This is a genomic window from Enterobacter sp. KBR-315C3_2022 (genome assembly GCF_041399425.1).
Taxonomy (GTDB): Bacteria; Pseudomonadota; Gammaproteobacteria; order Enterobacterales; family Enterobacteriaceae; genus Enterobacter.
In genome coordinates this window covers 1-41489 of record NZ_JBGKEB010000029.1, presented here as the reverse complement: position 1 = coordinate 41489, position 41489 = coordinate 1, and the positions used below count along the sequence as shown (strand labels likewise).

At 55.8% G+C, this 41489-nt stretch carries 37 protein-coding genes and 2 pseudogenes; 21 read left to right on the top strand and 18 right to left on the bottom strand.

The genetic code is table 11. The features are described 5' to 3' along the window. Positions 1-237: 237 nt before the first annotated feature. The 3 genes from fbaB to thiM form a co-directional block, all read right to left on the bottom strand. The gene (gene fbaB / locus AB8804_RS20950) at positions 238-1290 is read right to left on the bottom strand and encodes a class I fructose-bisphosphate aldolase (protein WP_371189857.1); all 1053 of its coding nucleotides are present in this window, start codon (positions 1288-1290) and stop codon (positions 238-240) included. A gap of 139 nt (positions 1291-1429) precedes the next feature. Continuing rightward, complete coding sequence (gene thiD, locus AB8804_RS20945; RefSeq protein ID WP_371189856.1) at positions 1430-2230, bottom strand: bifunctional hydroxymethylpyrimidine kinase/phosphomethylpyrimidine kinase; 801 nt, start codon at positions 2228-2230, stop codon at positions 1430-1432. Next, a complete protein-coding gene (thiM, locus tag AB8804_RS20940; RefSeq protein ID WP_371189855.1) occupies positions 2227-2997 on the bottom strand; it encodes a hydroxyethylthiazole kinase in 771 nt (256 codons plus the stop codon). Before thiM ends, thiD begins: the two co-directional genes overlap by 4 nt. A 549-nt stretch (positions 2998-3546) precedes the next feature. Between thiM and AB8804_RS20935 the strand changes: the two genes are divergently transcribed. The 3 genes from AB8804_RS20935 to AB8804_RS20925 are packed head-to-tail and all read left to right on the top strand — an operon-like array spanning position 3547 to position 4820. Continuing rightward, a complete protein-coding gene (locus AB8804_RS20935; protein ID WP_371189854.1) occupies positions 3547-3996 on the top strand; it encodes an STM2901 family protein in 450 nt (149 codons plus the stop codon). Then, complete coding sequence (locus AB8804_RS20930) at positions 3990-4316, top strand: DUF1493 family protein (protein WP_371189853.1); 327 nt, start codon at positions 3990-3992, stop codon at positions 4314-4316. Before AB8804_RS20935 ends, AB8804_RS20930 begins: the two co-directional genes overlap by 7 nt. A gap of 18 nt (positions 4317-4334) precedes the next feature. Further along, entirely contained in the window at positions 4335-4820 is a 486-nt protein-coding gene (locus tag AB8804_RS20925) for an Hcp family type VI secretion system effector (protein WP_371189852.1), read from the top strand. Between the two features lie 187 nt (positions 4821-5007). Here the strand turns inward: AB8804_RS20925 and AB8804_RS20920 are convergent, their stop codons facing one another. Further along, positions 5008-5268, bottom strand: a complete 261-nt coding sequence (locus AB8804_RS20920) for a hypothetical protein (RefSeq protein ID WP_371189851.1) — start codon at positions 5266-5268, stop codon at positions 5008-5010. 46 nt (positions 5269-5314) lie between these two features. On the opposite strand from AB8804_RS20920, the pseudogene AB8804_RS20915 reads away from it, so the two are divergent. The 9 genes and pseudogenes from AB8804_RS20915 to AB8804_RS20875 all read left to right on the top strand — a co-directional run bounded on the left by AB8804_RS20915 (position 5315) and on the right by AB8804_RS20875 (position 15018). Then, positions 5315-6425, top strand: a pseudogene (locus AB8804_RS20915) (IS3 family transposase). Positions 6426-6544: 119 nt separating this feature from the next. Beyond that, positions 6545-6688: a hypothetical protein gene (locus AB8804_RS20910; protein ID WP_371189850.1), complete on the top strand. Its 144-nt coding sequence runs from the start codon at positions 6545-6547 to the stop codon at positions 6686-6688. Between the two features lie 475 nt (positions 6689-7163). Next, positions 7164-8702, top strand: a complete 1539-nt coding sequence (locus AB8804_RS20905; RefSeq protein ID WP_371189849.1) for an HNH endonuclease — start codon at positions 7164-7166, stop codon at positions 8700-8702. 2 nt (positions 8703-8704) lie between these two features. Continuing rightward, positions 8705-9037 (top strand): hypothetical protein, encoded by a 333-nt coding sequence (locus tag AB8804_RS20900; RefSeq protein WP_371189848.1) that lies wholly within the window; start codon positions 8705-8707, stop codon positions 9035-9037. 297 nt (positions 9038-9334) lie between these two features. Next, positions 9335-9777 (top strand): annotated as a pseudogene (locus AB8804_RS20895) (Shiga toxin A subunit). A gap of 597 nt (positions 9778-10374) precedes the next feature. Further along, complete coding sequence (locus AB8804_RS20890; protein ID WP_371189847.1) at positions 10375-11364, top strand: YadA C-terminal domain-containing protein; 990 nt, start codon at positions 10375-10377, stop codon at positions 11362-11364. Positions 11365-11445: 81 nt separating this feature from the next. Continuing rightward, complete coding sequence (locus AB8804_RS20885; protein ID WP_371189846.1) at positions 11446-11814, top strand: hypothetical protein; 369 nt, start codon at positions 11446-11448, stop codon at positions 11812-11814. Positions 11815-12156: 342 nt separating this feature from the next. After that, positions 12157-13533 carry a diaminobutyrate--2-oxoglutarate transaminase gene (locus tag AB8804_RS20880; protein WP_371189845.1) on the top strand — a complete coding sequence of 459 codons (1377 nt, stop codon included), beginning with the start codon at positions 12157-12159 and terminating at the stop codon, positions 13531-13533. An 18-nt stretch (positions 13534-13551) separates the two neighbouring features. Beyond that, positions 13552-15018, top strand: a complete 1467-nt coding sequence (locus AB8804_RS20875; RefSeq protein WP_371189844.1) for an aspartate aminotransferase family protein — start codon at positions 13552-13554, stop codon at positions 15016-15018. A gap of 33 nt (positions 15019-15051) precedes the next feature. On the opposite strand, the gene AB8804_RS20870 is transcribed toward AB8804_RS20875, so the two are convergent. Together AB8804_RS20870 and AB8804_RS20865 are read right to left on the bottom strand one after the other, a co-directional pair. Then, entirely contained in the window at positions 15052-15567 is a 516-nt protein-coding gene (locus AB8804_RS20870) for a protein disulfide oxidoreductase (protein ID WP_371189843.1), read from the bottom strand. Between the two features lie 70 nt (positions 15568-15637). After that, a complete protein-coding gene (locus AB8804_RS20865) occupies positions 15638-16558 on the bottom strand; it encodes a LysR family transcriptional regulator (protein ID WP_371189842.1) in 921 nt (306 codons plus the stop codon). 122 nt (positions 16559-16680) lie between these two features. Between AB8804_RS20865 and AB8804_RS20860 the strand changes: the two genes are divergently transcribed. Continuing rightward, complete coding sequence (locus AB8804_RS20860; protein WP_371189841.1) at positions 16681-18459, top strand: adenine deaminase; 1779 nt, start codon at positions 16681-16683, stop codon at positions 18457-18459. A gap of 20 nt (positions 18460-18479) precedes the next feature. Further along, on the top strand, positions 18480-19823 hold the full coding sequence (locus AB8804_RS20855; RefSeq protein ID WP_371189839.1) for an NCS2 family permease: 1344 nt from the start codon (positions 18480-18482) through the stop codon (positions 19821-19823). On the opposite strand, the gene AB8804_RS20850 is transcribed toward AB8804_RS20855, so the two are convergent. Genes AB8804_RS20850 through AB8804_RS20840 form a run of 3 tightly spaced genes read right to left on the bottom strand, consistent with a single transcriptional unit; the run spans position 19820 to position 23606 of the window. Further along, complete coding sequence (locus AB8804_RS20850) at positions 19820-22018, bottom strand: polysaccharide biosynthesis tyrosine autokinase (RefSeq protein ID WP_371189837.1); 2199 nt, start codon at positions 22016-22018, stop codon at positions 19820-19822. The two genes, AB8804_RS20855 and AB8804_RS20850, sit on opposite strands and share 4 nt — an antisense overlap. After that, positions 22018-22467 carry a protein tyrosine phosphatase gene (locus AB8804_RS20845; RefSeq protein WP_371189836.1) on the bottom strand — a complete coding sequence of 150 codons (450 nt, stop codon included), beginning with the start codon at positions 22465-22467 and terminating at the stop codon, positions 22018-22020. The genes AB8804_RS20850 and AB8804_RS20845 overlap by 1 nt, the downstream gene beginning before the upstream one ends. Continuing rightward, on the bottom strand, positions 22467-23606 hold the full coding sequence (locus tag AB8804_RS20840) for a polysaccharide export protein (RefSeq protein WP_371189859.1): 1140 nt from the start codon (positions 23604-23606) through the stop codon (positions 22467-22469). The genes AB8804_RS20845 and AB8804_RS20840 overlap by 1 nt, the downstream gene beginning before the upstream one ends. A 465-nt stretch (positions 23607-24071) precedes the next feature. On the opposite strand from AB8804_RS20840, the gene AB8804_RS20835 reads away from it, so the two are divergent. Then, complete coding sequence (locus AB8804_RS20835) at positions 24072-24404, top strand: RcnB family protein (protein WP_371189835.1); 333 nt, start codon at positions 24072-24074, stop codon at positions 24402-24404. Next, positions 24349-24834, top strand: a complete 486-nt coding sequence (locus AB8804_RS20830; RefSeq protein WP_371189858.1) for a GNAT family N-acetyltransferase — start codon at positions 24349-24351, stop codon at positions 24832-24834. The genes AB8804_RS20835 and AB8804_RS20830 overlap by 56 nt, the downstream gene beginning before the upstream one ends. 96 nt (positions 24835-24930) lie before the next feature. On the opposite strand, the gene apbC is transcribed toward AB8804_RS20830, so the two are convergent. Further along, positions 24931-26040 carry an iron-sulfur cluster carrier protein ApbC gene (apbC, locus tag AB8804_RS20825; protein ID WP_371189833.1) on the bottom strand — a complete coding sequence of 370 codons (1110 nt, stop codon included), beginning with the start codon at positions 26038-26040 and terminating at the stop codon, positions 24931-24933. A 137-nt stretch (positions 26041-26177) separates the two neighbouring features. Between apbC and metG the strand changes: the two genes are divergently transcribed. Next, positions 26178-28211 carry a methionine--tRNA ligase gene (gene metG / locus AB8804_RS20820; RefSeq protein ID WP_371189832.1) on the top strand — a complete coding sequence of 678 codons (2034 nt, stop codon included), beginning with the start codon at positions 26178-26180 and terminating at the stop codon, positions 28209-28211. A 94-nt stretch (positions 28212-28305) separates the two neighbouring features. Here metG and AB8804_RS20815 read toward each other — a convergent pair whose 3' ends face one another. The 3 genes from AB8804_RS20815 to AB8804_RS20805 are packed head-to-tail and all read right to left on the bottom strand — an operon-like array spanning position 28306 to position 31222. Then, positions 28306-28776, bottom strand: a complete 471-nt coding sequence (locus AB8804_RS20815; protein ID WP_371189831.1) for a DUF1456 family protein — start codon at positions 28774-28776, stop codon at positions 28306-28308. Positions 28777-28823: 47 nt separating this feature from the next. After that, the gene (gene btsR, locus AB8804_RS20810; RefSeq protein ID WP_371189830.1) at positions 28824-29543 is read right to left on the bottom strand and encodes a two-component system response regulator BtsR; all 720 of its coding nucleotides are present in this window, start codon (positions 29541-29543) and stop codon (positions 28824-28826) included. Next, positions 29537-31222, bottom strand: a complete 1686-nt coding sequence (locus tag AB8804_RS20805; protein ID WP_371189829.1) for a LytS/YhcK type 5TM receptor domain-containing protein — start codon at positions 31220-31222, stop codon at positions 29537-29539. The genes btsR and AB8804_RS20805 overlap by 7 nt, the downstream gene beginning before the upstream one ends. Positions 31223-31440: 218 nt before the next feature. Here AB8804_RS20805 and mlrA point away from each other — a divergent pair, with 218 nt between their 5' ends. Next, positions 31441-32181, top strand: coding sequence for an HTH-type transcriptional regulator MlrA (mlrA, locus tag AB8804_RS20800; RefSeq protein ID WP_371189828.1), 741 nt, complete (start codon positions 31441-31443; stop codon positions 32179-32181). A gap of 69 nt (positions 32182-32250) precedes the next feature. Further along, positions 32251-32364 (top strand): protein YohO, encoded by a 114-nt coding sequence (locus tag AB8804_RS20795; protein ID WP_010433613.1) that lies wholly within the window; start codon positions 32251-32253, stop codon positions 32362-32364. Here AB8804_RS20795 and AB8804_RS20790 read toward each other — a convergent pair. The 5 genes from AB8804_RS20790 to bglX all read right to left on the bottom strand — a co-directional run bounded on the left by AB8804_RS20790 (position 32339) and on the right by bglX (position 38526). Further along, entirely contained in the window at positions 32339-33076 is a 738-nt protein-coding gene (locus AB8804_RS20790) for an ABC transporter permease (protein ID WP_371189827.1), read from the bottom strand. The two genes, AB8804_RS20795 and AB8804_RS20790, sit on opposite strands and share 26 nt — an antisense overlap. After that, positions 33060-34010, bottom strand: a complete 951-nt coding sequence (locus AB8804_RS20785) for an ABC transporter ATP-binding protein (RefSeq protein WP_371189826.1) — start codon at positions 34008-34010, stop codon at positions 33060-33062. Before AB8804_RS20785 ends, AB8804_RS20790 begins: the two co-directional genes overlap by 17 nt. Then, positions 34003-35160, bottom strand: coding sequence for an ABC transporter permease (locus AB8804_RS20780; RefSeq protein WP_371189825.1), 1158 nt, complete (start codon positions 35158-35160; stop codon positions 34003-34005). The genes AB8804_RS20785 and AB8804_RS20780 overlap by 8 nt, the downstream gene beginning before the upstream one ends. 12 nt (positions 35161-35172) lie before the next feature. Then, positions 35173-36090 (bottom strand): ABC transporter substrate-binding protein, encoded by a 918-nt coding sequence (locus AB8804_RS20775; protein WP_371189823.1) that lies wholly within the window; start codon positions 36088-36090, stop codon positions 35173-35175. Positions 36091-36228: 138 nt separating this feature from the next. After that, on the bottom strand, positions 36229-38526 hold the full coding sequence (gene bglX / locus AB8804_RS20770) for a beta-glucosidase BglX (RefSeq protein WP_371189821.1): 2298 nt from the start codon (positions 38524-38526) through the stop codon (positions 36229-36231). A gap of 189 nt (positions 38527-38715) precedes the next feature. Here bglX and dld point away from each other — a divergent pair, with 189 nt between their 5' ends. After that, entirely contained in the window at positions 38716-40452 is a 1737-nt protein-coding gene (gene dld, locus AB8804_RS20765) for a D-lactate dehydrogenase (protein WP_371189820.1), read from the top strand. Positions 40453-40576: 124 nt separating this feature from the next. Continuing rightward, entirely contained in the window at positions 40577-41131 is a 555-nt protein-coding gene (locus AB8804_RS20760) for an N-acetyltransferase family protein (protein ID WP_371189819.1), read from the top strand. Positions 41132-41489: the final 358 nt, after the last annotated feature.

Genomic DNA, 41489 nt, shown 5'->3' with positions numbered 1-41489 from the left:
GCGCCCCCCCGTTAATCCCTTGCGCCTTGGGGGCCGGCCCCCCCCCGCACCCCGCCCGGGTTATCCCGCGGCCGCCCCCCCCGGCGCGCCGCCCCGGCCTTCAGGAAACACTTCGGCGATTTTCAGCCGGACCGGGATGTCGCTTTAAGCTATTAATTCTTTTAATAAAACCTTAATCGCTTCAGGTTAAAAATTTGTGGGGCTCCCTCAACCCACGGGGAGAGGGAGACATAGGCGTCAGGCAATCGTGACTTTGCTATCCAGATAGACATCCTGAACCGCATTAATCAGCTTCACGCCGTCGGCCATTGATTTCTTGAACGCCTTACGGCCCAGAATCAGCCCCATGCCGCCCGCGCGTTTGTTGATGACCGCCGTGCGCACCGCGTCGGAGAGATCGGTTTCGCCGCCCGCCGCGCCGCCGGAGTTAATCAGCCCCGCGCGGCCCATGTAGCAGTTCGCCAGCTGGTAGCGCACCAGGTCGATCGGGTTATCGCTGGTCAGCTTGCTGTAGACTCGGTCATCGGTATAGCCGAAGTTCACCGCCTTGTAGCCGCCGTTGTTCTCGGCCATTTTCTGCTTAACGATATCCGCGCCAATCGTTGCCGCCAGGTGGTTCGCCTGCCCGGTGAGATCGGCAGAAACATGGTAGTCCACGCCGTCCTTCTTGAACGCAGAGTTGCGCAGATAGGCCCACAGCACCGTCACCATGCCCAGCTCGTGCGCGCGCTCGAAGGCCGCGGAGATTTCTTCAATCTGACGGCGAGACTGCTCGGAGCCGAAATAGATCGTCGCCCCAACCGCCACCGCGCCCATATTGAACGCCTGCTCGACGCTGGCGTACAGCGTCTGGTCATATTCGGTCGGGTAGCTCAGGGTTTCGTTGTGGTTGAGCTTGACGAGGAACGGAATGCGGTGCGCGTAGCGGCGCGACACGGAGGCCAGCACGCCGTAGGTCGACGCCACGCAGTTACAGCCCGCCTCAATCGCCAGCTCCACGATGTTTTTCGGATCGAAATAGAGCGGATTGGCCGCGAACGACGCGCCCGCAGAGTGTTCAACGCCCTGGTCAACCGGCAGAATGGACAGATAGCCCGTTCCGCCAAGTCGGCCAGTGTTATACAGCGTCTGCATGTTTCGCAGCACCGCGGGCGGACGGTTGTTATCCACCATCACGCGGTCCACGTAGTCGTGGCCAGGCAGGTAAAGCTGGTCGGATGGAATGGTCATACAGCGATGCTGCAAAAGGGCGTCGGCGTCTTTGCCAAGCAACTGCGCAATATCGGTCATAGCTATTCTCCCGTAGCGTGTTATCCAGGCCCACAGCGTTGTGGGCAGACTAAGCCTGGTACCGACTTAACAGATTTTCCACCATTTGCAACGTTATTAAGCACATTCTGCTGGCTCGATTCGTGTACATCGCGCCGCGTTACCACCACGCGTGAAAATGATGCACCGGCCCAATGCCGTGGCCGACCTCCAGCGTGTCGGCCTGCGCCAGCGCGGCGGAAAGCCAGGTCTTGGCGTGGAGCACCGTGTCATTCCAGCTTTGATGCCGCGGGCGCAGCGCGGCCAGCGCCGCGGAGAGCGTGCAGCCCGTTCCGTGGGTGTTTTTCGTCTGCACGCGCGGCGCGGTAAAACGCTGCTCCCCGTCGCGGGTAAAGAGCCAGTCGGGGCTTTCGGCATCATCAAGATGGCCGCCCTTCATCAGCACCGCGCCGCAGCCCAGCGCCAGCAGCGCGTGGCCCTGCGCCTTCATTTCGCGTTCATTCTGCGCGTGCGGCGCATCCAGCAGCGCGGCGGCCTCGGGCAGGTTCGGGGTAATGAGCGCCACCTGCGGCAGCAGCTTTTTGCGCAGCGTGTCAACCGCGGCCGGTGAGAGCAGCGGATCGCCGCTTTTCGCCAGCATCACGGTATCGAGCACCACGTTTTGCACCTGATAACGCTGGAGCCGCTCCGCCACGGCCTCCACGATGTCCGTCTCCGCCAGCATGCCAATCTTGGTGGTGTCGATACGCACGTCGCTGAACACCGAGTCCAGCTGGGCGGCGACAAAATCCGGCTCAATGCGGTAGACCGACTGCACGCCGCGCGTGTTTTGCGCCACCAGCGCGGTGATGACTGAACATCCGTATGCGCCAAGCGCGGAGAAGGTTTTTAAATCGGCCTGGATCCCCGCCCCGCCGCTCGGATCTGTGCCTGCAATGGTGAGTGCGTTAATCCGCTTCATGCCTGCGCCTCCAGCGCGTACAGCGCGTCAAGGAAAGCGGAGGCGAAGCTGCCCGGCCCGCGAGCGTCCGCAGCCGCGCGCGTTCCGGCGCGCTTCATCCACTTACAGGCCGCCGCCACGTTGTCCAGCCGATCTCCCGGGAGCGAACAGCTCGCCGCCACGACCGCCGACAGCGCGCACCCCGTTCCGACCACGCGGGTCATCATCGGATCTCCGCCGGTTACCGTGCGGGTTCGCCGTCCGTCGGTGATGTAATCCACCTCCCCCGTCACCACGACGATGGCGCGAGTCTGTTCCGCCAGCGCCTGCGCCGCGGGCAACGCGCTGGACGCGCTGTCGGTGGAATCCACGCCGCGACCGCCTTCGCTCATTCCGGCCAGGGCCAGAATTTCGGAGGCATTGCCGCGAATGGCGGCAGGCTTGAGGGAAAGAACGTGCTGGCAAAAGCGGGTGCGAAACGCCAGCGCGCCGACGGCAACCGGATCGAGCGTCCAGGGTTTTCCCGCCGCGACGGCGCTTTCAATCGCCCGACGCATCGACTGGGCGCGCGGCGCGGTCAGCGTACCGACGTTAATCAGCAACGCATCCGCCGCAGCGGCAAACTGTTCGGCTTCATCGGCCTCAATCACCATCGCCGGTGAAGCGCCGAGGGCCAGAAGCACGTTGGCGGTAAAGGCCTGCACGACGTCGTTGGTCATACAGTGGGTGAGCGGAGAGTGGGTATGGAACTGATGTAAAACGTGTAAATCGAGCAGGTCAGGCTGCATGGTTTCGCTCCTGCCTTACGTGAAGAAGCGATGACCGGGAAGGCATCTGACTTCCCTACGCTGGCATTTGTCAAGAATTATTTTAGTTCGCTAGGGATGGTTATTATGCGTAGGAAAGTGCTGATTTTACAAGTAAAACCCGCCCTCCGGTCATCCCTTCTTCACCGTCTGGCAGGAGCTAAAACAGTATCACACTAGGCTTTTGCGTGGTACTCCGGTATCACAGTAAAAATCAGCCCGTATCACATAAAGCTACCGTGAGAAGTGATCTAACTGTCGTGGTTTCCTTCCTCATAGTTCAATCACAGAGGGTTTTCTTGCCGATAGGGGAATAAGAATCGCTCCCTGTGGTCGCTCTTCTTATCCGAAGGGCAAACCCGCCGGTGGTAAAGGCAAGTCAAAAAGAATTAATAACCCGCACTGAAATAACATTAAGCCCCACTAAATAACCATTGATTTTAAGAGCTTTCGCGGAATGTTTCTTTACCCTTTCTTATTAAATAGGTGTACGATTAGCGAACAATGCCATTATTTAATCTAAGGGATAGTATGGATACAGTTGAAGAGCTAAACGGAACTTACTTCTATCATGGAGTATGTAATATTTCAGCAGGTGAGCTATTTTTCTGGATATTGCTAGATAAGATTAATGATCAGTTTGGTGAGATAAAAGATATTGTAGCTTTGAGTTGCATCATTCTGGGATTACCGATACTTAAGACAAGAGGCAAGCCATACGGAACTACAGCAGGTACATCCATAGCATCTAAATATTTACGTCAATATCTCAATGTAGAATTACCATTTAGATTACCTACCTTAACAGAAGCTAGTATTACTACATTAAAACCAAAGTATGTAAAAAACTTAGGTGCTTTCGTCGGTAGAGGATTGCCTGTAATCGGTTGGGTACTTATTACCAGTGATTTAAGTCAGATAATTTATAAAACTGTCAGAGACTATAACACTATTGCACATGAGAAAGATCGCATATGGTAACTGATCTAGAAGTGCTTGAGTTTTTCCGTGATGAATTGCCTGTAGTGGGTACATTCACAGGAAAGCTAATACCATTGCAATTAGATGATGTGTTGCAAGAATACACCAATGATGATGATCTAGTTTACTGCATGGATAAATATAGCGACGTGTTTAATGTTGATATTTCAGTAATGAATTATGAAACTTATTATCCGTGGTTTAGCACATGGTTCTTTAGAAAATGGTTTACAGATAAGCCAGTAAAACAGATCTCAAAACCTCTTACAGTAAGAATGTTTGCAGAATCAGCTAAAGCTGGCAAATGGTTATATGATTAATTAAAAGGAGTTTTAAAAATGGCTGTACCAGTTCATTTAGTATTGAAAGATGATGGCGGTTCTCAAATTATGGGATCTTGTGACGTTCAAAGCCGTGAAGGTTCAATAGAATTACGTAGCCTCCAGCATTCTTTAACTATCCCTACGGATCACTTAACAGGGAAGATTACAGGAACTCGACAACATGCTCCTTTCAATTTCACTAAAGAAATTGATAGCTCTTCCCCTTACCTGTTCAAAGCAGTTGCTACAGGGCAAACGTTAAAGAGCGCTGAATTTAAATTCTATAAGATTAACTACAGCGGGCAAGAGGAAGAATATTACAACATCCTTCTTGAAAACGTGAAAGTGGTTAGCGTTAGTCCGATAATGCACGATACACGGACGGCTACAGGTACTGGACACATGGAAGATGTTTCTTTGAGATACGAGAAAATAACCCATCTGTATAAAGACGGGAATATATTGCATTCTGACGCATGGAATGAAAAGAATCAGGGATAAGTTGAAGGGGCTAAAATGGCCCCTCTTCTACATCGATTCGTTAAGCAGTGAAGCTATCAAAACTGCTCTTACACTTGCTGATCATGGTTTTGGAATCATTTGAAGCAACGCCAGTTAAACCAGAAAGAAGCGTAGTTACAATTATATTTGACGGTTCAGCACTATAGAAATCATTCCAAAACTCAACCTACTGAGGGAGCTTAGAAGATTCTTCATGCTTCACAGCAATGTAACACGTCGTGATTAAGGATGTACGAATACCAGCATACTTTTTCACAAGTGCTTTTGTGGTAATGTTCAAGCCCTCAATAGCCGCTAATGCGTCTCGAAGTTCCTCATAGGCCATCTGCACATAGTTAAGGTACTTCAAATCTACAAGCTTGAACGCCGTTAACCAGCTCTCACGCGCTACAAATGTAAGTATCCCGCATAATCGTGCCATTAACATTTAGAGATCCTCCGGCATAATCAATCTGCCAACAAAGGAGATCGCTATGCCTAAAGTCCGTTTTACTGAGCATCAGATCATTGCCGTAATTAAATCGGTTGAGGCCGGACGAACCGTTAAAGATGTCTGCCGGGAGGCCGGTATATCTGAAGCCACCTACTACAACTGGAAGTCCAGATATGGCGGCATGGAGGCTTCTGATATAAAAAAGATCAAGGATCTTGAGGGCGAGAACCGGCGTCTCAAACAGATGTTTGCCGACCTGAGTCTTGAGAACCGGACGCTGAAAGACTTTATCGAAAAAAAGCTTTAAAACCAGCCTTTAAGCGTGAGCTGGTCACTCATCTGATAAAGACATTTGGACTCAGTATCCGTCAGGCCTGCCGGAGTCTGAACCTGAGCAGAACGGTCTACCATTACCGTCCGGATACCACGCGTGACGAACCCGTTATTGTCGCGTTGCAGGCAGTGGCAGAGCGATACCCACGGGACGGTTTTCCAAAACTTTTCCAAGTTTTGCGGCGGCAGGGATACCAGTGGAATCACAAAAGGATCCATCGTATTTATTGTCTGCTGAAGCTGAATTTTCACCGTAAAGGCAAACAAAGGTTACCGGTGCGTAATACCTCGCCACTGGCCACACCGGAAGCGCTGAAGCAGAGCTGGTCTGTCGATTTTATGCATGATGCCTTGGTCTGTGGCCGTCGTTTTCGCACGTTCAATGTCGTTGATGACTTTAACCGTGAGGCGTTGTCGATTGAAATCGATCTGAATCTGCCAGCTCTGCGCGTGGTCCGTGTACTCGACAGGATCGCGGCAAATCGTGGTTATCCGGTCATGCTACGCATGGATAATGGTCCGGAATTTATCTCACTTGCACTGGCTGAATGGGCTGAGCAACGTGCAGTAAAACTGGAATTTATTCAGCCTGGTAAGCCGACGCAGAACGCTTTTTTTGAGCGCTTTAACCGAACATACCGTACAGAAAAACTCGATTTTTATCTGTTCAGAACGCTGAATGAAGTGCGGGAAATCACGGAAAGATGGGTGTCTGAATATAACTGTGAGCGCCTCATGAATCACTGAACAATATGACGCCGGAGGAATATCGGCAACATATTCATTTGGCCGGGATCTCAAAAAATGCCTGGAACTAAAAGGGGTTTATTTACATTTTTGAAATTCAAAATAAAGAATCAGTTTTAATTGTAAAGAATTAACCGCTGTATGCAAAACGGAATAATAATCAACCATCTTATAATAGGATGATAGCAAAATGAAATATGCAATTATTGCTTTAGTTGTTTCTTCTGCAATTCTGGCTGGTTGTGCTCCTCGTTATCAACCACCAGAAGAAGCAGTAATGACAAGAGCCGCTATTAACGGTGCTGCAATGAAACAGGCTATGGACAATGCATAAGCTCAATATCCAATCCAGAAAGCACAAGCAGCTAAGAAGAAAGATGTAATTTACAATAGCGAAGGTGTACAGGTAATTAAAAAAGTCTGATAGTAGTCTTTATGTTAATGGCAAACCTGCTGCATTAGATGAAACTACTCCAAAAGCTAAAGCATACAGCCAGGGGCTATACACGGTTATTATTTATACCTCTGGCAAAGTTTCACTACTTAAAGACCATGAATTTGTTAACTACATGAAGAAAGCAAACAAAAATACAGACAGTATTATTTTATAGAATGTTATTAGCTGGCGTTCTATAGACTAACCATGCGTAGTTAGCCGTGTAAGTTTCAACATTCTTAGGCATTCGCCCCCCTCTAGCGCTCCGTGGAAAGCTTTGAGGGGATATTTTTCTGCCTATTAGCATCTGTGTTTACATAGGTTTTATCTAAGCGTATTATTGATTCATTGATGCAAATTAGAGACTTACATAATGGCTAACGAAAGCAAGAAGAAAGCAAAAAAGGCTAAGCAAAAACTAAGTCCAGAAGAACAACGAGCTAAACAAGCTGAGCATCAAGCTCAAGAAGATCGTAAAAGAGATGTTAGACGCGCTATCGCTGCTCATGCCATTAATCTTTTTCAAAAATATACCGCGCTTCGTAAAAAAGGCTTAGATAGTGCAACAGCTACTTCTAAAGCTCATGCTGATTATGAAAAAGAACATGGGCATAAATTTCCAGATTCAATATGGAAACAAATAAAAACTAAAGCAGGGATTCAGATTTATGATCGTGAAAGGCATGATAAGCGAAAATCACTCCAGCTTGATAAGATCCCTACTCGCTTAGAGGCTAAACGTAGCGTACTTACACAGAATCAAAAGAAAGTTCATAATCAGAATGTAAGTACATTACGTTTGATCGGAGGTAAGAAGATACCCGTAACATCTATGGGGCTAGTTGTATGCCCTGTATGCAAGATTCATGTAAAAGAAGATGCTATAGAATGGCATCTAAGCCGTAATCACATAGGCCACGCAGATAACCCACTTACTAAACCTGTATCAGCTCCTGTTGATGCTATTGAAGATGCAGATAGTAGGATTGATAGATATACGGGGGAAAAATATATTTCTTTTTGGGATGATAAACCAGAAGGTAACAAGCGTTACTTATTACAAGTCTATCCTAATGCAATCCGTGTAGGTCTCCCATTCATGGGATTAGAATTAAATAGCAAATGTGTTACCAAATGGTATGACACTTTAGAAGAAGCTGTACTAATGCGTGATCTTTTAATTGGTGCTATTACGCTTCCTGTTGAGCCTACAACTACTGATGTAGAAACAGACAAGGAAGATAAGCGCTATTTTAATAGACAAGCTTACCAATTGGCATTACGTACAATGACACAATCAGAGGCATGGAAATTAGCCACTGATGAAGAAGCTTGTATGTTCTTCTTAAGTGATAATTACTTAAGCCCATTAACGCCACCGAAAGCTAAAATAGATGTTCCTTTAATATTAGATGCAGGTGATATAGCTGTTAATGGAGAGTCTATTAACACTTCAGAGGCTGCAAATGATACCTGTGCTACAGGGCGTACAGTGGAAGTAACACACAATACACGACATGCAGGAGATCAAGCAGACTTTAGAAAGCGCGTATGGGCTAACTTTAATGGTAGATGTGCTGTTACTGGCTATGCACTTCCTGAAGGTATTTTAGAAGCTGCTCACATTGAAGCTATAACTGAGGCTGCTAACAATAACACCTCTAACGGCATATTACTTGAAGTAAGCTTACATCGAATGTTTGATAAAGGGTTAATGGGTATTAATCCAGATGATTTAAGCGTACATTTTGCTATTGACTGTATTCACAAAACTTTGTTTGATAATGAACCTTTGCAGCCACATAATGTAACATTGGATGCTAATAATTTGGCGAGAAAGTGGGTAATGTTCAAACAAATGAATAATTTCGATGATTCTAATAGCACCATTAGTTCATTAAATAGAGATTAAAAATGATGAAGAAATCAACTGCCGCCCTTGCTCTATTCATTTCATTTAATAGTCATGCTTTTGTTTATCATTGCCAGACTATAAACACAACGCCTGCAACTATTGGCGTATTTAAAAATTCTGTTGATGAAGATAAAAGAGAGTTTTTAGAAATGTCGGATGCTCGTTATTATAACTTCAATACTAAAAGTCAATATGGATCTGAATTTATTAATGAAAACAATGGGAGCACTATTACAGTTCTATGGATGAATACAAGTAAAACACAGATAACATTCATTCCTAAAGATACACCCAATAAGCCTATTATCTATAATTGTAATTCTCCGAAATGAGTAGATTACATTATCTATATTCTGTTCAATAGAGATAGACAGTATTTAGTAGCAAAATAAGATTAAAAGTAAAAACAAACATTTTTTGGAAGCACAAAAAAGCATCAACATTAGCGTGGACAATGAGACTCACCCCCTTTGCAGAAAATCAAATGTGTGGTCGTGATGGGTTCATGATACACGGTGATAATTCATCAGGTCTGGGTGAAGCTTCTGACGGTTGCATTATCCTTAACTTTCCATACCGTAAAAAGATTTCTGCAAGTAGTGACAAGATTTTAGTCGTGGAAGATTAATATGAGGAAATTAATAATTTATTCATTATCAATACTACCTCTGTTTGTATATGCAAAAGATTATGGATGTGCAAAGGTTGGGCTATCAATGGAGTCATCACTTTTTGATGCTCTATCAAAGGATTTAAAAATTGATACTTCCACCGTAGATGAAACAAAAGTGAAAGTTGAAATAATTGATATATCTCCAGTATCAAAAATCTACGCTGAATCATTAGCAAGAATGGATTTTGATAAAGACCTTGGCAAAAATAAAACAGAAGATATGTACAACGATATTTACCTATCAAGTTACTATGGTAATGAAGTGAAATCAATTACGGCTAAATATACCTACATTAATAAGATGGGTAAGAAATCTGTATTTATTGCATCCAGCCTAATGAATAAAATGAATGCTCGATTAGATTCAATGGTTACTTAGTTATATCCAGAGAATTTTAAAAAAGAGTCTTGCGTGTTCAGAAAAGTCGGTTCATATAAAAATGCGCATTTGACTGAACCGCTGATGGTCTCTTTATTGAGCTCATATCCAATCTGCGAGCCGTTATTACTGATGAGGGCATCATTCTCATCGGTAATACGGGTATTTCTCAGCTTTAAGAAATAAGAGCCACCAATCAATTGCTGTTCGTTTGTAAAGTTTCATTTGAGATGTGCAGCGTCTTACGACGCGTGCTGTATTCCCATGTTAATAACAAGGACATCTATCCCCTTATTCCTTTTGAATGAAAAGAGATTATTTGCCTTTCGAAAATGAAAATATTAAACGACTGATATTTAATGATTTTTATCACCAAGTCAGATTAATCCCAAGCCAAACAAATCGCAAATTTTAGTGATCTGTATCAAGATCTTATTAATGAATCAGAGGGATAGTAACGCCACTTAATTACTCCATATTCTATAAATATGCAGCCGCAACGGGTGTCTTTATCTATGAGTAGAATCTGCCATTTATTTAAAATGGCTGGCGTAATTAAGCCCATATAAATTATAGAGATGATAGCAATGTTACAAACCAATAAGGCCATAATTATTATGGCTTCTTTTAGTGCGTTCAGTGTAAACGCTTCCACCCCGGCTTCGGACGTTTCGCTCAATTCGGGCGGCAATGTTGAAATAGCCATTGATCAGCTTGCAGGTCAACTTTCCGGCCTGTCCAGCGACGTCTACAGCGCCGGGCAAACCGATAAACGCCACGATTTGCAGATCTCGATTGCGCAGGATACGGCTAACGACGCCAGCACCAAAGCGGATGACGCGCAGCACGTGGCGAACGTCGCGCAGCTTAACGCCAGCCTGGCCGGTGCTGCGGCCGCCGGGGCGGACAAAACGGCCCACACGGCGCTGGCCGCGGCGGGGAATGCGCAAATCACCGCCGACCAGAACGGTAAAAACATACATGCCAATACCACCAGCATTCTGACGAATATTGCGGGCATCGCTGAAAACAAAAAATTAATCAGCGCGAACACCAGCGCGATGGCCGGAAAGGTCGATAAGGGTGCGTTTCAGGCGGACCGCGATCGTCAGAATAAGGCGACTCAGAGCGCGGCTGATAAGGCGAACCAGGCGTATAGCAAAGGCGCTTACGCGCAGCAGCTGGCGGTGGATGCACAAACCGTAGCCGCCGCCAACCGGGCAGCCGTGGCGCGGGTGCAGTCACGCAGCCAGGCCAACAGCAATGCGCTGCAGGCGCAGGCGGGCCAGCTGCAGAATCATGAAGAACGTATTACCTCCCTGGAGGGGGCGACCAACGCGCAGTTTGGCGCCCTGAAAAATGAGGTTGAGGAGAACCAAAAAGAGGCCCGGAGCGGCTCGGCGGCGGCCGTCGCGATTGCCTCTATGCCGCAGGTCGAGCAGGCGCAAACGGTGATGTTTTCCGCCGGGGCGGGCACCTTTAAAAGCGAATCAGCGGTAAGCGTCGGCGCCTCTTTCCATGCCGGAAACGCCATCGTCAAAACGGGCTTCAGCACCACGACCAACGATGACTTTGCCGTGGGTGCGGGCGTCGGGGTTGGGTTCTGATCGTTAATATAATAAGCACTCGATTAATTACCGATTCAAACGGCGTTATTAATCTTTGCGCTTTTAAATAGCAGGAAATATATGAACAAGTGGATAACCGCAGTACTTTTTATCCTGACGCTCTCGGGCTGCTCACACCGCGCCCTTAGCGAAAGCGAACGTGCCGCACTGCTGCAGGCCTCTGAGAAACAGGCGCTGGAAAATGCCCGGGCGCAATACCCTGTGCAAAAAGCGCAGGCAGCTAAAAAAACGTTCGTAAAACATTACTATAATATGGAAATTAAGCGCGGCAGCGACGGCATTTTAACCGTAGACGGCAAGCCAGCCGCGGTGATTGAAACGACAGAAAGCGCCACCGTTTACAGCCAGGGGATTTTCGAAATCATTGTTTACAAAAGCGGCAAAGTGGCCGTAAACAAGAACGGCGTTTTCGACGGCTTTGCCCGGTAGTTGATCTTATAAACAGCGCGTTAAGGGAGTAACGCTCTGCTGCCCCTTTTTTACCCACGATTTCCCCCGCTTCGCTGGGCATTTTATTGATTATTTTTGTAACAAATTACGCCCCGACTTCACCGCGCAATTGACTGTTTTTATTCAATGATATTCCTCCAGATTTCACGCGCTTCATGGTGGGGTGCGGTTCCTTTACGTTTGTCATAAAACCGCAAACAAATTAACCATTGAGCCTGACCTCAAAAGGCTCTATATTGGCGGCGTTTTTCAGGCCCCATCTATTTTTTAAACTATTTATTCAACCGTGGCGCATAGCGAAGCCGCGGTTGTAGGAGAGATATGATGACGGATAAAGTCCGTATTGACACCGCAGATGCCCACAAAAGCAACGAAACCTATCTGGCCCGTCAGGCCGAGTTTGAATCTAACGTCAGGAGTTATCCGCGCAAGCTGCCTTTAGCGATCACTAAAGCAGAAGGCGTGTGGATCACCGATGCAGATAATAAAGAATACCTTGACTGTTTAGCCGGCGCAGGCACCCTCGCGCTGGGCCACAATCATCCTGATGTGCTGAAAAGCATCCAAAATGTCATTACCAGCGGCTTGCCGTTACATACCCTCGATTTGACTACGCCGTTGAAAGACGCGTTTTCCGAGTATCTGCTCTCTCTGCTGCCAGGCCAGGGCAAAGAGTACTGCCTGCAGTTCACCGGTCCATCCGGTGCAGACGCCGTTGAAGCGGCGCTGAAGCTGGCGAAAAAAGTGACCGGCCGCAGCGGAATTATTAGCTTCTCCGGCGGCTACCACGGCATGACCCACGGCGCGCTGTCCGTGACCGGCAACCTGTCTCCAAAAGAAGCGGTTGACGGCATGATGCCAGAAGTCCAGTTCATGCCTTACCCGCACGAGTACCGCTGCCCGCTGGGCATCGGCGGCGAAGCGGGCGTGAAGGCGCTGACCTACTACTTCGATAACCTGATCAACGACGTTGAAAGCGGCGTACGTAAACCTGCCGCGGTGATCCTGGAAGCGGTTCAGGGGGAAGGCGGCGTGAACCCGGCTCCGGCCGAGTGGCTGCAGCGCATCCGTAAAGTGACGCAGGAGCACGGCATCCTGCTGATCCTCGACGAAGTACAGGCGGGCTTTGCGCGCACCGGTAAATTCTTCGCCTTCGAACACGCGGGCATTGAGCCAGACATCATCGTAATGTCTAAAGCCGTCGGCGGCGGTCTGCCGCTGGCCGTGCTCGGCATCAAAAAGCAGTTCGACGCATGGGCGCCAGGCCACCACACCGGCACCTTCCGCGGCAACCAGCTGGCGATGGCAACCGGCCTGACCACGCTGAAGATCCTGAAAGACCAGAACGTCGCGGGCAAAGTAGCCGCGCAGGGCGAATGGCTGAAAGGCCAGCTGAAAGAGATGGCGAAACGCTATCCGGTTATCGGCCACGTTCGCGGTCTGGGCATGATGATCGGCATTGAAATCGTGAAGCCAAACGAAGCGGCTGACCACATGGGCTGCTTCCCTGGCGACGGCGAGCTGTCTGCCCTGATCCAGAAGAAGTGCTTCGAAAACGGTCTGATTCTGGAGCGCGGCGGCCGTAACGGTATCGTTCTGCGCCTGCTGCCGTCCCTGCTGATTAGCGATGACGAGCTGAAGATCTTCCTGGATAAATTCGAGCAGGCGCTGCTTGCTGCGGGCGTTCGCCCGGCGTAACCGGAGTTGTTGATTACGATGTCTGATTCAAACCCAATTTTGTTCTCCTCTGCGCAGAGCATTGACGCTTACCAGCAGGCGATTGAACAAAGCACTCAGGCTGTGATGCAGTGGCTGAAACAGCCTGAGATGTATCAGGGCAAAACGGTCGCGGAGCTGCGCGACCGCATTAAGCTGGATTTCAACCCGAAAGGGCTGGGCAACGAAGCGGCGATTGAACGCGCCGTGGAGTTCTTCCTGAAAGACAGCCTGTCCGTTCATCACCCGCAGTGCGTGGCGCACCTGCACTGCCCAAGCCTGGTGGTAAGCCAGGCGGCGGAAGTGCTGATCAACGCCACCAACCAGAGCATGGACTCCTGGGATCAAAGCCCGTCCGCAACCATCATTGAGATCAAGCTGATCGAGTGGCTGCGTACCCGCGTGGGTTATCAGGCTGGCGACGCGGGTGTCTTCACCAGCGGCGGCACCCAGAGCAACCTGATGGGCCTGATGCTGGCGCGCGATGCGTTCTTCGCACGTCAGGGTCATTCCGTTCAGCAGGACGGCCTGGTGGGCGATCTGCGCAAGATCCGCGTGCTGTGCTCCGAAAACGCGCACTTCTCCGTGCAGAAGAACATGGCGCTGATGGGGCTGGGCTACCAGTCCGTCGTGCAGGTGAAAACGGACGAATTCTCGCGCATGGATCTCAACGATCTGGCGGCGAAAATTGAGCAGTGCAACGCGAACGGCGAACAGATCCTGGCGATTGTTGCGACGGCAGGTACCACCGACGCCGGTGCTATCGATCCGCTGCGCGCGATTGCCGAGCTGGCGGCGAAGCAGAACATCTGGGTCCACGTTGATGCGGCCTGGGGCGGCGCGCTGCTGATGTCCGAGCAGTATCGTCACTACCTGGACGGCATTGAGCTGGTGGATTCCGTTACCCTGGACTTCCACAAGCAGTTCTTCCAGACCATCAGCTGCGGCGCGTTCCTGCTGAAAGAGGCGCGCCACTATGAGCTGATGCGCTATCAGGCGGCCTACCTGAACTCTGAGTTCGATGAAGAAGCGGGCGTGCCTAACCTGGTCTCCAAATCGCTGCAGACGACGCGCCGCTTCGACGCGCTGAAGCTGTGGATGAGCCTGGAAGCGCTGGGTCAGGAGCAGTACGCGGCGATTATCGATCACGGCGTGACGCTGGCGCAGCAGGTTGCGGCCTACGTGAAGGAGCAGCCTGCTCTGGAACTGGTCATGCAGCCGCAGCTGGCAAGCGTGCTCTTCCGCTTCCGCCCTGAAACGCAGCTGGACGACGCGGGCATCGCCCTGCTGAACCAGAAAATCGGCGATGCGCTGCTGGAATCCGGTCGTGCCAACGTCGGCGTGACCGAGCACAACGGCGTCACCTGCCTGAAGCTTACCCTGCTGAACCCAACCGTGACGCTGGAGGACGTTAAGGTCCTGCTGTCCCTGGTTGAGCGTACCGCGCAGGAAGTTATGGCGAAGTAATATCAGCCCCTCTCCTGCCGGAGAGGGGTTATTTTATCGCCCCGCCCACCACGTCCGAAGCTTCATTCCCCAGTAGCTCGTCCAGCCGGTTGTCGTGCTGACCACCTGCCCTTTCGACACAATCACCAGCGTTGGCGTGACGCTCACCTGCCACTGCTGCGACAGCGCGCCGTTTGCATCGTTGATTACCGGCATCGTAAGCTGTTTCTTTTCCACCCAGCGCGCAAGCTTCGCATCATCGCCGGAGCGCATCGCAATGCTCACCACGTTTCCGCCCTCTTTGGCTATCTTATCGACGGAGGGCGAGGTGAAGCGGCAAATGCTGCACCAGGTCGCCCAGACGTAAATCATCAGCGGCCGCTCCTGGCTAAGCGCCGCAATGTCGAACGTTCTGCCGTCAATGCTCCGCATCGGCGTCGCGCTGAAGCTGGCGGGCAAATCGGGTTTACGGTATTGGTCCACGCCCCACATAACGGCCAGCGCCAGCAGAATGAAAATAATCCCTTCTCGCGCCCAGCGGCGGAGCTTAGCAAAAGTGCGGTTTTCCATGTTGACCTCGTGAGTAGACGAGCGTCATCTTAGCGGGCATTGTGCCGCCCCGCTGTAAAGAAGTGTCGCGTCAGGTCGCGCGCAGGGTGTCCAGCATCAGGGCGAAGCAGGATTCAATCAGCGGAGGCAGCGCCTGCGGGGCGCGCATCAGGGCCACCGTGCGGGCCAGCGCCGGCTGCTGAAGATGAACGACCTTAAGCTGCGGATCCTGCAGGTGGGTCGTGTAGAGCTCAGGCAAGATAGCCACCGCAAGCCGGGAGCGCACCAGCCCGTACAGCGTTTCGATGTAATCCACCTGATAGCGCGTCCTTAATGACAGGCGGTGGCTTTCCGCCAGCGCGTTGACCAGGCGCTGAATATTCCCCTTCGAGAACACCGCGATTTCACGACCGGCCAGCTGCTTCCACGGCAGGTGGGCCGAGGCGGCCAGCGGATCGTCCCGATGGACCACGGCAACAAACGGATCTTCCTGAATCGGAAAAACGTCCAGCTCGTCGGACACCGTGTTATCCAGCGCGCCTATGCCGAAATCAATCTGCCCTTTCAGCAGCTGCGCCACCAGCGCATCGTTGGTTTGATCGTGAAACTCGACCTTCAGGCGAGGAAACGCCAGCGCCAGCGCCTGGGGAAGCTGCGGGAATAAGAGCGAACCGACGGAGGGGATCAGGCCAATACGCACCGTGCCGTCGCCGCCCGCCTGCACGATCCGTTGCATATCCTCAAAGGCAAGCTGCGCGACGCTGACCACCCGCTGCGCGTGCGGCAGGATGGCATTGCCCAGTTCGGTCAGCGTCACGGCGGAGGCGGTCCGGTTAACCAGCTTGCCGCCGAGCACCGTTTCAATTTGCCGCAGGGCGCTGCTGAGCGCAGGCTGGCTTATCGCCAGCCTGCTGGCCGTATCCGTAAAATGGCGCAGCTCGGCAAGGGTGACAAAGTACTGAAGCTGCCGAAGAGAGAGCGCGGGCAAGCGCTGCCAGGGTTCCGTCATCATTTTCTCTTACACGCGTCGCAGGATAACCCGCGGTTATCGGGTGATAAATTTTATCAGCTAGGCAAACGTTTGCCGGGTGCATAGAGTAGCGTCATTATTTTGAAGCTGGAACTGTTTATTGCATGACTGCCGAAACCCGACGCCGCGCCGTACAGGCCGCGCGAGGCGAACAGCCTTTTGACCTGCTGCTCACGCAGGCCCGCATTATCGATATGGCGACCGGCGAGATCCGCGACGCCGACGTCGGCATCGTCGGCGATCTGATTGCCAGCGTGCATCCGCGCGGCAGCCGCCGCGACGCGCTTGAGACGCACGATCTCAGCGGGCTTTACCTGTCGCCGGGCCTGATGGACACGCACGTCCACCTGGAAAGCTCGCACCTGCTGCCCGCCCGCTATGCGGAAATCGTGCTGGCGCAGGGCACCACGGCGGTATTTTGGGACCCGCACGAGCTGGCAAACGTGCTCGGCATTGACGGCGTTCGCTTTGCGGTAGAGTCCACCCGCAACCTGCCGCTGCAGGTGATGGTCGCGGCCCCGTCAAGCGTGCCGTCTACGCCGGGGCTGGAGATGTCCGGCGCGGACTTTAACGGCGATGAGATGACCACCCTGCTCAGTTGGCCCGACGTGCGCGGCGTGGCGGAAGTGATGGACATGCACGGCGTGCTGAACGGCAGCGCGCGCATGATCGACATTCTGCAGGCGGGCCTGGAAAGCGGAAAGCTTATCGAAGGCCACGCCCGCGGCCTGAGCGGCGCGGACCTACAGGCCTACCTGGCGGCGGGCGTGACGTCCGATCACGAGCTGACCTCCGCGGACGATGCGCTGGAAAAACTGCGCGCCGGCCTGACGCTCGAAATCCGCGGCTCGCATCCCTACCTGCTGCCCGATATCGTGAAGGCCCTGAAAACCCTGCCGCATCTCTCGTCGCAAATCACGGTGTGCACCGACGACGTGCCGCCCGACGTGCTGCTGGAGAAAGGCGGCATTATTGCCCTCCTCAACCTGCTGATCGAGCACGGGCTGGCGGCAACCGACGCGCTGCGCTTCGCCACGCTGAACGCCGCGATTCGCCTGCAGCGCAACGACCTCGGGCTGATTGCTGCCGGGCGACGCGCGGATTTAGTCGCGTTTGACTCCCTGGACAAGCTGACCGCTCGCCGGGTTTACGCGGCGGGCAAACTGATTGCCCGCGGTGGGACGATGATCGAGCCGCTTAAAGCCCCCAAGGCAGCGTTGCCGCGCGATACCCTGCGGCTTTCTGCGCTCGCGGCAGAAGATTTTCAGCTGCGCATCGAAGGCGCCAGCCACGGCGTTGCCCGCCTGCGCCACATCAGCGGCGCGCGGTTTACCCGCTGGGGCGAAGTCGAGGTAAACGTCCGCAGCGGACGCGTTGAGATACCGGAAGGATTTAGCCTGATCTGGGTGCAGCATCGCCACGGCCGCCACGAGGCCAAACCGCAGATTGCCCTGCTGGAAGGCTGGGGAGAGCTGCGCGGCGCGATAGCCACCAGCTACTCGCACGATTCCCACAACCTGGTCGTGCTGGGACGCTCGCCGGAGGATATGGCGCTGGCGGCAAACGCGCTGATTCACAGCGGGGGCGGCATGGCGCTGGCGCAGCGCGGGGAGATTGTCTCGCACGTCGCGATGCCGATAGCCGGTATGCTGTCCGAACTGCCGCCGTCCGAGCTGGCGCAGCAGTTCCGCGCGCTTCGCGAACGCAGCAGCGAGATTGCCGACTGGGAGCCGCCGTACCGCGTCTTTAAGGCGATAGAGGGCACGTGCCTTGCCTGCAACGCCGGGCCGCATTTGACCGACCTTGGATTGACCGACGGCACCACGCGCCAGATTGTCGATCCGCTCATTTCGTACCGGGAAACGCCGGACGCCACGCAATAATACCGAAGGAGAGCCGGACAATGGCCGACAATACCGTAAATACGCCAGCACCAGGGAGCTGGCTTGAGCGCCGTTTCGCCGTTCGGGCGCGCGGCAGCAACGCACGCACCGAGTGCCTGGCCGGCGTCACCGGCTTTCTGGCGGCCGCGTACCTGCTGGTGGTGATCCCTGGGCTGCTGGCCGTGGGCGGGATGGACAAAGGCGCCGCGACGACCGGCACCATTCTGGTGTTCGTCGCCGGCACGCTGCTGATGGCGTTTTACGCTAACCTGCCGTTTATCGTCGGGCCGGGCATCGGCGGCTCGGTGCTGGTCGGCGTGACGCTGGCGGGAAGCGAAGGCATTGGCTGGCAAATCGGCCTGGGAATTGCCTGCTGGTCGGGCATTTTGTTCTTTTTGCTGACGCGCTTCGGGCTTCGCGAAGTGGTCACGCGCTCGGTTCCCCAGTCGATCAAGCTGGGGCTAACCGCCTCCATCGGACTGTTTGTCGCCGTGCTCGGTTTCAGAAACGCGGGGCTGGTGCTGGCAAACGCGAAAACAAATGCCCTGATGCTCGGCGATTTTCTCTCCCCAGCCGCGCTGGTGGCGCTGTCCGGGCTGTTTCTGGCAATCGCCCTGCAGGCCCGCCGCATTCCGGGCGCTATCCTGTGGGCGATCCTGTTTGCCACGCTCGTCGGCATCCCGATGGGCGTAACAAAATTGCCCGCCAGCCTTATCGATGCCCCCCATTCACTCACGCCGGTGCTGGGGCAGATCGACATGCTCGGCGCGCTTAACATCGCCTTCCTGCCGTTCCTGTTCGTCTTTTTCGCCTCCGAGTTTTTCTCCACCATGGGCACGACGCTGGCCGTGGGCGGCGAAGCGGGCCTGCTGGACGAAGAAGGCAACATGCCGCATATCAATCGTCCCTTTATGGTGGACTCTATTGCGGCCGCGATTGGCCCGTGGGTCGGTATTCCGGCGGCAACGGCATTGATTGAGTCTTCCGCCGCCGCAGAGGCCGGAGGCAAAACGGGCATGACCGCGCTGGCCGCCGCCGTGATGTTCCTGCTAATGCTGCTGTTTACGCCGGTGGCGCTGATGATCCCGAAAGAAGCGACCGCGCCAGCGCTGATTCTGATTGGGCTGAACATGTTCAGCGGCCTGCGAAAAGTCGATTTAGCGAACTTCACCGACGGCCTGCCGGTGCTGATGATGGTGATGATTACGCTGATCGCCAACAGCTTCGGGACGGGCATCGCGGGGGGATTGCTGTTTTACATCGTGATTAAAGCGATTGCCGGGAAATGGCGTGAAATCCCCATTGGACTTTGGGTTCTCGCCATTCCCCTGGTGTACTACTTTGCGACGCTGGTGAGGCACTAGCGCTCGCGTGATTTATTCTCCGCGGTATAGCTGTAGCCGGAGTGGTTATACCCGGAACTGTAGTAAAGCGCCGCGGATTTCACGATATCGTTGAGGAGTATACCGCTGATCCTGACGCCCAGCTGCTGCAGGCGCTTTATGCTGGTCTCGACCTCTTTCGCGCTGGTTTTGTCGAAGCGGGTGACAAGAATCAGCGTCGCCGCCGTTTTGGCGATCAGGGCGGCGTCGGTTACGGCAAGCACCGGCGGCGTATCGACAATCACCATGTCATAATGCTCATCCGCCCACGCCATTAAGGCCTGCAGCCGCTCGCTCAGCAGCAGTTCAGAAGGAAGAAGCGAGTCCGGGCCGCGCGTCATGACGTCAAAACCGCCCTTCTCGTAGTGCTGAATCGCCTCCCGATACCCGCAGGTTCCTTCAAGCACGGAGGACAACCCGCGGCTGTTGCTGAGGTTAAAAATGTTGTCCACGTAGCCTGCGCGCATGTCGGCATCAATCAGTAACGTTTTCTGTCCCGCCTGCGTGGTAACCGCAGCCAGCGAGGTGCTGACCAGGGTTTTGCCGCAGTCCTGGGTCGGCCCGGAGAACATCACCACCTTATTGACGGCATCCATCATGGTGAAGTGCAGGCTGGTGCGCAGCCCTCTGATTGCCTCAACAAACATATCCGCGGGCCGGTCGACGGGCAGGAAAGGAACATCCGAAGTTTTGTGCCGCCAGTCCGTGCTGAACGGCGTCTTGCTGTGCAGGTGCGTTTTTTTCCACAGCCAGGCGGATCGCGGCAGCGTCGCCAGAACGGGTATTCCGTACACCTCAAGCTGTTCAGACGTGGTAATACCGCGCTTAAGCGCCACGCGCACCAGCACGCCGCCCGCGGACATCATCAGGCCAAGCAGCACGCCCATAACCACAATCAGCGCCTTTTTGGGTTTTATCGGATCGGATTTCGTCACCGCAGCGTCGATGATGCGCACGTTCCCAATCGCGCTGGAACGAGAAATACTGAGTTCCTGCTGACGCGTTAAAAGCTGCAGATAAATTTCCCGCCCGGACTCCACGTCGCGGCTGAGGCGCAAAATTTCCTGCTGCGTGGAAGGCATGCTCGAGACGCGACCGTTTAATCGCGCCCGCTCCTGCTCCAGCGTCTTGCGTTTGTCCTGCAGCGCACGATAGGTCGGGTGATCCTTTTTAAAAAGCTGTGAGATCTCCGCTTCGCGGAAGGTGAGTTCGTTAAGCTGATTTTCAACGTTAACAACGCGATCCAGCACCGATTTCGCCTCAAGGGTTAAATCTACGGAATCACGCTGTTTTCGGTATTCGTTCAGGCGCGCCTCCGCCTCATTCAGCTCGCTGCTGATTTTGGGCAGCTGACGCTGTAAAAAAGCCAGGCTGCGGGCGTCCTGAGCCTGCTGGCGGGCCACGTTCTGCCGCAGATAACTCTCCGCAATCGTGTTCAGCTCCACGGCGATGTTTTCCGCATCGTGGCCGGTGAGCGTCAGGGTGAGCATGCCGCTCTGCTTCGCCGATTCAGTGACCGTCAGGCGCTTTTGAAGCGAATGAATAACGTCAAGCCGGGGTAACGATTTCAGGGTGAACTGCGTTCCGGTGGCAGCATCAAGCGCAGTCACCAGAAGCGAGACGCCCTCTTCCACCAGCGGCTTGCCGATCGTTCCCTGGGCGCGGAGATCTTCACCTTCAAGCAGGTACTTCCCCTCACCCAGTGCGGTGAGGATAAGCTCCTGAGGGTGCCCTTCCAGCTGCGGAATATGCAGCCCATCGATAGCAATAGTGCCCTGTTTACGCCCGCGCACCCACTCCCACAGCGGGCCCACTATCGGCAACATACGCTGGCGTACGTGCTGAGTCAGGCCAAGATCGTCAACGGTCTCGCCGAGGATCATGCGTGATTTAAGCAGCAAAATCTCCGGCGCCACATCGGGTGAAAGGCCGGAATCAAGCTGGCTCAAATTTTTAAGCAGGCCGTTTTCCTGTTTCGCTTCGATTTGGATCAGCGCGTCCGCCTGGTAAACAGGCCTCGAAAAGCTGGCATACAGCGCCGCCAGAAAGGCAAACAGAAACGTTACGCTCAAAATGATAACGCGGTGGTCGATCATCTCGCCGAGCAATCGAATCAGATCGATTTCGCCTTTTGTGGATGACTCAGCCCCATAACTGTCAGTGGTATAAGACGACATTAATGCTTGATTCCTTGTTGACCCAAACGGCGAGCCCATTCCTGACTGGCTTTGCCCAACTGTTCGAAGACGTATTCGAACGTTTCACGACTTTTGCAATACGGATCGGGGATAATTTGCTGCTCCAGCCAGTGGCCAAAAAGCAGTGATTTTCCGCGGGTTTCCGGTGCAATATCGGCGATAAAGCGCAGATGCTCTGGCTCCATCACCAAAATGAGGTCCGACGTCTGCATCAGGCTGCGCGTCAGCCTGCGCGCCACGTGTCCTTCCAGCGAGACGCCGTGCCGCGTGGCGACGTCCAGAGCGAGGCCGTCCGCCGGGTTGCCTTCAAGCCCCATGATCCCCGCCGACGAAATCTGCTTATTCGGTAAAAGCTGACGCAGCAGCCGCTCCGCGATGGGGGAGCGGCAGACGTTTCCGGTGCATACCACCAGGATTGAATTGAACATTATTGCGGCCAGGATCGGATGTAGCGGACGGTTTCAGTCAGGTCATGAACGCCGCTAATGGTCGGAACAAGCTGCGTCACTACGCGATTCCAGCGCGACAGCGGTGCCGTGGTGACGTACACAATGTCGTAAGGTTCAAGCTGAAACTCCGTGCCCATCACCATTGCCGACGCGTCTTTCGCGTTTAGCTGATAGATATTGGCTATCTTTTTCGACTGCTCTGTTTTTGGAATCGAGCGAATGACGAAGATGCCGGTAGCGTCGGCCATATCCTGATTCATGCCGCCCGCGCTGCCCAGCGCCTCCGCCAGCGTCATTCCGCTGCGATCCATCTTGAGCGTGCTTTGCTTCACCACTTCTCCCATCACGAACACTTTTAGCGCGTCGTTGCGTGGCACGAACAGAATGTCGCCGGGATAGAGCAGTTTATTTTGCGTGAGATCGCCATGCTGCATCAGTGCATAGAGCGAAAGCTGAACGTCCTGACCGTTGTGCGTGAGCACGACGCTCCGCCAGTCGGCGTCGGCGGAGAGCCCGCCCGCGGCGTTAACCGCGTCCATCACCGTCAGGGGGATATTGGTGATCGCCTGCTGGCCCGATTTTGCCACCTCTCCCGTGACGTAGGCTTTTTGCGAGCGGAAAGACGCTATGCTGACGTCCACCTGCGGGCTTTCGATAACGCGCTCCAGGCGTGCGGCAATTTCATCGCGAATTTCAGCCACGGTTTTACCGGCAACGTGCACCTTTCCGACGTAAGGATAGAAGAGCGTGCCGTCTGCATTGATCCAGTTACCGGCATCGCTTGCGCTACGGTATTGGCCTGCTGGCGTGGTGAGCTCCGGGTGGTCCCATACCGTCACCGTCAGGATGTCGCCGGGACCGACGCGGTACTCCCACGCCCTGACCTGCTCATCAAGATTAGGATTTTGCTGAGATTTCAGCATCGGCTTACGCATTTTCTCAATCAGGCCGGGCGTAATCTGATACACGTCGACGTGATTATCGATTTGATATTCACCGGCGTCGGACGAAGCAATATTTTTGCCTTTAATGCTTAACTCTTGTCCGGGAGAAAAAACACAGCCGGTTAGCTGGCTAATAACGAGAAATATAATCGAAAGGGGCGTTGTGTTTTTCATTTTAATAATGCGATCTATTGTCATTGCGGTCAATCCTTAACCGGCAAACCATGTTCAAAAGTGGAAAAACCCACTTTTAGTAATAAAATCAATTCATTAATCATTTAAAGAAACGTTCAAATCCCCAGCACGCATAAAAAACTCGCGCGTGGTGCTAAGAGGCGGCTGAAAGGAAATAAGATCGTATATGTCTAATAGGCAATTTTAAGTGTTCTACTCAGGGAATGCATTCGCAATATGATATAATTTTAAAACCGTCGTTATTTTTCAGAATTAATTTACATAACGATAAATCCAACCATCCGCCTACCGATGAGTTATTCAGCCAGAAAATATTGCGACTCATAATCGCTACACAAAATCGTCCACTTTTGTTACATTTTTTTTCAAACACATCAATGCGTGATACTTAAAATAGGCTCACTGCTGTATCGATATGTCCGTAACGATTTCACTGGAGAAAAAATGGCTAAGCGCAAACTGTTGCTTCTGGGTGTTTTACTGTCTTTAGCGGGTGCCGCCAGCGCTGCTCCGCAAACGGCTTCCGCACCTTCCGGCATCAAGGCTTATGAAGAACAAGAGTTCATTGCCGACTTCACCAAATTCAAGATTGGGGATACTGCGCCTGCTCAGTACCAGACCCCGGAGTACACCATCAAACAGTATCAGCTGCGCAACCTCCCGGCGCCGGACGCGGGAACGCACTGGACCTATATGGGCGAGAACTACGTGCTGATCGGTGATACCGACGGCAAAATCTACAAAGCCTATAACGGAGATATCTTCTATCACCGCTGATACCGTACATATTCGCCCGTGGCAGGAGAGCGACCGCCCTTTCCTGCGCACGCTCTACCTGCATGCCCGGCGCGATGCCTGGCCGTGGCTGGACGGGGAAGAATGGCAGCTCGAGGATTTCGATGCGGCGACCCGCGATGAAGAGATTTGGGTTGCCGTGCAGAACGGGCACCGCCTGGGGTTCGCCTCCGTCTGGACGAACGATAACTTTCTGCACAACCTGTTTGTCGATCCGCAGTACCAGCGGCTGGGCGTCGGGCGCTTACTGCTTGAACAGGTGCAAAAGACGTTTACCAGCACGGGATCGCTCAAGTGTCTGGTAAAGAACAGGCGGGCCGTTGAATTTTACCAGCGTCACGGCTGGCACATCGAGGCGACGGGGGATGCTCCGGACGGAGAGTATTATTTGATGCACTATCGGTTGCGTTAAAGTCGGGTGGCGGCTTCGCCTTACCCGACCTACGTGATGGTACCCTTTGCAGGCCGGGAAGGCGAAGCCGCCGCCCGGCACTCAATCGCAGATGAATTACACCGCGCGGAACGCGATCTCGCCCGGAATCACTTCGCCCTGCCAGTAGAGCTGCGCCGCAACGCGCCCCGCCAGCTGACGATAGATTTCCGCAAACTCGCTGTCTGGACGGCTCACTACCGTTGGCTTCCCGCTGTCGAGATCTTCACGCAGCGTGATGTGCAGCGGCATCTGGCCCAGCAGCTGGGTGTGATACTGCGCGGCCAGCTTTTCTGCGCCGCCGGTGCCGAAGATCGGCTCATGGTGCCCGCAGTTGCTGCAGATATGCATGCTCATGTTCTCGACGATGCCGAGGACAGGTACTTCCACCTTCTCGAACATCACGATGCCTTTTTTGGCGTCGATCAGCGCAATGTCCTGCGGCGTCGTCACCACCACCGCGCCCGTCACCGGGATGTTCTGCGCCAGCGTGAGCTGAATGTCACCGGTGCCCGGCGGCATGTCCAGCACCAGATAATCCAGATCCGGCCACATCGTCTCCTGCAGCATCTGCATCAGCGCTTTGCTGGCCATCGGGCCGCGCCAGACCATGGCGTTATCATCGGTGACCAGGTAGCCAATCGAGTTGGTTGCCAGACCGTGGGCCATAATCGGCGCCATGTGGGTGCCGTCCGGCGAGGTTGGGCGCTGGTTTTCCGCACCCAGCATGTTCGGCACGGACGGGCCGTAAATATCGGCATCCAGAATGCCGACCTTCGCCCCTTCGGCCGCCAGCGCCAGCGCCAGATTGACCGCGGTGGAGGATTTCCCCACCCCGCCCTTCCCGGAGCTGACGGCGATGATGTTCTTCACGCCGTTCACGCCAGGCTGGTTTTTCACGCGCTTGAGCGTGGCAATGCTGTGGCTGAGCTTCCAGACAATCGCCTTCGCGCCGGTGATGCGCAGCAGATCAGAGCTGGTTTGCTCTTTCAGCGTGTCGAACGCGCTGGCCCAGACGAACGGCATTTGCAGTTCGATGTGCAGCGTATCGTCCATCCACGCCACGTGATGCAGCGCTTTCAGCGCGGTGAGATTGTGCTTCAGGGTTGGATGCTGAAAATTAGCCAGCGTCCCGGCGACCATTGCTCGTAAGGCTTCCGGTGATTTGGCCTGGGATTGAGAACTCATCCCGACTCCTTTGTTCTTGTGAATAAGACCTTAGATGAACAAGTTTACCTGAAAGGCCGTGGTTTGTGCTTACTTAATAATGCCCCATTTGGTAATATCAAAAACCCTTTTCACAGTTAAAAGAAGTAATGCCTACTATGACTCAAGTCGCGAAAAAAATTCTGGTAACGTGCGCCCTGCCGTACGCCAACGGCTCAATCCACCTCGGCCACATGCTGGAGCATATCCAGGCTGATGTCTGGGTCCGTTACCAGCGAATGCGCGGCCACGAGGTCAACTTCATCTGTGCAGACGACGCCCACGGCACGCCGATCATGCTGAAAGCGCAGCAGCTCGGCATTAGCCCGGAGCAGATGATCGGTGAAATGAGTCAGGAGCATCAGACCGATTTTGCCGGTTTTGACATCAGCTATGACAACTACCACTCGACGCACAGCGACGAAAACCGCGAGCTGTCGGAGCTGATTTACACCCGTCTGAAAGAGAACGGTTTTATTAAAAACCGCACCATCTCTCAGCTGTACGATCCGGAAAAAGGCATGTTCCTGCCGGACCGCTTCGTCAAAGGTACCTGCCCGAAATGTAAATCCCCGGATCAGTACGGCGATAACTGCGAAGTGTGCGGCGCGACCTACAGCCCGACCGAGCTTATCGAGCCGAAATCCGTGGTGTCCGGCGCAACCCCGGTGATGCGTGATTCCGAGCACTTCTTCTTCGACCTGCCGTCGTTTAGCGAAATGCTGCAGGCGTGGACCCGCAGCGGCGCGCTGCAGGAGCAGGTGGCGAACAAGATGCAGGAGTGGTTCGAATCCGGCCTGCAGCAGTGGGATATCTCCCGCGACGCGCCGTACTTCGGCTTTGAAATCCCGAACGCGCCGGGCAAATATTTCTACGTCTGGCTGGACGCGCCAATCGGCTACATGGGCTCCTTCAAGAACCTGTGCGACAAGCGCGGCGACACCGTAAGCTTCGACGAATACTGGAAAAAAGATTCCACTGCCGAGCTGTACCACTTCATCGGCAAGGACATCGTCTACTTCCACAGCCTGTTCTGGCCGGCGATGCTGGAAGGCAGCAACTTCCGCAAGCCGACCAACCTGTTCGTTCACGGCTACGTGACGGTGAACGGCGCGAAGATGTCCAAGTCTCGCGGCACCTTCATTAAGGCCAGCACCTGGCTGAACCACTTCGACGCGGACAGCCTGCGCTACTACTACACCGCGAAGCTCTCTTCGCGCATCGACGATATTGACCTGAATCTGGAAGATTTCGTCCAGCGCGTGAACGCGGACATCGTCAACAAGGTGGTGAACCTGGCCTCCCGCAACGCGGGCTTTATCGCCAAGCGTTTCGACGGCGTGCTCTCCGCCGAGCTGGCCGATCCTGAGCTGTACAAAACCTTCACCGACGCCGCCGCTGCGGTTGGCGAAGCGTGGGAAAGCCGCGAGTTCGGTAAAGCGATTCGTGAAATCATGGCGCTGGCCGATGTTGCCAACCGCTATGTGGACGAACAGGCTCCGTGGGTGGTGGCAAAACAGGAAGGCCGCGACGCTGACCTGCAGGCGATCTGCACGATGGGTCTGAACATGTTCCGCGTGCTGATGACCTGGCTGAAGCCGGTGCTGCCTCAGCTCTCTGAACGTGCTGAAGCATTCCTGAACACCGAGCTGACCTGGGACGCGATCCAGCAGCCGCTGCTCGGCCACAAGGTGAACACCTTTAAGGCGCTGTACAACCGCATTGAGATGAAGCAGGTAGAAGCGCTGGTGGACGCCTCTAAAGAAGAGGTGAAGGCTGCCGCTGCGCCGGTGACCGGCCCGCTGGCTGACGATCCGATTCAGGAAACCATCACCTTTGATGATTTCGCGAAGGTCGACCTGCGCGTGGCGCTGATTGAGAACGCGGAGTTCGTAGAAGGTTCTGACAAGCTGCTGCGCCTGACGCTGGATCTGGGCGGCGAGAAGCGCAACGTCTTCTCCGGCATCCGCTCAGCCTACCCCGATCCGCAGGTGCTGATTGGTCGCCAGACGGTGATGGTGGCTAACCTTGCGCCGCGCAAAATGCGCTTCGGCATCTCCGAAGGGATGGTGATGGCCGCAGGCCCTGGCGGGAAGGATATTTTCCTGTTAAGCCCTGACGAAGGCGCGAAGCCGGGTCAGCAGGTGAAATAACAAAAAAGCCGGATGCATAATCCGGCTTTTTTTATGGCATTTTTGCCTACGGTTTTGTAGGCCGGGTAAGGCGAAGCCGCCACACGGCAAACAATCACGGCTTCGCGGCGTGTTCGCGAACCGTCAGCCCGCGCAGGAAATAGCGCAGAAACTGATCCCCGCACTCGCGGTAGTTTTTGTGGTCCGGCGCGCGCATCATGGCGGTGATTTCCGGCATCGACACGCGGAATTTCTGCCCGGTCACGATCGCCAGAATATCGTCGGTTTTCAGTGAAAACGCGATGCGCAGCTTTTTCAGCACCGTGTTGTTATTCACGCGACGCTCAAGCGCCAGCTCCGGCGCGGAGTCATCTTTGCCGCGCTTATGATAAATAAGCCCGTTCAGAAAGCCGGACAGGATGATATCCGGGCAGCGAACGAAGCCCTCTTCATCTTCTTTGGTCGTCCAGGTATCGAAACTTGCGGACGTGGACTCCATGTCGGAAAGCGCAAGAATGCGCACCATGTCGTTGTTGTTGGCTTTCAGGATGTAGCGCAGGCTACGAAGTATGTCGTTACTCAGCATGTGTGCCTTTATCTGTCGATGATGCAATGGCGCGCAGTGTACCAGTTTTACAGGCCGATCGCCTCTTTCAAACTTTTCAGGTAGCGACGGCTAACGGGCACCGTCTGGCCCGCGCGCAGCACCAGCTCGGCCTGCCCGTTGTCTTCCAGGCGAATTTCCTTCAGGTGCGCCATGTTCACCAGATACTGACGATGGCAGCGCATCAGCGGCGTGCGGCTTTCGAGCGTGCGCAGCGTCAGCTCGGTGAAACCCTCGCTGCCTTCCGCGCTGGTCACGTAGACCCCGCTCAGGCGGCTGCTGACAAACGCGACGTCATCCATCTGCAAAAGGTAAATGCGGCTGTGTCCGGTGCACGGAATGAACTTGAGCGGCTGCTGGTTTTCCGGCAGCAGCGTGACGTCCTGCACGGTGCGCTCCTGGCGCAGGCGGTTGAGCGTTTTGTCCAGCCGCTTCTCTTCGATCGGCTTAAGCAGGTAGTCGAACGCATGCTCCTCGAACGCCTTCACGGCGTATTCGTCGAACGCCGTCAGAAAAACGATGTAGGGCCGGTGCTCCGGGTCAAGCATGCCGACCATCTCCAGGCCGCTGATGCGCGGCATCTGGATGTCGAGAAACAGCACGTCCGGGCGCAGCTTGTGCACCGCGCCGATGGCCTCAATGGCATTTGCGCATTCCCCCACTACCTCGATATCACGCTGCTCCTGCAGCAGCACGCGCAGGTTTTCCCGTGCCAGCGGCTCGTCATCGACAATCAGCACTCTCAGCATGCGTTTTCCTCCAGCGGCAGTCGTAAGGTAATGCGGGTAAAGCGGTCCGTCTCGCAGGCAACGGCAATTCCACAATCGTCGCCGAAGTGGGCGCGCAGGCGCTTGTCCACCAGGCTCATGCCTAATCCGCCGGAACCGGTAGGCTCATACAGCCCGGCGTTGTCCTCAATATCCAGCACCAGATGGTGATTAAACCGGCTGGCGGAAATGGATATCTCCCCGGTGCCCAGCAGCTGCGAGGTGCCGTGCTTGATGGCATTTTCCACGATCGGCTGCAGGGTAAAGGCCGGAAGATGCTGATACGCCAGCTCGTCCGGTACGGACAGCGACACCTGCAGGCGCGACTGAAAGCGCGCCTTTTCAATCTGCAGGTAGGCATTAACGTGCTCGATCTCATCGGCCAGGGTTACGATCTCCGACGGGCGCTTGAGGTTTTTACGGAAAAACGTCGACAGGAACTGCACCAGCTGGGCCGCCTGGTCGCTGTCGCGGCGAATCACCGCCTTCAGCGTATTCAGCGCGTTGAACAGAAAATGCGGGTTCACCTGCGCGTGCAGCAGCTTGATTTCGGACTGGGTCAGCAGCGCCTTCTGCCGCTCGTATTGCCCGGCCAGAATTTGCGCCGACAGCAGCTGCGCGATCCCCTCTCCCAGCGTGCGGTTGATCGAGCTGAACAGGCGATTCTTCGCCTCATACAGCTTAATGGTGCCCATCACCCGCTGGTTTTCGCCGCGCAGAGGAATGACCAGCGTCGAGCCCAGCTTGCACTGCGGGTGCAGCGAGCAGCGGTACGGCACTTCGTTGCCGTCGGCATACACCACCTCGCCCGTCTCAATGGCGCGCAGCGTGTAGGCGGACGAGATAGGCTTGCCGGGCAAATGGTGATCGTCCCCTGCGCCGGTAAAGGCCAGCAGCTTTTCGCGATCGGTTATCGCAACCGCGCCGATATCCAGCTCCTGATACAGCACCTGCGCCACCTTCATGCTGTTCTCTTCGTTGAAGCCCTGGCGCAGGATCCCCTCCGTCGAGGCCGCGACCTTCAGCGCCGTGGCGGAAAACGCCGAGGTGTATTTCTCAAACATCGCGCGCTTGTCGAGCAAAATGCGCATAAAGAGCGCCGCGCCAACGGTATTCGTCACCATCATCGGCGCGGCAATGTTGCTGACCAGATGCAGAGCATCTTCAAACGGACGGGCAATCAGCAGGATGATCGCCATCTGCGCCATCTCGGCTACAAAGGTAATCGCCCCGGCGGCGATCGGGCTAAACACCTTGTCCGGGCGGCCGCGCTTGATCATGTAGCTGTGAACCAGCCCGCCGAGAAGCCCTTCGACGATCGTCGAGATCATGCAGCTGAGCGCCGTCATGCCGCCCATTGAGTAACGGTGCAGGCCACCCGTCAGGCCGACAAGCCCGCCCACGACGGGGCCACCGAGCAGGCCGCCCATGACCGCGCCTATCGCGCGCGTGTTGGCAATGGAATCTTCGATATGGAGGCCAAAGTACGTCCCCATAATGCAGAAAATTGAAAAGGTTACGTAGCAAAGCAGCTTGTGCGGTAAACGAACGGTAACCTGCATCAGCGGAATAAACAGGCGCGTTTTGCTCATCAGCCAGGCGATGACCAGAAACACGCACATCTGCTGAAGCAACAGCAGCACCAGATTGAACTCGTACATACTCGGGAACCGCACATTCTAAAAACGGGTAACATACACTGAAGGGGAATAACTTTCTTTGAAGCGGTACAAAAAAGCTGTAATTCGTGTCCGGTATCACATCTTTTGCCGAACATATCGCATCCTTCGCATAATTTGTACAAAAAAGAATCAATTCTTCCTGGTTCGGCGAACTGGGTCTACAGTTAAGCTGGGGACGCGCAGGCCAGGGGGCGAATATGGCGCTTTACACGATAGGTGAAGTGGCACTCCTTTGTGATATCAATCCCGTCACGCTCAGGGCGTGGCAGCGGCGGTATGGATTACTCAAGCCGCAGCGAACGGACGGCGGACATCGCCTTTTCAACGACGCCGACATCGACAGGATCCGGGAAATCAAAAGCTGGATCGACAACGGCGTGCAGGTCGGAAAGGTAAAATCCCTGCTCAGCCAGGACGATCCCGACACGCAGCGCGTCTGGCGCGACCAGCAAGAAGCCCTGCTGCGCCTTCTGCAGGCCGGCAACCTGCAGCGCCTGCGCGCCTGGATTAAGGAGCAGGGGCGCGATCACCCGGCACAAACGCTGATCGTGCAGCTTTTTATTCCCCTGCGCCGCCGCCTCCAGTGCCAGCAGTCCACGCTGCAGGCGCTCCTGAGCATGCTCGACGGCGTGCTTATCAACTATATTTCGGTCTGCCTGGCCTCCGCCCGAAACAAGAGCGGAAAAGATGCGCTGGTGGTCGGCTGGAACATTCACGACACTACCCGCCTGTGGCTTGAAGCGTGGATCGCCACCCAAAAAGGCTGGCGCGTCGACGTGCTGGCCCATTCCCTCGCCCAGCTGCGGCCCGAGTTTTTTGAAGGCCAGACGCTGCTGGTCTGGTGCGGGGAAATTCCCACCGCCTCCCAGCAGCAGCTGCTGGCCGAGTGGCGGGAGAATGGCTATCCGGTTTACGCCCTGGGGCCGGATGAATCGTAACGGCATTTAATGGTTCATTAACAGCTGCGCTTCACCGTATAATTGTTCCGTTAACAACAGGAGCACATGATGAAGGCAACCAAACTGGCCGTAATTACCCTTTTCGTTCTGATGGCCGTGAGCGGCATTGGCGGCGTCATGCTGGCGGGCTATTCGTTTATTGTTCGCGGCGGTGTCGGCTGAAATACCCCGCCAACCTTTCGAACAGGCGGTCGACGACGATCGCCGCCAGCGCGACCAGCACCGCGCCCTGCAGAATATAGGCCGTATTAAACCCGCTTAAGCCGATAATAATCGGCGTGCCCAGCGTATTTGCGCCCACCGTTGAGGCGATGGTCGCCGTGCCAATGTTGATGATGACCGACGTGCGGATCCCCGCGAGAATAACCGGCGCGGCGAGCGGCAGTTCAACCTTCCACAGCCGCTGGCGGGCGCTCATCCCGACCCCTTCGGCCACGCTCAGCACGGAAGACGGCACTGCCGCTATCCCGGCCAGCGTCCCCTGCAAAATCGGCAGCACGCCGTAGAGAATCAGCGCCACAATCGCCGGCTGCTGGCCAAATCCCATTACCGGCACCGCAATCGCCAGCACCGCCACGGGGGGAAACGTCTGCCCCATCGCGGCGATGGTCTCCACCAGCGGACGAAACTCCCTGCCCTGCGGGCGCGTGACCGCAATTCCGGCGCCCACGCCCAGTAGAATGGCAAACAGGCTGGAGAGCGATACCAGCCAGAAATGCGCCAGCGTCAGGTTGACGAAGCTCTCCTGCTGATAAACCGGGCGCGGCAGCCCGGGAAAGAGCGCGCTAAACAGCCCCGCGCTGTGCGGCATCAGAAACAGCAGGGCGACAAAAAGGCCAATCAGCCAAAGCAACGGATCACGCGCCCACTTCACCCGCCACCTCCCCTGTCAGCAGATCGCGAAAGTGCAGCGCGCCGCAGGTCACGCCCTGCTCGTCTGCCACGGGCAGCACCTCGCAGCGCCGGGCGACAAACGCGGAGAGGGCATCGCGCAGGCTCATCTGCGCCCGTAGCGGCTCACCCGCCACCGCGTCGCTTTGCGAACGCATATACTCCCCGACGGTTCGCAGGGAGAGCAGCCGGACGCCCAGCTCGCTGCGGCCGAAAAACTCGCGCACAAAATCGTTCGCCGGGTGCGTTAGCAGCTCCAGCGGCGAGCCCTGCTGCACCACTTCCCCCTGGTCCATCAGGATCAGGCGATCGCCCAGGCGCAGCGCCTCGTCGATGTCGTGCGTGACCAGCACAATGGTGCGCCCGAGGATGCGGTGAATACGCGTCATCTCGGCCTGAAGCGCGCCGCGCGTCACCGGATCGAGCGCGCCAAACGGCTCATCCATCAGCAGCACCTGCGGGTTCGCGGCCAGCGCGCGCGCCACGCCCACGCGCTGCTGCTGCCCGCCCGAGAGCTGGTGCGGATAGCGATCGCGCAGCGAAGGCTCCAGCCCCAGCAGCGCCATGAGTTCGTCCACGCGATCCGCAATCCTGGCCTTCGTCCATTTTTCCAGCTGCAGCACGGTGGCGATATTCTGCGCGACCGTCCAGTGGGGAAACAGGCCGATGGACTGAATGGCGTAGCCCATGCGGCGGCGCAGCTCCAGTACCGGCAGGCTGCGGATCTCTTCCCCGGCAAAGCGGATCTGGCCGCTGTCGTGCTCCACCAGCCGGTTGATCATTTTCAGGGTGGTCGATTTGCCCGAACCGGAGGTGCCGATCAGCACGGAGAAGGCACCTTCCGCAAAGTGAAGGTTCAGGTGGCTGGCCGCCGGGCGGCCCGCGAAGGTTTTACTGACATCATGAAATTCAATCATTGGCGCTTCTCCTGAGCAGGGCGAGCCACAAGGCAAACAGCGCATCCAGCACGACCGCCAGCGCGATGGTGGGCACGACGCCCAGTAACACCAGGTCCAGCGCGCTGCTGAGCAATCCCTGGAAGACGAGCGCGCCAAATCCCCCCGCGCCGATCAGCGCGGCGATAACCGCCATGCCGACGGTTTGCACGGTGACCACGCGCAGGCTGCGGACCAGCAGCGGCAGCGCGAGCGGAAGCTGGATTTTCCAGAAGCACTGGCGCGCGCTCATGCCCATCGCGTGGGCGCTTTCCAGCACGTCCGGCGCCACCTGGCTCAGCCCCGCCACCACGCCGCGCACCAGCGGCAGCAGCGCGTAGAGCACGAGCGCGATAAGCGCAGGCGTGAGTCCGGTTCCGGCTACGCCAAGCGATCCCAGCGCGGGAAACGACTTCACCAGCCCCGCGAGCGGCGCAATCAGCAGGCCAAACAGCGCGACGGAGGGAATGGTCTGGATGACGTTCAGCACGGTAAACACGCTTCCCTGCCGCGAGGGGTGACGGTAGCACAGCATCCCCAGCGGCACGCCGACAAGCAGCGCGGGGAAAAGCGTGCCGAGCAGAATGGTTATATGCTGCGCCAGGGCATCGTCAAAGACCTCCTGACGGTTGGCGTACTCCTTGAGCAGGGAAAGCGCGTTCAGCTCGCCGCTGAACAGCAGCGCCAGCGGCAGAACCCAGATCTGGGCGTTCAGCACCCAGCGCCAGGCGGGCATCGGCACCAGGCGGCGAATGGCGTCGCTGCACGCCAGCAGGCACAGCGCCAGCCAGAGCCACAGTCCGCTGCCAATCGAGGTTCGCGCAAGCGGGCTTTCCGCCGAGGCCATGTGCGTTGCCGCCAGCCCGGCGCTCCAGAAAAGCGCAACAAAGAGGAGTTCACAGAGGATAAGCGTCAGCCAGAGGGCGGCGCGTCCCGGCAGGAGCGACAGCGCGATCGTCGCCGCCAGCGCCATCACGATGGCGACCGGCATGAACGGCCAAATCTCCCACAGCAGGCGCGGTTCGCCCGAGACCAGGCGGTTTGGCGCAACGTTAACAAACGGTAGCGCGATGGCTGCCGCGGCCACACAGGCCAACAGCAGCAGCACGCGGTTATGGCATTTTATTGGCACATCCCTGTCCTGTTACTTCACAAGCCCTTGTTGCTTCAGGAAGTCGGCGGCCACTTTTTTGGCATCCAGTCCCTCAACGGCAATGCTGGCATTCAGCTGCTGCAGCGTTTTCTCATCCAGCTTTTCGAAAACCGGCTTAAGCCATTTATCCAGGTCGGGATAGGCTTTCAGCACCGCTTCGCGCACCACCGGTGCCGGAGCGTAGATCGGCTGTACGCCTTTCGGATCGCTCAGCGTTTGCAGCCCCAGCGCCGCCACCGGACCGTCGGTGCCGTAGGCCATCGCGGCGTTCACGCCGGAGGTTTGCTGCGCCGCGGCTTTGATGGTCACCGCCGTGTCGCCCCCGGCCAGCGAAAGCAGCTGCGACTGGTCAAGCTTGAAATCGTAGGCTTTTTCGAAGGCAGGCAGCGCATCGGGGCGCTCGATAAATTCGGCAGAGGCGGCAAGCTTAAAGTCGCCCTTCTCTTTCAGATAGCGGCTCAGATCCTCAAGCGAGGCCAGCTTGCCCTTTTCGGCGAGATCCTTACGCACCGCAATCGTCCAGGTGTTATTGGCGGGAGCCGGCGTTAGCCAGACCAGCTTGTTCTGCTCGGCGTCGAGCTTTTTGACCTTCTCATAGCCGGCTTTGGCATTTTTCCACGCCGCGTCGTTTTCGTCTTTAAAGAAGAAGGCGCCGTTGCCGGTATATTCCGGATAGATGTCCAGCTCGCCGGAGGTAATTGCGCCGCGCACCACGGGCGTGGTGCCGAGCTGTACCTTATTGACCGTTTTCACCCCGTGGCTTTCAAGCACCTGCAGGATGATGTTGCCCAGCAGCGCGCCTTCGGTATCAATCTTTGAGCCCACTTTCACCGGCTCTGCCGCCTGTAAAGGCAGGCTCAGCGCCGCCAGCAGCGCCGCTGAGCCCATTAATCCTTTTGAAATCGTCATGTACTTTCCTCAGTTTTGCCGCCTTTTTCAGAGGCTTGAAAGAAAAGCGTAGCTTAAAACGGCGGGTTTAACCGTCAAAATGCCTTTTTAGCATAAGGTAAGACGCCTCCCCCGGAACCGGGGGAGGCGGGGAAGGAATTATAGCAGCTCGAACTCGCCTTTGTTTACGCGAGCAGAATCCACGCCGATAAAGACGTTAAACTTGCCCGGCTCCGCGTCGTACTTCATCTGCTGGTTCCAGAACTTCAGCGCGTTCACGTCAATCGGGAAGGTGACGGTTTTGGTTTCGCCAGGCTTGAGCGTGACCTTATCAAAGCCGCGCAGCTCCTTAACCGGGCGGCTCATCGAGGCCGTTACGTCCTGAACGTACATCTGAATGACCGTTGCCCCCTCGCGCTTGCCGGTGTTGGTCACCTCAACGCTGGCGGTCACCTTGCCGTCACGCTTCAGGGTCGGCGCCGACATTTTTACGTCCGAGACCTTAAAGGTGGTGTAGCTCAGGCCGTAGCCAAACGGATAGAGCGGGCCGTTCGCTTCGTCAAAGTAGCGCGAGGTGTACTTGTTCGGCTTGTCGGCGTTGTACGGACGGCCGGTGTTCAGGTGGCTGTAGTACACCGGGATCTGCCCGACGGAGCGCGGGAAGGACATCGGCAGCTTGCCGGACGGGTTGTAATCGCCGAACAGCACGTCGGCAATGGCGTTACCGCCTTCTGTACCCGCAAACCAGGTTTCCAGAATCGCGTCGGCCTGCTGGTCTTCTTTCACCAGCGCCAGCGGACGGCCGTTCATCAGCACCAGCACCAGCGGCTTGCCGGTCGCCTTCAGGGCGGCAATCAGGTCGCGCTGGCTCTGCGGAATGGTGATATCGGTACGGCTGGACGCTTCGTGCGCCATGCCCTGCGCTTCGCCCACGACCGCAACAATGACGTCAGACTGCTTCGCGGCGCTGACTGCCTCGTCGATCATCTCCTTCGGCGAGCGCGGATCGACCTTCACCGCCTCTTCGTACTGGTTAAGGAAGGTGACGATATCGTTATCGTTGGTGACGTTCGCGCCCTTGGCGTAAACCACCTTCGCGTTTTCACCCACGGCGTCTTTGATGCCGGTCAGCACCGTGACGGACTGATCGGCCACGCCCGCGGCGGACCAGCTGCCCATCACGTCGCGCTTGCTGTCGGCCAGCGGCCCTACGACAGCAATGGTGCCGGACTTTTTCAGCGGCAGCGTTTCAAGACGGTTTTTCAGCAGCACCAGGCTTTCACGCGCCACCTCGCGCGCCTCTTTGCGGTGCAGGCGGCTTTCGGCGTTGGTGTCCGCCGGGTCAGACTCTTTCGGCCCCAGGTGGCTGTACGGATCGTTAAACAGCCCCATGTCGTATTTCACGTTCAGCACGTGGCGGGTCGCGTCGTCCAGCTCGGCCATCGTCACCTTGCCGCTCTTCACCAGCCCCGGCAGGTATTTACTGTAGTATTCGTCGCTCATGCTCATGTTGATGCCGGACTTGAGCGCCACGCGCACCGCGTCTTCCGGATCGGAGGCCGTGCCGTGCTTGATCAGCTCTTTAATCGCGCCGTGATCCGAGACGGTAATGCCCTTGAAGCCCCACTGGTCGCGCAGCACGTCTTTCAGCAGCCACGAGTCGGAGGTGGCTGGCGTGCCGTTCAGCGAGTTCAGCGCCACCATCACCGCGCCGCTGCCCGCGTCCAGCCCCGCTTTGTACGGCGGCATGTAGTCGTTAAACAGGCGCTGCGGGCTCATGTCCACGGTGTTGTACTCTTTGCCGCCCTCAACCGCGCCGTAGGCCGCGAAGTGCTTGACGCTGGTCATGACGGAGTAGCGGTCCGCCGGGCTTTTGCCCTGCATCGCTTCCACCATGGTTTTGCCCATCGTGGCCGTTAAATAGGTGTCTTCGCCAAAGCCTTCCGAGGCGCGGCCCCAGCGCGGATCGCGAGAGACGTCCACCATCGGCGCCCAGGTCATGTTCAGGCCGTCGTCGGCCGCTTCATAGGCGGAAACGCGCCCGACGGTTTTGACCGCGTCGAGGTTAAAGGAAGAGGCCAGGCCGAGGCTAATCGGGAAGACGGTCCGCTGCCCGTGCAGCACGTCGTAGGCGAAGAAGAGAGGAATTTTCAGGCGGCTGAGTTCCATCACCTGATCCTGCATTTTGCGGATATCCTGACGGGTGACGGTGTTAAAGATTGCGCCCACCTGGCTCTCTTTGATCATCTCCCGGATGGCCTCTTTCGGGTTATCCGGGCCGACGCTGATAAGGCGCAGCTGGCCGATCTTCTCATCGACCGTCATCTTTTTAAGCAGTTCGGTGACGAACGCGTCCCGGGCTTCAGGCGTGAGCGGGTGATTGCCAAACATATCATCTGCCAGCGCAGGCTGCAGCGCCAGGCTGACGGCGACACCTACAGAACATATCCATTTCATGTCGTTTTACTCTCTCATCATTAACCGCCGGAAGAACGCCACCGGACCGTGCGAAAAGCGCAGTGTGCCACAAACCCTCTGCGGCTTGCAGGGTTATTCTCTGATTTTTCTCATGAATAGTAGACCGCTCAACAGTTAATCGCGCTATGCTTTACAGCGAGAAATTTGCCCCACCACAAGGAGTGGAAGATGTCTTCTGTTCGAACTGACGATAACAACGCTTTTATTAACGAACTGTCGCGCCTGGTTGGCTCCTCTCACCTGCTTACCGACCCGGACAAAACCGCCCGCTACCGTAAGGGCTTTCGCTCCGGTCAGGGCGACGCGCTGGCGGTCGTTTTCCCCGGCACGCTGCTGGAGCTGTGGCGCGTGCTCAGCGCCTGCGTCGCCGCCGACAAGATTATTTTAATGCAGGCCGCCAATACTGGCCTGACCGAAGGCTCAACGCCGAACGGCAACGACTACGATCGCGACATTGTGATTATCAGCACGCTGCGCCTCGATAAGCTTCACCTGCTGGACAAAGGCGAGCAGGTGCTGGCCTTCCCGGGTACTACCCTCTATTCGCTGGAGAAAGCGCTTAAGCCGCTGGGGCGCGAGCCGCACTCCGTGATTGGCTCCTCGTGCATTGGTGCATCGGTGATCGGCGGGATCTGCAATAACTCCGGCGGTTCGCTGGTGCAGCGCGGCCCGGCCTATACCGAGATGTCGCTCTTTGCCCGCATCGACGAGAGCGGCAAGCTGACGCTGGTTAACCATCTGGGTATCGCTCTGGGCGTGACGCCAGAGCAGATTCTGAGCAAGCTGGATGACGAGCGCGTTAGGGATGAAGACGTGCAGCACGACGGCCGCCACGCGCACGATCACGATTACATCACCCGCGTGCGCGACATTGAGGCCGATACCCCGGCGCGCTACAACGCCGACCCGGACCGGCTGTTCGAATCCTCCGGCTGCGCGGGCAAGCTGGCGGTATTTGCGGTGCGTCTCGATACCTTCCCGGCAGAGAAAAAGCAGCAGGTCTTCTACATCGGGACCAACCAGCCGGAGGTGCTCACCGAAATTCGTCGCCACATCCTGGCCGAGTTCACCCACCTGCCGGTGGCGGGCGAGTATATGCACCGGGATATTTACGATATCGCCGAGCGCTACGGTAAAGACACCTTCCTGATGATCGACAGGCTCGGCACCGACAAAATGCCGTTCTTCTTCACCATGAAGGGGCGTACCGACGCGATGCTGGAGAAGGTGCCGCTGTTTAAGCCCCACTTCACCGACCGCTTTATGCAGAAGCTGGGCAACGTCTTCCCGGCGCACCTGCCGGAGCGGATGAAAACCTGGCGCGATAAGTACGAACATCACCTGCTGCTCAAAATGTCCGGAGACGGCATCGACGAAGCGCAGGCCTGGCTGAGCGACTTTTTCAAAACCGCCGAGGGTGATTTCTTCGCCTGCACGCCTGAAGAGGGCAGCAAGGCCTTCCTGCACCGTTTTGCGGCAGCGGGCGCGGCGATTCGCTATCAGGCGGTGCATTCCGAAGAGGTGGAAGATATTCTGGCGCTGGATATCGCCCTGCGCCGCAACGATACCGAGTGGTTTGAGCATCTGCCGCCGGAAATTAGCGACAAGCTGGTGCATAAGCTCTATTACGGCCACTTCATGTGCTATGTCTTCCATCAGGATTACATCGTCAAGAAAGGGGTCGACGCGCATGCGCTAAAAGAGCAGATGCTCGCCCTTCTTCACGCGCGCGGCGCGCAGTATCCTGCGGAACATAACGTCGGACATCTCTATAAAGCGCCAGAAACGCTTACGCGTTTTTATCGCGAGAATGACCCTACAAACAGTATGAATCCCGGCATTGGCAAAACAACGCGGAAGAAATACTGGAAAGAGGATGTTAACGCCGAGCAGCACGACGCGTAAGCCACTGAACCCGGGTTACCGCCATATTTGAGAGATTGTTAAGCGCGCCTTAAACGTACTAGAGTAGCAGCCTGTCGCCGGAGAAACGCTTCTCCGGCATTGCATTACGAGGAGCAGGCACATCATGTCGGCTGTTGATACTTTGTCCGAAAGCGGAGTGGTCGTGCGCGACGCCCTTCCCGATGACGTGCATGCCATCTCCGCCATTTACGCGTGGCACGTCCTCCACGGCCGCGCGTCGTTTGAGGAAGTTCCCCCTACCGTCGACGACATGCGCCAGCGTATAAAAAACGTGTCCGATAGCGGCCTGCCGTGGCTGGTTGCTCTCTATCGCGGGATCGTGGTCGGCTATTGCTACGCCACGCCCTATCGCCCGCGCGATGCCTATCGCTATACCCTTGAAGAATCGATTTACGTCGATGCCAGCGCCACCGGAAAAGGGCTAGGCTCAACGCTGCTCAGCGCGCTTATCGCGCGCTGCGAGCAGGGCCCGTGGCGGCAGATGATCGCCGTGGTGGGAGATGGGAACAATAACGCGGGGTCGCTGCGGCTGCATAAAAAGCACGGCTTCGAGGTGGTGGGCCAGCTGCGCAGCGTCGGCTATAAAAAAGGCGACTGGCGGGATACGCTGATCATGCAGCGGCCGCTCAACGAAGGCGACTGGACGCTGCCGGAATAAAAGCAAAACGGTAACCTGGGTTACCGTTTTTAGTGTTTTCTCCCTCTCCCCGTGGGCTGAGGGATCCCCACAAATTTCAGACTGGCACAGAATACTCCCTCTCCATTCAGGGAGAGGGCTGGGGTGAGGGGGAACATACGGCTGTGGTGGTAATTCCGTTCACTTTACGAGCCTTGCTACTCTTAAATCACGTTACTTGTGAACGTGTGAAGGGGGCTCCCGTGTATGAACCGGTCACATGGGTTATAGATCTGACCGGTCACATAGGTAACACTTTTTGACTTAATCGGCCCGGATTATACGATGATTTCGTCTGTCGTACCGGGCCAGTATCAGTTCACCAAAGCCAATTTCATCC

Coding starts and splice junctions, on each gene's coding strand:
- AB8804_RS20795 (WP_010433613.1), top strand. CDS start 32,251: ATGAAGGCAACCAAACTGGCCGTAATTACCCTTTTCGTTCTGATGGCC.
- AB8804_RS20840 (WP_371189859.1), bottom strand. CDS start 23,606: ATGAAAAACACAACGCCCCTTTCGATTATATTTCTCGTTATTAGCCAG.
- AB8804_RS20935 (WP_371189854.1), top strand. CDS start 3,547: ATGGATACAGTTGAAGAGCTAAACGGAACTTACTTCTATCATGGAGTA.
- AB8804_RS20925 (WP_371189852.1), top strand. CDS start 4,335: ATGGCTGTACCAGTTCATTTAGTATTGAAAGATGATGGCGGTTCTCAA.
- AB8804_RS20870 (WP_371189843.1), bottom strand. CDS start 15,567: ATGGAAAACCGCACTTTTGCTAAGCTCCGCCGCTGGGCGCGAGAAGGG.
- metG (WP_371189832.1), top strand. CDS start 26,178: ATGACTCAAGTCGCGAAAAAAATTCTGGTAACGTGCGCCCTGCCGTAC.
- thiD (WP_371189856.1), bottom strand. CDS start 2,230: ATGAAGCGGATTAACGCACTCACCATTGCAGGCACAGATCCGAGCGGC.
- AB8804_RS20875 (WP_371189844.1), top strand. CDS start 13,552: ATGTCTGATTCAAACCCAATTTTGTTCTCCTCTGCGCAGAGCATTGAC.
- AB8804_RS20930 (WP_371189853.1), top strand. CDS start 3,990: ATGGTAACTGATCTAGAAGTGCTTGAGTTTTTCCGTGATGAATTGCCT.
- AB8804_RS20835 (WP_371189835.1), top strand. CDS start 24,072: ATGGCTAAGCGCAAACTGTTGCTTCTGGGTGTTTTACTGTCTTTAGCG.
- AB8804_RS20865 (WP_371189842.1), bottom strand. CDS start 16,558: ATGATGACGGAACCCTGGCAGCGCTTGCCCGCGCTCTCTCTTCGGCAG.
- AB8804_RS20785 (WP_371189826.1), bottom strand. CDS start 34,010: ATGATTGAATTTCATGATGTCAGTAAAACCTTCGCGGGCCGCCCGGCG.
- AB8804_RS20805 (WP_371189829.1), bottom strand. CDS start 31,222: ATGTACGAGTTCAATCTGGTGCTGCTGTTGCTTCAGCAGATGTGCGTG.
- AB8804_RS20890 (WP_371189847.1), top strand. CDS start 10,375: ATGGCTTCTTTTAGTGCGTTCAGTGTAAACGCTTCCACCCCGGCTTCG.
- AB8804_RS20845 (WP_371189836.1), bottom strand. CDS start 22,467: ATGTTCAATTCAATCCTGGTGGTATGCACCGGAAACGTCTGCCGCTCC.
- btsR (WP_371189830.1), bottom strand. CDS start 29,543: ATGCTGAGAGTGCTGATTGTCGATGACGAGCCGCTGGCACGGGAAAAC.
- mlrA (WP_371189828.1), top strand. CDS start 31,441: ATGGCGCTTTACACGATAGGTGAAGTGGCACTCCTTTGTGATATCAAT.
- AB8804_RS20885 (WP_371189846.1), top strand. CDS start 11,446: ATGAACAAGTGGATAACCGCAGTACTTTTTATCCTGACGCTCTCGGGC.
- AB8804_RS20920 (WP_371189851.1), bottom strand. CDS start 5,268: ATGTTAATGGCACGATTATGCGGGATACTTACATTTGTAGCGCGTGAG.
- AB8804_RS20900 (WP_371189848.1), top strand. CDS start 8,705: ATGATGAAGAAATCAACTGCCGCCCTTGCTCTATTCATTTCATTTAAT.
- AB8804_RS20775 (WP_371189823.1), bottom strand. CDS start 36,090: ATGACGATTTCAAAAGGATTAATGGGCTCAGCGGCGCTGCTGGCGGCG.
- AB8804_RS20905 (WP_371189849.1), top strand. CDS start 7,164: ATGGCTAACGAAAGCAAGAAGAAAGCAAAAAAGGCTAAGCAAAAACTA.
- apbC (WP_371189833.1), bottom strand. CDS start 26,040: ATGAGTTCTCAATCCCAGGCCAAATCACCGGAAGCCTTACGAGCAATG.
- AB8804_RS20880 (WP_371189845.1), top strand. CDS start 12,157: ATGATGACGGATAAAGTCCGTATTGACACCGCAGATGCCCACAAAAGC.
- bglX (WP_371189821.1), bottom strand. CDS start 38,526: ATGAAATGGATATGTTCTGTAGGTGTCGCCGTCAGCCTGGCGCTGCAG.
- thiM (WP_371189855.1), bottom strand. CDS start 2,997: ATGCAGCCTGACCTGCTCGATTTACACGTTTTACATCAGTTCCATACC.
- AB8804_RS20760 (WP_371189819.1), top strand. CDS start 40,577: ATGTCGGCTGTTGATACTTTGTCCGAAAGCGGAGTGGTCGTGCGCGAC.
- AB8804_RS20855 (WP_371189839.1), top strand. CDS start 18,480: ATGGCCGACAATACCGTAAATACGCCAGCACCAGGGAGCTGGCTTGAG.
- AB8804_RS20910 (WP_371189850.1), top strand. CDS start 6,545: ATGAAATATGCAATTATTGCTTTAGTTGTTTCTTCTGCAATTCTGGCT.
- dld (WP_371189820.1), top strand. CDS start 38,716: ATGTCTTCTGTTCGAACTGACGATAACAACGCTTTTATTAACGAACTG.
- AB8804_RS20850 (WP_371189837.1), bottom strand. CDS start 22,018: ATGTCGTCTTATACCACTGACAGTTATGGGGCTGAGTCATCCACAAAA.
- fbaB (WP_371189857.1), bottom strand. CDS start 1,290: ATGACCGATATTGCGCAGTTGCTTGGCAAAGACGCCGACGCCCTTTTG.
- AB8804_RS20860 (WP_371189841.1), top strand. CDS start 16,681: ATGACTGCCGAAACCCGACGCCGCGCCGTACAGGCCGCGCGAGGCGAA.
- AB8804_RS20815 (WP_371189831.1), bottom strand. CDS start 28,776: ATGCTGAGTAACGACATACTTCGTAGCCTGCGCTACATCCTGAAAGCC.